Source organism: Shewanella sp. FDAARGOS_354 (genome assembly GCF_002209245.2).
GTDB lineage: Bacteria > Pseudomonadota > Gammaproteobacteria > Enterobacterales > Shewanellaceae > Shewanella > Shewanella xiamenensis.
This window is the reverse complement of record NZ_CP022089.2, coordinates 1,729,935-1,787,605: the sequence shown is the minus strand read 5'-3', so window position 1 is coordinate 1,787,605 and position 57,671 is coordinate 1,729,935. Positions and strand designations below refer to the sequence as shown.

Sequence of the window (57,671 nt, the reverse complement as noted above, 5' to 3'; positions counted from 1 at the left end):
GCAAACTGTGCATGGCCTTGAATAGGGTAGGGATAAGGTGTGGCTAGAGATTCGATTTGATGGAAGGCCAACATATCGATGTGCTGTACCCTTCGACCCAGTTCATAGACTTGGAATTGGGTTTTGGCTGTCGTTAAAAATTGGCTAAGCGTAGTAATTTCAGTCATTTGGCTGCTATATCAATCAAAAAGGCTCAATAAATTGGCGACATTATAGGGGGAAGTTGTTCACGATGGTATGATTGCCACACTTTTATCGCCCCCTGTCGCTGAGCGTTATCTTCTAGTGACAGCGAGCTAAAGGACGTTACATTGATGCTTTACAGCCAAACTCAAATAAAATTAGCCCAAATTATTCACGAGCTCCAAGGTGTTGGACTTTGGTCGGCCAATGCGCCAAGTGATAAAGCGATGGCCAGTACTGCGCCGTTTGCCTGCGATCTTATGTCGTTTGAACAATGGTTACAGTTTATCTTTATCCCGCGAATGCAAGCATTGATCGATGCTGGACAACCCTTGCCTAGCCAAATTGCCATTGCGCCTATGGCTGAACATGTGTGGTCTGAGCAGGCGACATTAGCACCCTTAATCGGTGTCTTAAATGAATTGGATATATTGTTAAATGAACCAAGATGATATCTGGTTAGATATACCAGAGAGTAAGCAATTGAATACCGATAGTGATGATGTAGAAGCCGCGCCTGAACTGCACATTTTATATCAAGACGAGCATCTCGTTGCTATCCACAAACCTGCGGGATTGCTGGTGCATCGCAGTTATTTGGCACGCCGTGAACGTTTTTTTGCGATGCAATTAACACGCGATCTGGTGGGGTGTCATGTGTTTCCGGTACATCGTTTAGATAGACCGACCTCTGGCGTGTTGTTATTTGCCAAAAATAGTGAAGTGGCTAACGCGCTTTGCGAACAATTTGCCGACCATAGTATCGAAAAACAGTACCTAGCGTTGGTGCGTGGCAATATGCACGAGAGTGGTGTATTGGATTATGCGCTCAAGGTGGAATTGGATGAAGTGGCGGATAAGTTCTCAAATCAAGATAAAGCAGCCCAAGAAGCGGTGACTCAATATGAACCGCTACTCAATGCTGAAATCCCCTATCCGTCAGGACGTTATGCAACGAGTCGATTTGCTTTAGTTAAACTGAGTCCTAAAACGGGGCGCAAGCATCAACTAAGACGCCATATGGCGCACTTACGTCATCCGATTATTGGTGATACCACCCATGGTGATGGTAAGCAAAATGCATTTTTTAGAACCCATTTTGACATCAATCGACTATGGCTGATTGCGAAAAAATTAACCTTCACTCACCCGATAACCCATGAGCGCTTAAGCATTGAAACAGAGCTTGAGCCTGAATGGGAAACCGTTTTTGCTCGCCTAGGTTGGGATGATAGCGCATTATCTTCCACACCCAGCATATTGATTGCGGGTTAAGCTGAAATGTATTAGGTCGCCACGTGTTTATTTGCGTGACTAAGATAGTGTGGTCTGTTCACTTGCTGTTGGCCCTGATGTTAACAGCTTAGCTACTCGCTAGCTTTAGTTCTTGCATTAAGGTGACTAAGCTTGAAAATCCCGTGGTGGGCTTAAGTGGCGTTTGCAGGTTTTGCTGTGCGGCATGAAAGTAATGTTTACGTCTAATTTGAGTGCTTTTATGTTGGTGCTTGAGGTGTTTTTGCCTATTGCTCTGTCGCATCAGTTTAGTTCCTCATGCTCAATAACTTGATTTAATTTATAAAATTTTACCTTGTTGCTTGCCCTAAAGCATAACAATAAAGTAACTTCAGCTGAGTTGCGTTTACGCATGTGGGACGGAGTATATCATGAAAAAAGTTAATCTGATCTTTGGCACTGTGTATGGTAGCGCACAATTTACCGCCGAAACCTTAGAAAAAGCGCTGACAGAACTTGGTTATGAAGCCAGATTGTGGCAACCGAATGAAATTAGCCAATTTACACCACCACAGGATGAGCTGTTAGTGGTTGTCACCTCAACCACCGGGCAGGGGGATTTACCCGATGATATCCAGCCTTGGTTTTATCATCTCCAAACAACAGCTCCCTATTTGCCAGAGCTGAAATACAGTGTTATTGCGCTGGGAGATTCAAGTTACGATACCTTTTGTGGTGCAGGCAAGTCAGTGGATGCATTGCTGAGTGAATTAGGCGCAAAAGCCGTTGTGGAGCGTCTCGATATTGACGCCTGTGAAACCATGGAACCTGAGGTCGAAGCGATAAAATGGCTGCAAAGCTGGAACCAAATCGTCAAATCCGAGCGCGCCGCTTAGGCCATTTGGTCACTCAGCAGTGGTTTAAATTTGCTCAGCGCTTAAGCCAAGCGCTGTTAATCCCTATTGCCATTTTACCCGCGGCTGGGGTTATGTTGGGGTTGACGGTAAGCCCAATCCCCTTTATGCCTGAAGTACTTAATGTATTAATGCTGGCTGTGGGTAAGCTGATCTTCGCGATTATGCCGATTTTGTTTGCGGTGGCGGTGGCGATTGGTTTTTGTCGAGATCAAGGGATTGCTGCATTTACCGCGGTGTTTGGCTATGGGGTGTTGACAGCAACCTTGGCTGCTTTAGCTGACCTATACCAATTGCCAACTCAGTTAGTTCTTGGCATGGATACCTTAGATACTGGGATTGCTGGCGGCATGCTGATTGGCGGCGTGACTTGCTTTGCGGTGCGTTGGAGCCAATATATTCGCCTGCCAGCGATTTTTTCCTTTTTCGAAGGGCGGCGTAGCGCCTCTTTATTGATCATTCCGTTGGCTATGGGGTTAGGTTATGTACTCGCCCATGTATGGCCATCAATCTCCTTATTGATTGAGCGAGTCTCTGATTGGGCTGTTTACCAAAAGCCTGCAATTGCGTTTGGTGTTTATGGTGCGCTTGAGCGTTTACTCATTCCTTTAGGGCTACATCATATTTGGAATGCACCATTTTATTTAGAAGTTGGCCAATATCAGTTGCAGGACGCCGAAGTGGTACGCGGTGAAGTGGCGCGTTATTTAGCGGGTGATCCGCAAGCAGGGAATTTAGCGGGGGGCTACCTGATTAAAATGTGGGGATTACCAGCAGCGGCGCTGGCCATTTGGCGCTGCGCTGATGCCTCGGAGCGAAATCGTGTTGCGGGTATTATGCTTTCCGCTGCGGCAGCCAGTTGGTTAACAGGTGTGACTGAGCCAATTGAGTTTGCATTTATGTTTGTGGCGCCTATCTTGTTTCTTATCCATGTCATGCTGGCGGGCTTGGCTTACTCTGTCTGCATTATGCTTGATATTCACCATAGTATTGTATTTTCCCACGGACTGGTTGACTTCACTTTGCTATTTTCCCTGTCCCGCAATACGGGATGGTTTGCAGTCTTGGGGCCGCTTACGGCGGTGATTTATTACATTTTGTTTAGGGGAAGTATTCTGGCATTTAATTTAAAAACGCCAGGGCGGCTTGAATCCTATGACGCCAATCGCTCCAAAGAGAGCTTAAGAGCAATTATTGCGGCATTAGGTGGTCGCGATAACATCGTTGAACTCAATGCCTGTTTAACGCGATTACGTTTGAGTGTGCATAGCCCTGAGTTAGTTAATAAAGTTCGACTCAGTCAGCTAGGCGCGAAGGGAGTGATTGTGATGGGGAAAGGTGTGCAAGTGGTCTATGGCACTAAGGCTGAAACTCTGCGTAAAGTGTTGCAGCGTTATTTAGATACACGGCGTTAGCATTGCAGCTTATTAAAATTAATCACTGATTTATTGTGTTTAATAAAGTCAACTCACAATAAATTCACTTTTTAATACAAAAAATTAGCTTTTCATGCTGTATCAGCGGATTGGCTATGGCACACTCGAGTGAGGGACCATAGAGGAGATCAGATTTTGCAGTCACAGCATGTAGTTTCCAACGCACAACCCGCCTTAGCACGTAAAATCCTGATGACAGATTGCGCCGATGCCCAAGGGCTTATCGCCAAAATCACCAGTGTTTGCTTTAACCATCAGCTTAACATCATCAAAAACAGTGAATTTGTGGATAATGCGCAGGGAAGATTTTTTATGCGCACTGAGCTTGAGGGGCACTTTAACAGCGAGCAATTATTGCAGGATCTGCGTCAAGTATTACCCGTTCCAAATCATATGACCTTAGTGAGTGCGGGTAAGAAACGCATTGTTATATTAGTCACTAAAGAAGCACATTGTCTCGGCGACCTCTTGATGAAAGCGTATTATGGCGGTTTAAATGTTGAGATTGCCGCCGTAGTGGGCAACCACGATGTACTTAAAGAACTTGTTGAAAAGTTTGATATTCCTTTTCATCTCGTCAGTCATGAAGGACTCGACAGAATTCAACATGAGCAGGCGTTGTTGGCCGCGGTGTCGCAATACGCGCCAGACTATCTGGTGCTTGCCAAATATATGCGGGTGCTGACGCCGGATTTTGTTGCTGAATATCCAAACCGTATCATCAATATCCATCACTCTTTCTTACCAGCCTTTATTGGTGCAGCTCCTTACCGCCAAGCCTGGGAACGTGGGGTGAAAATTATCGGTGCGACGGCGCATTTTGTGAACAACTGCCTCGATGAAGGGCCGATTATCAAACAGGATGTGATCCCCGTTGATCATAGTTACAGCGCACTCGAAATGGCCAAAGCGGGCCGAGACGTTGAAAAAAGTGTTCTCAGCAAGGCGCTGCAATTAGTGTTAAATGAGCAAGTGGTGGTTTACGGCAATAAAACCATAGTGTTTTAGGGTGTAAAATTTGATTTGAGTATCCCCAACATACTCCTGCGCATACCGTGATGGGGATCTTATGTTTCAGTTTTAGTCTGCGGCTTATATTCGCTTTGCTATCCTTATGTTTAATAGGATTTTTACTTTGTTTATGTCCTAATGAGTTTTTGAGTCTACATTCCTATTTTTAATCAAGGATGGAGGTTGGATGTCAACAAATCGCGGTCTAATTGTCGGAACGATGGATCTCCCCGATGGTTTGCATTTGTCTTGGGCACAACTTGATAAAGAGTTTCGTGTTCAAAAAATGAGCCAAGCCTTTTATGAGCGCTGTAACCGCTCAGCAGCGCAAATCATTAATAAACCTATTTGCCAGTTATTCAGTGCTTTTGATACTGATTTATGTGCAGATATTGAGCATAGTAGCGGTGGCTATATAGGCTTCCAGTTACAGGACAATAATGGCGCAAATGTACATTTCGCTTTGCATGCAGTTCCTGAAAATGGATGGTACTTGATCTTATCTGAGATAAATTTTAAAGATCCCAAAATTAAAGAATTGCACGTAGATTATCGCCGTGTAATCCAAGCGAGCGATGTTTGGTTGCAGCATATTGAAGAAGTGATTAGGTCTTCTCCTGAGGATGTTTTCCGGGTTGCGGTAGCCAAATCTGTCGCACTCAGCAGTAGTCGGTATGGGTTTATTCTTTTACATAACGAAAAATCGAAATTGCTTAGCTTGGCGGCCAGAACCCAATACCCTCAATCTAAGATTGACCTGCCAGAAATTGTCGAAGAAGAGACTCAAGCTCCTGAAACTGAAAGTCTTGTCTGGCTTGAATGCGCTCAAAACTTTAAGCCCATCATTAAAAATAGCCTAGGTAGGCCCGCGAATGCTCAGGGAGTATTCGATAAATTACTGCTTGAGGAACGCTATTTAGCGGTGCCCATTTTATTTCGAAATCGGTTGATGGGAATTATTTGCGTCGTTGGGCGAAGTGACCCCTACAGTCGTCAAGATGCCCGCTCATTGCTCACTTTTGCGAGTATTTTATGGCATTCGATTGAGCTTCCCCGCAGTTTGCGGGCAGTATCGCGGCAGTCCAAAATTATTAAGGCGCAAAAGGAGCAATTATCCCAATCGTTAACCCAGCTTATCAGCGCCATTTCCGAGGCATTAGAACTTAAGGATGCCTATACCGCGGGGCATCAAAAGTCGGTGGCCCAATTAAGCTATCTTATAGGTGAAAAGCTCGGGCTTGAGCCGCAGCGTTTAGAGGGGCTAAAAATTGGTGCACTAGTGCATGACATAGGAAAGCTTGCAATACCATCACAGATTTTGACTAAACCTTCAAAATTATCCAAAGAAGAATACGCCTTAATTCAAACTCATCCACAACATGGAGCGGAAATTGTAGAGGATGTCGAATTTCCCTGGCCGATTAAACAAATGATATTACAGCATCATGAGCGGCTCGATGGATCGGGTTATCCCTTGGGATTAAAGGATAAAGCGATTCTCTATGAGGCTAAAATTATTGCCGTTGCCGATGTTGCTGATTCAATCCTATCACACCGACCCTATCGTCCTTCATTGGGATTGGCGAAGATGACAGAAGTGCTTCGGGCGGGTAAAGGGACCTTATTTGATCATGATATAGTTGAAACCTGTTTAGAGGTACTTATTAACCGTGAAATTAGTATTAGCGATCATATCGGTTCTGCCGCGCTAGACCCGGTAGTGACAGTCACTTTGGACCATGAGTTAGCCGACATTAAACGACTACTTGCTCACGCCCATGCTAAGGTGGCTGTTGTACAGGATGAAGAACATCACCTCATTGGCGTTATCACCCAAAGATTATTGGACTACTGGCTCAGCCCCCTCATTGGCAGTGCAGCCGAGCGAGAACAGGATAGGGCTTTTTTGCGTAAAAAAGCTCATCAAATCATGGAGCATTCTGTTCCTTTAATTAGTGATGTGGCGACTTCAGAAGATGCGCTGCAGCAACTTAATGAGTCTGACTCTGAGTTTTTGGTGGTTGTGAATAAGGCGCAACATGCAATAGGCGTAATCGGCTGGCGTGCAATAGCAATGGCGAATAAGTTACGCCAGGATGTCGAGCGTTTAATTTAACGGAACTCAGTAGATAAAAAATGCCAAGCAGGCTGCTTGGCATTTTGTTATCCCGCAATGTAGCGAAACGATTAATCGACGATACGTAACAGTTCGTTGATCCCCACTTTGCCGCGGGTTTTTGCATCCACTTTCTTGACGATAATCGCAGCGTATAGGCTGTATTTGCCACATGCTGAGGGCAGGTTACCGGATACGACTACAGAGCCAGCTGGTACGCGGCCATAGTGGATTTCGCCCGTTTCACGGTCATAAATACGGGTACTTTGGCCGATATAAACGCCCATGGATATCACCGAGCCTTCTTCTACCACAACGCCTTCGACAATTTCAGAGCGTGCGCCGATAAAGCAGTTATCTTCGATAATAGTCGGGCCAGCTTGCAGCGGCTCCAATACCCCACCAATGCCTACACCACCAGATAAATGCACGTTTTTACCAATTTGCGCGCATGAACCCACAGTTGCCCAAGTGTCAACCATGGTCCCTTCGTCAACGTAGGCGCCAAGGTTCACGTAAGAGGGCATTAACACAGTGTTTTTACCGATAAAAGAGCCTTTACGAACAGTGGCTGAAGGCACCACGCGGATGGCTTCGGCTTTAAAGCGGGCCTCGTCATACTCGGCAAACTTTAACGGCACTTTGTCAAAATATTTGGTTTCGGCGCCATCGATAACTGCGTTATCAAAAATACGGAATGACAGTAACACCGCCTTTTTCAACCATTGATGAACATGCCATTGGCCGTCGATTTTTTCAGCGACGCGCAGTTCACCCTTGTCGAGCATATTGATGACATGTTGCACATCGTTACGCACGCTAGCGTCAACAGTGCTTGGTGTGATGTCGGCACGCGCTTCAAAAGCGGCCTCAATACGTTGGCGTAAAGCCTCCATTTACTTCTCCCGTTGTGGTTAATTGGTTGACTCTGTGTTGATGGCGCTCAGTGCGCTAATCAAGGCTTCCTTGAGCGTATGCTCTTGGTTTTCATTGAGTTGCAAGCCATCATTGGTTTGCAAAATAAAAAAGTCTTCCGCTCGCTCGCCGATGGTAGTGATCTTGGCGGAGAGCAAAGTGGTGTTGCAGCGATAAAAAATATCGCCCACTTTAGCTAATAATCCCGGCGTATCCAAGGCAATGAGTTCCATCATACTTGTACCATGACGGTTACTCTCAAGGAAACTCACCTGAGTGGGAACATTAAAAGGTTTCATCTTGCGCGACAGTTTTCTAAAGCGTGGCAGTTTGGGGTTATCACTGGCGAGCGCTTTTTCAAGGGCTTTACGGATACTTTGTATGCGCGAGAGTTGGCTGACGGGTTCGCCGTCTTGCTCGAGAATAACAAAGGTATCGAGAGCATAATTGTCCTTTGATGTCATGATGTTAGCATCGTGGACGTTAATATTTTTATTATCAAGCACCGCCATCACGGTAGCAAATAACTTAGGTCTGTCCTGACAATAAACAAACAGCTCTGTGCCGCCGCGGGTCGTGTGTTTTGAAACGAGCACTAAGGGCTCATCCAACTGCTTATGCTTGAGGATGGCTTCAGCATGCCAAGCGACTTGATTGGGCTGGTGGCGCAAAAAGTAGTCGGCCTTAAAGCGTTGCCAAAGGGTATCTAAATCTTTTTCTTTAATGCCGCGCCGCAGTAGTTCTTTTTTCGCCTTGGCTTGGTATTCGCGTACTCGGGCCCGAATATCGACGGGCTTTTCTTTGCCGCGAGCGAGCACCCTTTGGGTTGAAAAATATAAGTCGCGTAGCAATGAGCCTTTCCAGTTATTCCAGGTCTTTTCGTTAGTGGCGCAGATATCGGCCACGGTTAAACAGTACAAATAACTTAAATGCACCGCATCGCGCACCTTGCTGGCAAAGTCGGCCACCACATCGGGGTCGGAAATATCACGGCGCTGGGCGGTTACCGACATTACTAAGTGATTTTCAACTAACCAAGCGACTAAGCGGCCATCGTGGTCGTTCAAGCCATGAAGTTTACAGAAGGCTAGGGCATCGCTTGAGCCAAGCTTGCTGTGATCGCCGCCGCGGCCCTTGGCGATATCGTGGAAAATCGCGCCGAGTACTAACAAACCTTTTTTCGGTAACTGATTGATAAGCACTGAGCCTAAAGGAAACTCTTCTTTTTGTTCTGGCTGCGAGAAGCGCTCGATATTGAGGAGCAATCTGTGGGTGTGTTCATCCACCGTATAGGCGTGGAACAGGTCAAACTGCATTTGGCCTTCGATATTGCGCCATGCGGGCAAATAGGCCGACAGCACCCCGTGTTTATGCATCAGCGATAAGGCTGCAATACCGCGTGGATGTTTTAAGATCTCCATAAAGGCTTGGCGGCACTGAGGATTTTCTTGCAAAGGTTGCTGCTGTGCTCGGCGAGCACGTCTCAGTGAGCGTAGGGTAGGCGCATAAATGCCTTTAATATTAGAGTTTTTCGCGACATGGACAAACAAACGTACAATTTCTTCACCGCTGTCGAATAAATCGTCACTTAGGGCCTCGATAAAGGCACCACGGCGCTGATAGTTATTGTCAATCGCTTGAATTTCTAAAGCTTTCGTTTGACCAAGAGTTGCCCGCTTAAACAGTTGCAGCAGCATTTCGTTGAGTTCCATCACGCGGCGCACCGTGCGATAGTAACGTTTCATCATCTGCTCAACAGCAAGTTGGGTCGCGTCTTCGTATCCCATCAACTCAGCCACTTGGCGCTGGACATCGAACAGCAGGCGGTTTTCATCACGCCCGACAGTCATGTGCAGGGCAAAACGCAACTTCCACAGAAAGTGCTGACACTCGAGCAGCTCTTCTAATTCGGCGGGTTCTAAAAATTCGTATTGCACCAGTTCTTCTAAGCGTGAGGCGCCAAAGTGGCGCATGGCAACCCAGGCGATGGTTTGAATGTCCCGAAGGCCGCCGGGGCAACTTTTGATATTGGGCTCAAGATCGAAGGCACTCGCCTTGGCATGGCGGGCCGTTTGTTCATCGCGCTTAGCGATAAAGAACTGACTGGAGGTCCAAAAATCGCTTTGACGAATGGCATCGTAGAGCTGGTCAAACAGACTTTCAGGCCCTGAAAGCAAGCGCGCTTCAAGCAAATTAGTGGCGATGGTAATGTCGTCTCGCCCAAGGCGTAGCGTATCATCAAGGGTGCGGACGCTATGACCAATCTCAAGACTAGCATCCCACAAAAAGGCGATAAACTCGCTGAGCGCGGCTTCCGCTACCGCAGCTAACTCGCCCTCGAAGAGGAATAGCAAATCGACATCAGAGTGCGGATGTAACTCACCGCGACCATAGCCACCAACGGCAATCAGGGCGATGGGGTATTGATCTAGGCCGTGTTGCAACCAGGCCTGTTTTATAAGGGAGTCGACAAACTGACAGCGCTGAGTCACTAGCTCTTCAATCGGGGTTTTGGCCTTGAACCTTGCTAAAAGCGTTTGATTCTGTTCGATTAATGATTGTTTAGCTAGCAGCGCTGTATTCATCGAGTCCCTTGTTTGGATGCGTTAAAATATTTGCTACCCACCAAGTTCCAATATGACCTGATGGATAGTTTAACAATTGTCATTAGTGATTAATGATCCGCGGAAAATCTTCCTCATCGCGCAGCGTCAGCACTTCAACACCGGTTTCGGTCACTAATAATGTGTGTTCCCACTGGGCTGAGTTTTTACCATCGGAAGTGGTCACCGTCCAATTATCATCGCGATCTAGCACAGTGGTGTGTCGACCCGCGTTGATCATCGGTTCAATGGTAAAGCACATACCTGGGCGTAAAATGGTGTTGTCACCATTACGGTAGTGCATCACTTGGGGTTCTTCATGGAAACCCGCGCCAATACCGTGGCCACAATAATCTTGCACGATGGAATATTTCTCAAGGCCTGTTTTGCTGGCTTTGATGAATTTTTCAATAGTATTGCCGATTTCACCTAATTTTAATCCCGGACGCACTTTACGGATCGCAAGATAGAGACTTTCTTGGGCGATGCGGCACAGACGTTTATCCTTAGGGCTGACTTCACCGATTAAGAACATTTTAGAGGTATCGCCGTGGTAACCGTCTTTAATGACGGTGATATCGATATTGAGAATATCGCCATCCTTGAGAACGCGATCGCTCGGAATACCGTGGCAAATGACGTTGTTTAACGAAGTACAAATCGACTTAGGAAAACCATGGTAGTTGAGCGGGGCAGAAATCGCGCCTTGCTCTTCGGTATATTTGGCGCAGATATCGTTTAATTCATTAGTGGTGACCCCCGCCTTAACATAAGGGGCGATCATTTCTAATACTTGTGCAGCCAGTTTACCTGCCGCGCGCATTTTCTCGATTTCTTCTGCTGTCTTAATGACTATACTCATTGCGTTTTCTCTTGTGTCTTCGGTGTCTATTGGCGCGATCAACCTAATGCAAAAATTTGTGCTTTAGGGCTATTTATGGTATAAAGCGCGCCGTTATGTTTAAGTCTTGATGAATTACCCAAGCTCAGCTTTATCTGCTTTTGGGCGATAGCAAAACTAAAGATGGCGGCCATTATACATGGCAATTTATCTAAATACTAAATCACACACGTGTCGACACATTCTTCGGGGTGCCCTCAGCTGTTAACTGCGGGGTCGAAGACATGGGATACGTGGAGGTCTAACCCCCTAAATTTTAAGGTAATAGAAATGACTACAGTTTCAATGCGCGATATGCTCCAGGCCGGTGTCCACTTCGGTCACCAAACCCGTTACTGGAACCCAAAAATGAAGCCATTCATTTTCGGTGCTCGCAACGGCGTTCACATCATCAACCTTGAGCATACTGTGCCAATGTTCAATGAAGCACTGGCTTTCATCAGCAACGTTGCTTCAAAGAAAGGTAAAGTATTATTCGTTGGTACTAAACGTGCTGCTGGCGAAGCGATCAAAGAAGCTGCTATTTCTTGTGATCAGTACTATGTTGATCACCGTTGGTTAGGCGGTATGCTGACTAACTGGAAAACCGTTCGTCAGTCAATCAAACGTCTGAAAGAACTGGAAAGCCAATCAGTAGATGGTACTTTCGACAAGCTGACCAAAAAAGAAGCGCTGATGCGTACTCGTGAGCTTGAAAAGCTGGAAAAATCTTTAGGCGGTATTAAGAACATGGGCGGCCTGCCAGACGTATTATTCGTTATCGGCGCTGACCACGAGCATATCGCTATTAAAGAAGCTAACAACCTGGGTATCCCTGTTGTTGCAGTTGTTGATACTAACTCTGCGCCAGATGGTGTTAACTACATCGTTCCTGGTAACGACGACGCGATGCGTGCTATTCGCCTGTACACTACTTCTGTTGCTGCAGCAGCTAACGCTGGCCGTGGTCAAGATTTAGCTGTTCAAGCTGAGCAAGACGGTTTCGTAGAAGCCGAATAATAATAAGGCGGGATGAGTTTCATCACCCTTATTAACCAAGATTTTGATTGGTTAACAGGGGCCATTCGGCCCCTGTTTTATATCTGCAAATTAGTCGATTTTTTAGAGAGGATTTAACAATGGCAATTTCTGCTGCCCAAGTTAAAGAACTGCGCGAGCGTACTGGCGCAGGCATGATGGATTGTAAAAAAGCGTTAGAAGAAACCAACGGCGACATGGAGTTAGCAATTGACAACATGCGTAAGTCTGGTGCTGCTAAAGCTGCTAAGAAAGCAGGTAACATCGCTGCTGACGGTACTATCCTGATCAAAAACGGTGAAGGTTTTGCAGTACTGTTAGAAGTAAACTGCCAAACTGACTTCGTTGCTAAAGATGCAAACTTCTTAGGTTTTGCTAATGCTGTTTTAGACGTTGCTGCAGCGTCTAAAGTGACTTTAGAAGACTTAAAAGCCCAATTCGAAGAAGCCCGTGTTGCGCTAGTTGCTAAAATCGGTGAAAACATCAACGTTCGTCGCGTTGAGTACATCGACGGCACTAAATTAGCTTCTTACCGTCACGGTGAGCGTATCGGTGTAGTGGTAACTGGTGACGCTGATGACGAAACTCTGAAGCACCTCGCAATGCACGTTGCCGCTTCTAAGCCAGAATACGTTAACCCAGAAGACGTTCCAGCTGACGTAGTCGCTCGTGAACAAGCTCTGCAAATCGAAATCTCTATGAATGAAGGCAAACCTGCTGAAATCGCAGAGAAAATGGTTGTTGGTCGTATGAAGAAGTTTACTGGTGAGATTTCTCTGACTGGTCAAGCTTACATCATGGAACCAAAGAAAACTGTTGGCGAATTCTTGAAAGAGAAAGGCGCGAAAGTCACTAACTTCATTCGTTTAGAAGTGGGTGAAGGTATTGAGAAGAAAGAAGAAGATTTCGCAGCTGAAGTTGCTGCTCAAATCGCTGCTTCTAAAAAGGCTTAATCGCCAACGCTAAATACCCCCAAGACCGCAGCAATGGCTGCGGTCTTGTTATGACCAGGATATAAAAATTATGAGCACCAATCCAAAACCTGCATTTAGACGCATTCTTCTAAAATTAAGTGGCGAAGCACTGATGGGCGACGAAGGCTTCGGCATCGATCCTAAAGTGTTAGATCGCATGGCTCAAGAAGTCAAAGAGCTGGTAGAGTTAGGCATTCAGGTGGGTGTGGTCATTGGTGGTGGTAATCTATTTCGCGGTGAAGGCTTAGCAAAAGCGGGCATGAATCGTGTGGTGGGCGATCACATGGGTATGCTGGCAACGGTTATGAACGGCTTGGCCATGCGTGATGCCCTGCACCGTGCCTATGTTAATGCTCGTCTGATGTCGGCTATCCCATTAAAAGGGGTGTGTGACGACTACAATTGGGCTGAGGCGATCAGCTTATTAAAATCAGGCCGTGTGGTGATTTTTGCTGCGGGTACTGGTAATCCATTCTGCACTACCGATTCTGCTGCTTGCTTACGCGGCATTGAAATCGAAGCAGAAGTCGTGCTAAAAGGCACTAAAGTTGACGGCGTTTATTCTGACGACCCGATGAAAAATCCAGAAGCAGTGAAGTACGATGACTTAACGTACACTGAAGTACTGGATAAAGAATTAAAAGTAATGGACTTAGCAGCCTTTACTATGGCGCGTGACCATGACATGCCAATCCTAGTATTCAACATGAATAAACCTGGCGCCCTGCGCCGAGTGGTCATGGGTGAAGAAGAAGGCACAATGATCAAAGCGAAATAAGTTATTCAATGACCAAGAAGGACATTTAACGTGATTGCAGATATTAAAAAAGATGCTCAAGAGCGCATGGGTAAATGCGTTGACGCGACCAAAAACCAAATGGCTAAAGTACGTACTGGTCGTGCACACCCAAGCCTACTGGACTCAATCCAAGTATCTTACTATGGCACTATGACACCACTGAACCAAGTGGCGAACGTGGGTGTTGAAGATGCACGTACTTTGTCAGTAACCGTATTTGACCGTAGTGCAATCCAAGCGGTTGAGAAAGCGATCATGAGCTCTGATTTAGGGTTAAACCCTATGTCAGCGGGTGCAACCTTACGTATCCCATTACCCGCACTGACGGAAGAGCGTCGTAAAGACTTTATCAAAGTAGTACGTGCTGAGGCCGAAGGTGGTCGAGTGGCGATTCGTAACGTACGTCGCGATGCGATTTCTGACGTGAAGAAACTCGAAAAAGCTAAAGAATGCACTGAAGATGATGTTCGCCGCTTCGAAGAGGAAGTACAAAAGTTCACCGATGCTCACATTAAGAAGGTCGATGAGATTTTAGCGGCCAAAGAAATTGAGTTGATGGAAGTCTAATCTCAAGCGCTATAAGCTAGAGTTGCTACGCCGTGTAGGGGTATACTACACGGCGTTTGTCTATTTTAAAGGGTTGTATTAGATGTCATCCACAGTGGAATTTGATCCGCAATCTAGGCCGACTGAGGCGGATGCTTGTGCTCAGACAAGCTTACCGGAGATATTACCCGAACTCGTTAAACAGTCATTACCTAAGCATGTTGCGATTATTATGGATGGTAATGGACGTTGGGCCCAAATCCAGGGCAAGCCACGAGTGATGGGGCATAAGGCTGGGGTTAAAGCGGTGAGACGTGCGGTGAGCGCGGCCAGCCAGTTAGGGATACAATCGCTGACGCTATTTGCGTTTTCTAGCGAAAATTGGCGTAGACCCGATAAAGAAGTCAGCTTATTGATGGAACTGTTTTTTACCGTATTGCAGCGGGAAATTAAGTTACTCGATAAAAACCAGGTCAAATTGAATATCATCGGCGATATCAGTCGCTTTTCTGCGCGTTTACAAAAGCAAATTCGTGCCGCAGAAGCGAAAACTGCGAGCAATACGGGATTGATATTGAATGTGGCGGCCAATTACGGCGGTCGTTGGGACATACTGCAAGCTGCGCAAAAGTTAGCTGAAAAGGTTGAAACTGGCGAAATGACCAGCAGTCAGTTCACCGAAGAAGCCTTGAGTGAACATTTGTGCATGCAAAATCAGAGTGAAGTTGATTTAATGATCCGTACGGGTGGGGATTACCGGATCAGCAATTTTGTACTCTGGCAGGCTGCCTATGCTGAGTTGGTGTTTTTGGACACCCTTTGGCCTGATTTTGATGAACAGGCTTTTCATGAAGCGATTGCCACGTTTGCCAGTCGCCAGCGCCGTTTTGGTTTGACCGGAAGTCAAATTGATGAGATGCGCGCATTGTAAAACGTCATGAGGGATTTTTTTTGCTAAAACAACGTATAATAACAGCAATTTGGTTGATTCCATTAGTTTTGGGAGCAATCTATTTACTCCCCGTTGAGTACTTTGCTTGGGCCTTGATCGCCGTGTTTCTGATCGCCGCTAAGGAGTGGGGCAGGATCATCGATAGTCAATGTGATGTCACCCAATGGAGTTTTACTTGCACGGTCGGTATTTTACTGATCGCGCTTAATTTAATTGTTCCCGCCGACACCATTTGGCTTAGGGGGCAAATTCATCCCATTTATCTTGCCGTGGTTACCATAGGTACTTTGTGGTGGATGGTGTCACTGCTGCTGGTGGTCACTTATCCTAAAAGCGCCAAATTGTGGCAAAAGAGTCCGATGCTAAAGTCCATGTTTGGACAATTGACTTTAGTACCTTGTTTTGTGGCTCTGATTGCCCTTAAATCGATTAGTTCGCAAATATCGCCTTACTATGGGGCATCGCTAGTATTATTGGTGATGTTGATCGTTTGGGCTGCGGATTCTGGGGCGTATTTTGTGGGCAAAGCTGTCGGTAAAACTAAGCTTATGCCCGCAGTTAGCCCAGCTAAAACCTTAGAGGGTTTGCTTGGTGGCCTAGTGACTACACTAATTGTTGTTGCTGGTGTTATGTATATATCCCCTGAGCAGGAGTTAGGCTTAGTGGCTGCGGTGACCATTTTTGTGGCACTGATTTCAGCCCTTGGCGATTTATCAGAGAGTATGTTTAAACGCGCTGCGTGCATTAAAGATTCGGGCACGATTTTGCCTGGACATGGCGGCGTGCTCGACCGCATCGACAGCCTGACAGCAGCCTTGCCGGTGTTTACCCTAATCTACATTGCATTTTGGATGTAACGCTATGCAAAATATGGTGATTTTGGGTGCGACAGGCTCGATTGGTGCCAGTACCTTAAGTGTGATTTCGGCCAACCCTTCAGCCTATCGAGTGTATGCTTTAGTGGCAAATGCGAGTGTCGACAAGATGCTCGCTCTGTGTTTAGCCCATCGCCCGCAGGTCGCCCATATGGTCGACCCTAATGCTGCATTAGCACTCAAGACGCAATTACCCGCGGCGCTTAATATCCAAGTCACAAGTGGCGAGGATGAGCTTATTGCCTTAGTCACCTCCTCAGTGGTTGATACCGTGATGGCTGCGATTGTCGGCGCGGCGGGTTTAGTCCCGACACTGGCTGCGGTGAAGGCGGGTAAGCGGGTATTGCTCGCCAATAAAGAGGCGCTGGTGATGTCCGGCGAACTGTTTATTGAGGCAACGAAACGCTCTGGCGCCACGTTGTTGCCGGTTGACAGTGAACACAATGCGATTTTCCAATGCTTACCCGAAGAAGTGCAGGCTAATTTAGGGCGCTGTGATTTAGCGGCGTCAGGTATTTCCCATATTTTGCTCACCGGTTCTGGTGGTCCATTTTTAAGCGCCGAGCTGTCAAGTCTTGCGGCAATGACGCCAGCACAGGCTTGCAAACATCCAAATTGGTCAATGGGTCCGAAAATCTCGGTCGACTCTGCCACTATGATGAATAAGGGCTTGGAGTTTATCGAAGCGCGCTGGTTGTTCAATACCCAAAAAGATCAACTAAAGGTGGTTATTCATCCGCAAAGTGTTATTCATTCTATGGTGCAATACCGCGATGGCAGTGTGATCGCGCAGATGGGTAACCCGGATATGCGTACGCCAATTGCGCATTGTATGTCCTATCCGCAAAGAATTCGCTCCGGTGTTGAACCTTTGGATTTTTTCAAAGTCGGACAGTTAAGCTTTTGTGAGCCAGACTTTAATCGCTTCCCCTGTTTGGCTTTAGCGATTGCCGCTTGTGCCCAAGGGCAAGAAGCGACTACGGTACTCAATGCGGCCAATGAAATCGCTGTGGAGGCGTTTTTACAAGGCAAGATTGGGTTTACCCATATCGCCAAGGTGAACGAAGCCTGTTTATCGTCGGTGCCTAAACGGGCGATGACCAGCATCGAAGATATCATTGCCCTCGATGCACAAACACGGATATATGCCCGTGAATTACTAGCGAAATTTGCTTAGGCCTCTTGTTGACGAGGCTTGAGTGGATTTACTGATGACGTAAGGAGTGGAATGTTAGATTTTTTGTGGAACTTAGGTTCTTTTATCGTAGCACTTGGGCTGTTAATTACTGCCCACGAATACGGCCATTTCTATGTTGCGCGCCGCTGTGGTGTGAAAGTTGAGCGTTTTTCTATTGGTTTTGGTAAGGCGATTTGGCGCAAAGTCGGTCAAGATGGTACTGAATATGTTATTGCCATGATCCCGCTGGGTGGCTATGTCAAAATGCTCGATGAGCGTGTTGAAGATGTCCCCGATAACTTAAAAGATCAGGCCTTTAACCGTAAAAGCGTGTGGCAACGCATAGCCATTGTGGCGGCTGGCCCCATTGCGAACTTTATTTTTGCGATTATCGCACTGTATTTTACGTATTTAATTGGTGTGCCATCGCTAAAGCCAGTCATTACCTCAACGACACCTGGCACTGCGGCGGCACAAATCCAAGTCACTGAGCCGATGCAAGTGACGGCGATTTCAGGTCAGTCGGTACGGAATTGGGAAGAAGTCAATTTGGCGCTTGTTGGCCATATTGGTGATGATAGTTTAACACTATCCCTTGCGCCCCTTAACGGTTTACAGGGACTTAATACCGATACTCGTACTTACACTTTAGACACCCGTCAATGGCGTTTCGACCCTGAGAAAGAGTCACCGATCACGGCACTGGGCTTGGGCGTGTATCGCCCTGCTATTGAGCCACAAATTGCGCTCATCAGTGAAGGCAGTGCAGCGGCTAAGAGTGATCTGAAGGTCGGTGATACCTTAGTGGCTATCAATGGCCAGCAATATACCGATTGGCAAGCTTTTGTTGACATTATTCAGCATTCTGCCAATGTGCCTGTGGAGTTAACCGTGCGCCGTAATGGCGAGCAATTTGCCATCTCTGTGACACCAGCAAGTGTTAAAAATAGCGATGGTAAAGATGTCGGCGTGCTTGGGGTGAGCCCAGCTCAGGCACAATGGCCTGACAATATGCGATTACAGCTGGAATATGGGCCAATCGAATCTTTTGCTATCGCAGCCGATAAAACATGGCAACTTGTTGTCGTGAGCTTTAAGATGATTGGTAAATTATTTACTGGCGATGTGTCAGTGAAAAACTTAAGTGGACCTATCTCAATCGCACAGGGTGCGGGCAATAGTGCAAACTACGGCTTGGTTTACTTTCTCGGTTTCCTCGCGCTTATCAGTGTCAATTTAGGCATCATTAACTTGCTGCCATTGCCTGTGCTCGATGGGGGACACCTGCTGTATTACTTCGTTGAAGTAATAACTGGTAAGCCTGTATCTGAAAAAGTACAGGAAATAGGATTCAGATTTGGGGCAGCATTACTGCTGATGTTGATGAGCATTGCGCTCTTCAATGATTTTGCCCGACTCTGAGCAAGGACAGACTAATAATTAGAAGTGCTCTATGAGATTGAATAAACTTTTTGCCTCGATGTTATTCGTCGGTGCGTCGTTTTCAGGGACTGTGTTGGCGGATACTTTCCAACCCTTTGAAGTGACCGACATCCAAGTTGAAGGTTTGCAGCGAGTCGCACTGGGTGCTGCCTTGTTAAGCTTACCAGTGAAAGTGGGCGACACTGTAGATCAGTTAAAAATTCAGCAAGCCATTAAAAGCCTGTATGCCTCAACTAACTTTGAGAATATCTCAGTCAGTCATGATGGCGGCGTGTTGATTGTCAAAGTCACCGAAAGACCAACCATCAGTGCTGTGACGTTTGAAGGCAACAAAGACATTAAAGATGAGCAGTTACAGGAAAGTCTGGACGGCTCAGGCGTTAAAGTCGGCGAATCTTTAGACCGCACAATGCTGACTGGCATCGAGAAGGGATTACAAGACTTCTACTACGGCGTGGGCAAATACGGCGCCAAAGTCGAGGCGCAGGTGATTAACTTGCCTCGTAACCGTGTCGAACTTAAGTTCAAATTTACTGAAGGTTTAGCGGCCGAAATCCGCCAAATTAACGTGGTCGGTAATCATGAGTTCACTGATGCTGAGCTTATCGGCATGTTAGAACTGAAAGATTATGTGGCTTGGTGGGATCTGTTTGGTGAGCGTCGCTATCAGAAGCAAAAGCTTCAAGCCGACCTTGAGACGATTAAAACCTATTACCACAACAAGGGTTATATTCGCTTTGAAGTTACCTCGACTCAAGTGGCGATGACCCCAGACCGTAAAGGCTTGTACATCACTATCAACGTCAATGAAGGTGAGAAGTACAAGGTAAAAGGCGTTAACCTCACGGGCGATCTGATGGGTCGTGAAGAGTTGATGAAATCGATTCTGCCTATCAAGGCGGGCGATATGTACAACGGCGGTGATGTGACCTTCACCGAAGAGATGTACAGCAAATACTTAGGCCGTTTCGGTTACGCTTACCCTGAAGTGAAAACCTACCCTGAAATTGATGATAAGACCAAGGAAGTGACCTTAAACATCAATATCAAACCTGGTAAGCGAGTGTATGTTCGCTCCATCAACTTTACCGGTAATACTGTCACTAAAGATGAAGTGATGCGTCGCGAACTGCGTCAGATGGAAGGTGCTTGGTTAAACTCAGCGCAGGTTGAGCAATCTAAAGCCCGTTTAAACCGTTTAGGCTTCTTCGAGACCGTCGATACCGAGACCATTCAAGTGCCTGGTACTGACGATTTAGTCGATGTAGCGGTTAAGGTGAAAGAGCAGCCTTCTGGCTCATTTAACGCCGGTGTCGGTTATGGTACTGAATCAGGTCTAAGCCTACAGTTTGGTGTGCAGCAAAATAACTTCCTCGGCACGGGTAACCAAGCGGGTGTGAGTTTAAGTACCAACAAGTACTCTAAAAACGTCAACTTATCTTACACCGATCCATATTGGACTAAAGATGGTGTGAGCTTAGGCGGTAGTGTTTACTGGAACGAGTTCGATGCAAACGAAGCCAACCTTGAACGCTATAAAAACAGCTCCTATGGGGTAGCGCTAAACTCTGGTTTCCCGATTAACGAATACAACCGTATCAACGGCGGTATTGGTTATCGTCATAACACGATTTCAGAAATCTCTGCCTATGAACAGGCGCTGCGTTTCTACAATATTTACCGTGAAGATGATCCAAATGCAGACTTAAGTTTTGATAACTTTGAGCTGAGTTTAGGTTGGTATCGCAGTACCTTAAACCGAGGAACCTTCCCAACAGACGGTTCATCACAGCGTTTAAGCGGTAAGATGACTGTACCTGGATCAGATCTGCAGTACTTCAAGACTGACTTCGATACCAACTACTATTTCCCTCTCAACCGCAGTCAAAGTTTTGTGGTCTTGGCACGTGGTCGTTTAGGCTATGGTAATGGTTATGGTCAATTTAACGATAATGACCAGATCCTACCATTCTGGGAAAACTATTACTCAGGCGGTAGCACTTCACTGCGTGGCTTTAAGTCTAACTCCGTTGGTCCGCGTTCCTTCTATCTTTTCCGTGGAAGTGAACCCTGTGCGCCGGATCCATCGGGCGATGGTTGTAGTTTACCGGGCGATCCAAACAGTATTCAGGTAAGCTCTGGCCGTTCAATCGGTGGTAACGCTATCGCAACTGCGAGTTTAGAGTTTATTGTACCGACGCCATTCTTGGATGAGGCTTATACCAACTCTGTACGTACCAGCTTCTTCCTCGATGCCGGTAACGTGTGGGATACCGAGTTTGACTTTGCGAAATATCAAACCTTACCCGCTGAAGAGTTTGATAAGTTACAAGACTACAGTGACCCTGCGCGTATAAGAGCATCTTGGGGGGTAAGCTTACAGTGGTTATCACCAATGGGCCCTATGGTATTCAGCTTGGCATGGCCGATTAAAGAGTACGAAGGCGATCAAACAGAGATCTTCTCGTTCAATATTGGCAAAACTTTTTAAAAGGCATACACTCGGCAAGTTTTGCTGAATATAACAAAGGTAACAAGGAGTCTATTTTGAACAAGATGGTAAACCGTGCCCTGGTGACGTTAGCTTTATTAGGTGCACCTTTAGCTGCGCAGGCGGAAAATATTGCTGTAGTTGATATGGGCGCTGTGTTTGAGCAGTTACCTCAACGTGAGCAAATCATGCAGTCTCTGAAGTCAGAGTTTGGTGATCGCATGTCTGAAGTTCAGAAAATGCAAGAAGAAATGCGCTCTCTAATGGAGAAGCAGCAACGTGATGGCGCGTTAATGAATGACACGCAAAAAACTGAGCTGGTTCGTAAAATGGAAGCGCTAAAATCTGAATATCAGTTGAAAGGTAAGGCGTTGGATGAGGACTTACGTCGTCGCCAAGGCGAAGAGCAAAACAAACTGTTAGTTAAGGTTCAAAAAGCCATTAACACTATCGCTGAAAAAGAAAAATACGATTTAGTTTTACAGCGTGGTGCAGTCATTTATGTTAAGCCAAATGCTGACATCAGTGGCAAAGTGGTTGAAGCCTTAAGCAAAGGCAAGTAATTGATGAAAAGTGTGACTTTAAAAGAGCTAAGCCTGATATTAGATGGCGTTGTCCAAGGCGATGAAACCTTAGTGATCAACAGTGTTGCAACGCTTGAACATGCCACAGCGGGACAAATCTCTTTTTTAGCCAACAGCAAATACCGTGCTCAGCTTGAGTCAACTCAAGCGAGCGCGGTGTTATTGTCGGCTAAAGATGCGCAGGACTATCCTGGCACTGCGTTAGTTGTAAAAGATCCCTATGTGGGGTTTGCTCGTGTGGCGCAGTTGTTAGATACCACGCCCAAGGCAGCGATGGGTATTCATCCCTCAGCGCAAATTGACCCTTCTGCCCAGTTAGGTGAAGGCGTGGCAATTGGTGCTAATGTGGTGATTGGTGCCAATGTTATCCTCGGTGAAAATGTACAAATTGGTGCGGGTACTGTGATTGGACAAGACTCCATCATAGGCTCAAATAGCCGTTTATGGGCCAATGTCACCCTGTATCACAATGTCCATTTAGGCCAAGACTGTATTATTCATTCCGGTGCCGTTATTGGCTCTGATGGATTTGGTTACGCTAATGAGCGCGGACAGTGGGTTAAGATCCCTCAAACTGGCGGTGTGCGCATTGGTGATCGCGTCGAAATCGGTGCTAATTCAACGATTGACCGCGGTGCATTAGGCCATACAGAAATCCACAATGGTGTGATTATCGACAACCAAGTGCAGGTCGCCCATAACGATATTATTGGTGAAAATACAGCTATCGCAGGCAGTACCACGATTGCGGGCAGTGTCACTATTGGTAAGTACTGTATTATTGGTGGAAATTGTGCCATTGCTGGCCATTTATCCATTGCCGATGGTGTGCATATTTCTGGCGCGACCAACATTACTGGTAATATGCGTGAGCCTGGTTTGTATTCATCAGCCACGGTTGCTATGGATAACAAAACGTGGCGTAAAAACACAGTTCGCTTCCGTCAATTGGATGAACTGTTCCAGCGCGTGAAGACGTTGGAAAAAAATTTAAATACACCAGAGTAATTGCCCTAAGGCAATTTTGAGGAACTAGGTTCGTGTCTAATCAAATGAACACTATGGATATTTCGGAGATCCTTAAGTATCTGCCCCATAGATATCCATTCCTATTAATCGATCGCGTACTGGATTTCACCCCCGGTGAGAGTCTCCATGCGATTAAAAACGTGACGATTAATGAGCCCTTCTTTCAGGGGCATTTCCCGATCCAGCCTGTGATGCCCGGCGTGCTGATTTTAGAAGCCATGGCGCAGGCCACTGGTCTGCTTGCTTTTAAGACCATGAGTGACGATGTGCCACCACCTGGTGTGTTGTATTATTTTGCGGGTATCGATAATGCACGTTTTAGACGTGTAGTCGAACCCGGTGATCAAATCCATTTTGAAGTCAAAATGATTAAAGAGCGCCGCGGGATTGGCGTTTTCTATGGTGAGGCCAAAGTGGATGGTGAAGTGGTTTGTTCCGCTGAAATCATGTGTGCCCGCAGAGAGATTAATCAGTGATAGATACATTAGCGTTTGTGCATCCCGATGCAAAAATTGGTAAAAATGTCACCATAGGTCCATGGAGTTATGTGGGCGCGGGTGTCGAGATTGGCGACGATTGTTGGTTAAGCTCCCACGTGGTGGTGAAGGGGCCAACGGTGATAGGTAAAGGCAACCGTATTTTTCAATTCGCCTCTGTGGGTGAAGAATGCCAAGATAAAAAATACGCAGGTGAGCCTACACGCCTTATCATTGGCGATAACAATGTTATCCGTGAGCATGTCACTATTCACCGTGGAACGGTTCAAGACAATAGCGAAACCCGTATTGGTTCAAACAACCTGTTTATGAACTACGTGCACATTGCCCACGACTGCGTGGTCGGCAATAACGTAATTATGGCCAATAATGCGTCTATCGCAGGCCATGTGCATGTCGGTGACTGGGCGATTCTCGGTGGCATGACTGGCGTTCACCAGTTTGTGCATATTGGTGCTCACGCCTTTACTGCGGGATGTTCGTTATTATTACAAGATGTGCCACCCTTTGTAATGGCTGCGGGACAACCAGCTATCCCTCGCGGCTTAAACAGCGAAGGTATGAAGCGCCGAGGTTTCTCTAAGGAAACTCAATTAGCGGTGCGCCGCGCTTATAAAACCTTATATCGTAGCAGCCTGACGGTTGAAGAAGCGGTTGAGGCACTTGCCGAAGATGCACAAAATGACGCGCAAGTTAAGTTGCTCGTTGAGTTTGTCAAATCTTCGGGTCGCGGCATTATTCGTTAGCGGCATGATGCGTTAAGAGTTTCGACTCTAGACTATGCCATTCATAGGCACTGCTTGTGACATTCTGCGTTAGAAAATGCCATGGCAGAGGTTATCGCTGCGGTGCCATTCACTTGTCAGATATGATTGGTTTATGAGCAAAAAATCTCAATTAGTGTTTGCAATGGTCGCCGGAGAACTCTCCGGCGATATTTTAGGTGCGGGTTTGATGGCCGCGCTGCAAAAAGCACATCCCAATGCCCGTTTTGTTGGTATTGGTGGACCTCGTATGGAAGCCTTAGGCTTCGAATCCCTGTTTGCGATGGAAGAATTAGCCGTGATGGGGATAGTTGAAGTGCTATCGCGCCTGCCACGCCTGCTCCATGTCCGAGCTTCGTTAATTAAGTCCATCACCGAGCTTAAGCCTGATTGCTTTATCGGTATTGATGCGCCGGACTTCAATATCGGTCTCGAGCTTAAATTAAAGGCTCAGGGGATTAAAACCGTTCACTATGTGAGTCCTTCGGTGTGGGCATGGCGGCCTAAGCGGATCTTTAAAATCGCCAAGGCCACTAATATGGTACTGTCATTATTGCCCTTCGAGAAAGCCTTCTACGATAAGCATCAAGTGCCTTGTACCTTTGTCGGTCATACCTTAGCCGACGACATTCCGCTTGAGAGTGATAAAGCAAGTGCGCGTCAATTGCTGGAGTTAGATCCTGAGGCTGAATATCTCGCGATTTTACCTGGTTCGCGCGGCGGTGAGCTAAAGCAATTGGCTGAGCCCTTTGTGAAGGCGGCGCTACTTATCAAGCAGCAATTTCCCGATATTCGCTTTGTGACGCCTTTAGTGAATCAAAAGCGCCGTGAGCAGTTTGAACAAGCGTTAAAAGATTATGCGCCGGATTTAGAAATTCACATGGTGGAAGGCAAGTCACGCGAAGTGATGGCCGCTGCCGATGGTATTTTACTCGCCTCGGGTACAGCGACGTTAGAGGCCATGCTGATTAAACGCCCAATGGTGGTGGCGTACCGCGTGAGTCCACTGACCTATCGTATTGCCAAGAGCATGATGCAGGTGAATCGTTTCTCGCTGCCAAATTTATTAGCGGGGCGAGATGTGGTACCAGAGCTCATTCAGCATGATTGCACGCCAGAGAAAATAGCTGCCGCGGTTGGCGTTGAACTTAACCGCGACTTTGCACCAATTAAAGCCGAGTTTGAACGTTTGCATCAACTGCTGCGTTGTAATGCCAGCCAAAAGGCGGCCGAGGCGGTTTTGGCTCTGGTTGATGTTAAGGATGTGAACTAATGGCGGTATTTAAGACGCTGACCGACACCGAGATCGCTGCTTTTGCATCGGTGTTAGTGGCTGGTGTCGATGAGGTTGGTCGCGGTCCCCTCGTTGGCGATGTCGTCACCGCTGCGGTGATCCTCGATCCTAATCGACCTATTTGGGGCTTAAATGACTCTAAAAAGCTCAGCGAGAAGCGCCGCGAGGCATTATTCGATGAGATTTGTGAAAAAGCCTTAAGCTTTCATGTGGGGCGGGCAAGTCCTGCGGAAATTGATGAGCTGAATATCCTGCATGCCACTATGCTTGCCATGCAGCGCGCGGTGGCAGGGCTTGCACGTGCGCCCGAGTTAGTTTTAGTCGATGGTAATCGCAGTCCGGCGTTTACTCACCAAGGGCTGTCTTTGGCGAGCCATAGCATAGTCAAGGGTGATGGCCTGATTGCCAGCATCAGTGCAGCCTCGATTATTGCCAAAGTGACCCGCGATCGGGAGATGGATGCCCTCGATGCCGCTTATCCACAGTATGGATTTGCTAAGCATAAGGGCTATCCAACTAAGGCGCATTTTGACGCCATCGCCGAGCATGGTGTGTTCGATCAATATCGTAAAAGTTTCAAACCCGTCAAGGCATTACTGGAGCGTTAACACCGATTGGGTGTTTTCACTTCAGCTTGAGAGCAAAGTCACTAGCCCAAGAGCGGTGACTTTGCTAGTCTGCTTTTTTAGTGATTGTTAACCTGCTATTCAAAGATAATTCTAATTATGTCCGATCCTCGTTTTGTGCATCTGCGTGTCCACAGTGACTTTTCTATGTCCGATGGTGTGGCTAAGGTCAAGCCAATCCTTGCTCAAGTTGAAGCGCATGGGATGGCGGCGGTGGCTTTAACAGATCAAAATAACTTCTGTGGTCTAGTGAAGTTTTACGGCGGTTGCCATGGCGCAGGGATCAAGCCGATTATCGGCGCGGACTTTTGGATGCAAGTGCCTGGTTTTGATGGCGAGTTTTGCGCATTAACCATTATTGCGATGAATAATGAGGGCTATCAAAACCTCACCCAAATCATCAGTCAAGCCTATTTACGCGGGCATGTTCAAGGTCGCGTAGTGATTGACCAAGAGTGGTTGGTCACATATAACCAAGGCATTTTGCTGCTGTCTGGGGGCAAAGAAGGGGATGTGGGTAAGGCGCTGCTGAAGGGCAACAATACTCAGGTTGAGTCGTTATGCGAGTTCTATCAGCAGCATTTTGAGGGACGTTATTTCCTTGAGTTGTTACGCACCGGACGCCCCGATGAAGAGCGTTATCTGCACATGGCGGTGGGATTAGCGCAGGAAAAGGGTATTCCTGTGGTGGCTACAAATCAGGTGGTGTTTTTAAAGCCAGAGGACTTCGAAGCCCATGAAATACGGGTCGCGATTCACGATGGTTTTACGCTCGCCGATCCACGCCGTCCTAAAAAGTACAGTGAGCAGCAGTACCTTCGCAGTGAAGAGGAAATGTGTGAGCTGTTTGCTGACATCCCCGCAGCCCTTGCCAATACCGTTGAAATTGCTAAGCGTTGTAACGTCACTATTCGTTTAAACGAATACTTCTTACCTAACTTCCCCACTGGCGATATGTCGATTGAGGATTATTTGGTTGATCGCTCTAAGAAGGGGCTCGAAGAGCGCTTAGCATTCTTATTCCCCGACCCACAGGTGCGCGCCGAGCGTCGCGGTGAATATGACGAGCGTCTCGATGTAGAACTAAAAGTAATCAACCAGATGGGCTTTCCTGGTTACTTCTTGATCGTGATGGAGTTTATTCAGTGGGGTAAGGACAACGGGATTCCCGTTGGTCCTGGTCGTGGTTCGGGCGCGGGTTCGCTTGTCGCCTATGCCCTTAAGATTACTGACTTAGACCCCCTCGAATTTGACCTGCTGTTCGAACGTTTTTTGAACCCAGAACGGGTGTCGATGCCCGACTTCGACGTTGACTTCTGTATGGATCGACGCGACGAGGTCATTGACCACGTGGCTGAGTTGTACGGCCGTGAAGCGGTATCGCAGATTATTACTTTCGGTACCATGGCGGCTAAGGCGGTTATCCGAGACGTCGGCCGTGTGCTGGGCCATCCCTATGGCTTTGTCGACCGCATTTCAAAGCTTATCCCACCCGAGCCTGGGATGACACTGGCCAAAGCTTTTGAAGTGGAACCTGCATTGCAGGAATCCTACGATGCCGATGAAGATGTCAAAGATCTTATCGACATGTGCCGCAAACTCGAGGGCGTCACTCGAAACGCGGGTAAGCACGCGGGGGGCGTGGTGATTGCGCCCACCAAGATCACCGACTTTTCGCCGCTATACTGCGACGCTGAAGGTAAAAACCCGGTAACCCAGTTCGATAAAAACGACGTGGAAACCGCAGGGTTAGTTAAATTTGACTTCTTGGGGTTAAGAACGCTCACTATCGTCGATTGGGCGCTAGAGATGATCAACAAGGTGGAGGTTAAAAATGGCCGTCCACCAATACGCATTGAAGCGATTCCGCTAGACGACCCAGCCTCGTTTAGATTGCTGCAACGTTATGAAACCACTGCGGTATTCCAGCTCGAATCCCGTGGTATGAAGGATTTGATTAAACGTCTACAGCCCGACTGTTTCGAAGATATGATCGCTCTGGTGGCATTGTTTCGCCCAGGGCCGTTGCAATCGGGCATGGTGGATAACTTTATCGAGCGTAAGCATGGCCGTGAAGAGGTGTCTTACCCCGATTCTCAATACCAGCATGAATCCTTAAAAGAACTGCTTTCGCCCACCTACGGCATTATTTTGTACCAAGAGCAGGTGATGCAGATTGCACAGGTATTGTCAGGTTATACCTTGGGCGGCGCTGACATGTTACGCCGTGCTATGGGTAAGAAAAAGCCTGAGGAGATGGCCAAACAGCGGAGTATTTTTAAAGAGGGCGCGATTAAAAACGGTGTCGACGGCGAGCTGTCGATGAAAATCTTCGACCTTGTGGAAAAGTTCGCTGGTTACGGTTTTAACAAGTCTCACTCTGCGGCCTATGCGTTAGTTTCCTATCAAACGCTGTGGTTGAAGACCCATTTTCCATCGCAATTTATGGCGGCGGTAATGTCTGCCGATATGGATAACACCGATAAAATTGTGACCTTAGTGGATGAATGCGAGCGGATGGGGCTCACCATCATTCCGCCGGATGTGAATAAGGGATTATTTAAGTTTACCGTTGATGATGATCTGCGAATTGTCTACGGCATTGGTGCGATCAAAGGCGTGGGTGAGGGACCAGTTGAGTCAATTTTAGAGGCGCGTAAAGATGGTCCCTTTGTTGATTTATTCGATTTCTGTGCCCGTATCGACCTAAAAAAGCTCAATAAACGGGTTATTGAAAAGCTTATCTGTGCGGGAGCGTTAGATTCCCTCGGACCGCACCGCGCGTCGATGATGGCAACCTTACCCGAGGCCATTAGCGCAGCAGACCAACACGCCAAGGCTGAGGCCATTGGTCAGCATGATATGTTTGGTTTGCTTAATAGCGATCCCGAGGACAGCAAGCAGCAGTTTGTTGAATGTACTCCGTGGCCGGATAAAATTTGGCTTGAGGGCGAGCGCGAAACATTAGGGTTGTATTTAACTGGGCACCCAATAAATCAATACCTTAAAGAGCTTAAGCATTACACCTCTGGGCGCTTGAAGGATGTGCATCCTACCGAACGGGGTAAAACCGTTAAGGCGGCGGGCCTCGTCGTGGCGACCAGGGTGATGCTCACTAAACGCGGCTCGAAAATGGGCTTACTGACCTTAGATGATAAGAGCGCTCGGCTTGAGGTGATGCTATTTACTGAAGCCTTTGAGAAGTTTAATCACCTGCTGGAAAAGGACCGGATCCTGATCTGTGAAGGTGAGGTGAGTTTTGATGATTTTGCCGGTGGAAACCGGATGACGGCGCGCAATATCATCGATATCAGTGAGGCGCGTAGCCATTTTGCCAGTGCATTGGAAATCGATTTAGAGGCATCGCAGCTGACCCCAAATATGCTCGAGGGCATTGAGCAGGCAATCAGTCCATGGCGTAATGGCGCTGTGCCAGTGCTGATTAACTACAGCCAAGCTCAAGCCAAGGGGCAGTTTAGATTGGCCGAAACCTGGCGAGTTAACCCAAGTGATGAGTTGGTCTTTGCCTTGGAAAGTTTACTCGGCCCGAACAAAGTGCGGATTGTATTTCCATCGTAATATCTGCCTTAAGTCGAACCAAGCTTAGGTTTCTGTTGTTTTTGAGTGGGGAAGAGGATGGCTGCGCAGGATTTGAGTGTTCATATAGCGCGATTTTTAGATAGCTTACCCTTTCAAGCGGGGAGCAAGTTAGTCCTCGCTTACAGTGGCGGAGTCGATTCCGAAGTGCTCGCCTACGGCTTAAGTGAATATGCTAAACAGCGTCCTGATTTACGCTATCAATTGATTTATGTACACCATGGCTTGAGCCCCAATGCCGATGCTTGGGCCAAGCATTGTCAAGAACGCGCGGCCCTGTATGGTTTACCTGTGACGGTAGAACGGGTGCAACTCGAGCTTGGTCCTCGGGTGAGCGTTGAGGCTGCAGCGCGAAAAGCGCGTTATCAGGCGATTTTAGCGTATCTTAGTCCGCAGGATATCTTACTAACCGCTCACCATGAAGATGATCAACTCGAGACAATTCTGTTAGCCCTAAAACGCGGTCAAGGCCCTAAGGGGTTAGCGGCCATGGGGCATATTCAGCCGCTCTCATTAGCAGGTAAAGGTTCGTGCTTACAAGTGCGCCCTTTGCTTGATATTAGCCGCGAGATGATTGAAGCCTTTGCTAAAGCGCAACATTTAGTCCATATCGACGATGAGAGTAATCAAGATGATAAGTACGATCGTAACTTTCTTCGCCTCGAGATTATCCCACGCCTAAAGGCGCGCTGGCCAAGTATCGCCAGCACCGCCAGTCGCAGTGCCCAGCTTTGTGCCGAGCAGCAAGCCATAGTAGAAACTGAGGTCAGTGAGCGTTTACCTCAGCTGTTAACCAAGGCGGCTGTTACTGAGCAAACTGTACTCAAGCTGACTGAATTGGCAGCGCAACCGATTGAATGGCAAGGGATACTGCTGCGGGGCTTTATTGAGTCCCAAGGGTTTTCACTGCCATCCTACGTGCAGTTGCAGCAAATGTTGCAGCAATTAATCCACGCTAAAGAGGATGCTAAGGTCCATATCCGCATTAATGACTGTGTACTGCGCCGCTTTGCCGGGATGCTTTATCTGGATAGTGGAGAAACCCTATCTACTGCGCCCCACATTACAGCGCGCGACCTACATCAAGAGATTCTGACCTTATTGACTCAAGCATCAGCAATGGTTGAAGACAAGATTGTGCCATTTGCGTTGGTGACCACAGGCCCTCGGCTACGTTTACCTAACGCCGATGAAGTGGTGAGTCTACGTTATGGCTTGCCGGGGCAATTTCGCTGTCAGCCACATTTTCGAGATAAGGGACGCGAGCTGAAAAAGTTATGGCAGGAATGCGCTGTGCCGCCATGGTTACGTACTGATGTAGGATTCGTGTTCTACAACGATAAGCTGGTGATGGCCTTTGGTCTCTGGGTCGAAAAGGCATTTTGTGCCCAAGGGGATGATATCGGGCTTAAGTTTGATGGGAATGCGATCGGATAGCAAAGTCTATTTGCCATGCTTTATCGCCAGTGAGCAGCATCCATGCTCGATTAAGACAGTTGGGCCGGGCTTAACTTGTAGCAATTACGCCCCGAGGCTTTGGCTTGATACAAAGTTTTATCAGCCTGCTCATAGAGTTGTTCGGCTTCCATCGTGTCGCTCGCCTCAGCCGCCCCAAGGCTACTGCTCACGCCAAATTGATGGAAGCTGGTATTGGCATTGGTTGCAGTGACGATACGCTCACACAGTAAACCCGCGGCATGAATATTACCTTGTACTATGACCACAAACTCATCGCCGCCGATGCGGAAAGCCTGATCTGTACTACGGATACAGCTACGGATAATGTCACCAAACTCCTTCAAAATATAGTCACCGCATTTGTGACCATACTTATCGTTAAGCTGCTTAAAATTATCCAAATCCAACACAATAAGTGACACCGTTCCCTGTTTTCTGTGAGCCCTGGCCACCGCGTTTTTCAGGCTTTGGCTGTAATAGTGACGATTTCCAAGACCCGTTAGGGAGTCAAACATCGCCTGCATCGACATTTCTTGGTACTGCATGGCATTCAGCAATGGTTGTAACAAGAGCGGCTCTATTTCTTGCAAGCTGATGCTCTGTGAGGGCGTTAGTGGCGTTAACAGTTGATACTGCAGTGTAACTGGTGTCCCGCCGCAAATGATCTGCCGTTTAAGGCTAATCCCATAACGTTTACCCCAGCTTAATTTATATTGCTCAGATTGTAGTCGAACCCCTTGAATCGGCAGATGTTGTCCCAGCACTTTGCCGTAGCAGGCAAAGACTGTCCGCGGATCTAAACTAGCATGCAGTTGCTGGATAACTTGTACGAGATCCAGCGGCGCGGATGTCGGGCTATATGCCTCTGTTTGATAGTTATATTCATCGGGATATAACGTGGTCGCTAAGCCAAAGTCCATTATGATTACCCCAGCAAATGAAATGGCGATAAAAACTGTTACCTTAGTTAAGCAATATGTGTGCCGTTATATTTAATAATTAGATTTGTCTTTATATGTCACTCAGTTAAGCTTAAAGCTCATCGTTATAATTTTTAACATGCCAGTAATTTGACAGGAGCTAGTGCGTCTATGGAACATGGTTTCTTGATTCAAATTCTGCTGATGTTAGTCATTGCGATCGTTGCGATTGCGCTACTTAGGCGTATCGGTTTGCCAGCGATTTTGGCGTATTTGTTAACAGGAGTACTCAGTGGGCCGAGTGGCTTTCATTGGTTTACTCAGCAGCAAATGCAGTCTGTCGCCGAGCTTGGGGTAGTGCTGTTGATGTTTACCCTAGGGCTCGAGTTTTCGGTACCCCGCTTATGGGCGATGCGCAGAACCGTGTTTGGTTTAGGCAGTGCACAGGTGCTCGTCACCACTGTCTTGACTATGCTAGTGGCGTTAGCCTGTGGGTTGAATTGGATTGAATCCCTCGTTATCGGCGCTGCAATTGCGCTTTCATCTACCGCCATCGTGCTTAAACTGCTCAATGAGCAGGGCTGGCTGAGGCGTCGTCATGGCGAATTATCTGTCAGTGTACTGTTATTTCAGGATTTAGCGGTAGTGCCGCTGCTGATTCTACTGCCATTACTCGGACAGAGTGATGAACCCTTAATGTTAGCCTCTATCGCTTGGGCGTTACTCAAGGGGATTCTCGCCTTCTTTTTCTTAATGGCTTTGGGGAAGTGGGCTTTACCCAGGCTGTTTGATGAGGTGGCAAGGTCGCGCTCAAATGAACTCTTTGTTCTTTCAACATTAGTGGTCGCCTTGGTCACGGGCGCATTTACCCAGTGGTTAGGATTATCAATGGCCTTAGGGGCATTTATGGCGGGGATGCTGCTTGGTGAGAGTCAATATCGTCGCCAGCTAGAGGCGGATATTCGCCCCTTTCGCGATCTATTAATGGGGCTATTTTTTATTTCTATCGGCATGATGCTAGATTTTGGATTGGTTATTCAGTTTTGGTGGCAAATTCTATTGGTTCTGCTCGCAGTTGTGTTTGGTAAGGCACTTATTATCCATGGATTATTACGCTTAGTGGGTGAGCCCTTTAGGATTGCGATTAGCACAGCCTTAAGCTTGGCGCAGGTAGGGGAATTTAGTTTTGTGGTACTCGCGCTCGCCGTTAGCTATGGGTTACTGAGTAATGAGATCAGTACGATGCTGGTAATGGTGGCGGTATTATCGATGAGTATCGCCCCTTGGTTGGTGCGTCACAGTGTGGATATTGCAAAGTGGTTATTGGGGATCCGCCAGTCAGCGCATGTAGATGATGTCGTCCCCGTGGTATCCGACGACCATGATTTAGTGGTGATTTTGGGGTATGGGCGCGTAGGGCAAACCATTGCGCGTTTTTTAAAGACCGAAGCCGTGCCTTATTTGGTGCTCGATCTTGATCCCACAAGGGTTTCTGAGGCGCGTCGAGCTGGGGAGCCTATTTACTTTGGTGATGTGTGTAAGCGGGCCATTCTCAAACAGATTGGTATTAAGCATGCCAAAATGATAGTGATCACCTTTAGCGACTCCCGCAGTTTAGAAGACGCCTTACCCTTATGCCGGCAACTGGCTCCTGAAGCTAACATTTTGGTCAGAACCCGCGATGATAGCGAGTTAGACTTATTGCAAAAGGCGGGGGCCAATCAAGTCATCCCAGAAACCTTAGAAGGAAGTTTGATGTTAGTTTCGCAGGTTTTGCATCAATGCGGAGTGCCATTAGCGCGGATCCTCAAGCGGTTAGAGTCGGAGCGGCGTAATCATTATCAATTTTTACATGGCTTTTTCTCGGGTACAGAGACGGATTTCACTTTAGAATCTTTGCATGCAGTGCTGCTGCACCGCGGTGCAAATGCCGTTGGTAAGCACGTGGCGGATATTGATTGGGAATCACTGCGGGTAGAGTTGAGGGCTATACGTCGTAATGGTCAAGAAATTGAGCATCCTGCATCGGATTGGGTATTTCGAGCGGGGGATATTCTCCTCATCGTCGGCAAACCGAGAAGAGTAGAAAATGCAGAAGCGAAATTACTGCAGGGCTAGTTGGTTTAATGAGAACATCAATCAATAGGATAAAACGCACCAATAAAAAATGCCGACACTGAGTCGGCATTTTGTCTGTAAACTTGTTGTTAATTAATCCCTTGCGGGAAGTTAATTACAGAACAACAACGTTCGCAGCTTGAGGGCCTTTTTGGCCTTGTTCGACTTCGTAAGAAACCTTTTGACCTTCAGCAAGGGTTTTAAAGCCATCAGATACGATTGCGCGGAAGTGAACGAATGCGTCAGCGCCACCGTTATCAGGGGAAATAAAACCAAAACCTTTGTCTTCGTTAAACCATTTTACTACACCAGTAGTTTTAGACATGAATGTCTCCAAAATTTTCAAAAAAATAATTCGCAACAATGCGTGAAATTAGCCAGAAATAGAATTATTTACATTGATGATAAGTTATGAGTGGAAAGCTTCATGACAGCAAACAAATACCGGGTGCAGCGAAGGTTTTCAAATACATAATATTGCTTATAAATAGGTCTGACTCACAGGCCAGGACGCAGAATAGCATACTCCCACTTTTTGTATAGCTTTATTTTTAACTAGGGCATATCTATTAGGGGTTTTTAGTTCAAACATTTGATGAGGATAATTTTTTATTGTTTTTATTCATATGGATAGTGTTTGATTGTGTCACTGAAGCCAGATTGAAATAATTATTCCTGTAAGTTTACTCGCACTATAAAAAGTGGTGCTAAACATTTAGAAGGTGGCTTATTTATTTGTCACTTTTCGTTACGTTATTAAATTGTTGCTTATTTGTGATGGTGGTATTGTTTTCCGTATTGGGAAGTTTTCCCATCGAACTTTGACAATAATGACCTGTGGAGCATCAATATTGAAAACGGTATTAAAACGCATTGGGCTTGGCATTTTAGCCATATTGCTATTGTTGATGGCAGTTGCCGCCCATGAATGGTTTGCCAAAAAGCCATTTTTCTTTCGCGCATTTTTAGATAGAAGCGTCGTAAAAATGGCCTTTGAAAGTCCTGAGACGTTAACATCCTTAGGATTTTTAGAATCTGTTGGGATTACGGGGCATAACGCCCTGCTCGACGATGATAGCCCTGAAGCCATGGACAAAACCTTTACTCAAGTCCGTGCGTTAAGAGACACATTACTGAGTTACCAAGACGCAGATCTCGATGATAATCAGCGTATTTCGAAGGATATTGCATTGTATCTGGCGGATTTTGCCCTCGCGGCCGAACCCTATCGCTATCATAACTATCCGGTGAATCAGTTGTTTGGTGTGCAAAATGGTTACCCAAGCTTTATGCAGGCGCAGCATCAAATCCATTCGGTTGATGATGCTGAAAATTACCTCTCGCGCTTAATTGCGGTGAAGACTAAGTTTGGGCAAACCTTAGAAGGGCTCAAACTTCGTGAAGCTAAGGGCATTATTCCGCCTAAGTTTGTGATTGAGCGGGTGCTTACTGAAATGAATGACTTTATCAGTGTGCCAGTTGAAGACAATATTCTCTACAGCTCCCTTAAAACCAAATTAGCAGAAACTCAGATTAGCAGCGATGAACAGGCGTGTTTGCTTGCCACCGCAAAAACCAATATTGAAGCTTACGTGCAGCCAGCGTATCGACTCTTCATTGATTATTTTACTGAGTTACAGACTAAAGCAGGCACGGATGATGGTTATTGGGCTTTGCCTAACGGGAATGTAGCCTATGAACAGCTGTTGAAGTTCTTTACTACGACAAATTACACCGCCGATGAGATCCATGCTAAAGGCTTGGCCGAGGTGAGCCGTATCCAAGGTGAAATCATGACCATCTTGTCAGCACAAGGGTACGATATAAGCCAAGGATTTTCGGTGGCGATTGAGGCCTTGGCCGCCGATCCTAAATTTTACTATGAAGACACCGATGCTGGCAGAGCGCAGATCCTAGTGGATTATCAAAAAATCCTCGACGAGATCAATGCCGGACTCGACAACGCATTTCGTATCCGTCCAAAGGCGGGAATGGAAGTGGTGCGTATTCCTGAATTTAAAGAGAAAACGGCTCCTGGCGCTTATTATCAGCAACCGGCGATTGACGGCAGCCGCCCAGGACGTTTTTATGCCAACCTCTTTGATATCAAAGCAACACCTAAATACGGTATGCGTACCTTAGCCTACCATGAGGGGATCCCCGGACATCATTTTCAGGTTGCAGTTGCAATGGAACTTGAAGGGCAACCACTTATTCGTAAGATGGCGCCTTTTACCGCTTATATTGAAGGCTGGGCACTCTATAGTGAGCGTTTAGCTTGGGAACTCGGTTTCCAACAAGATCCCTTCGATAATATTGGTCGTTTGCAGGCGGAGTTGTTTAGAGCTGTGCGCCTTGTTGTTGATACAGGTATTCACCATAGTCGTTGGACACGGGAACAAGCCATTGACTATATGAAGAAAAATACTGGAATGTCAGATCGCGATGTGACCGCTGAAATTGAGCGTTATATTGTGATGCCCGGCCAAGCGACAGCCTATAAGGTGGGGATGATGAAGATCCTCGAACTGCGGGAAAAGTCGAAACAAGCTCTTGGGGACAAATTTGATTTGCGCGATTTTCACGATGTGCTGCTTAAAAATGGCGCTGTTCCCTTAGATATTTTAGAAAAATTGGTTGATCGCTATATTGCTGATAAGCGTCGTCAAGCCTAAGTTGAGGTGACTTTAGTTGGCACATCCCCGCAGGAATGGTCTGCGGGGATATATCCCGCTCACGTAAGTGATTCGTCTTCTGGCTTTCCCTATCCGGTTTCAATACAATTCCCCCTTACACGTTGATAAATGCCTTTGACAATCGTGGTTTATTGTCCGTAAAGGTATTTTTGAGTTTCAAGGTTTTGCTGATGAATCGCTTTCCCCCCCAAGAGCCCATTCAATTGACTCAAACGGCAATTGAGTCCTTATTCACGCCGCCGACCTTGATGCGTGCCCGTGATTATGTGATGCAGGGGAAGGTGTTAAGCGCAAAAGCCAATGCCGATTTTCGCCATATTGAAGGCTCGGTAGCGGGCAGTGAAACCTCGCCCTATCGTCAAGATATACGTTTAGTCAGCGTCAATCATAAGCTCATCATGAACGGTTTTTGCTCTTGTCCCGCCACGGGACATTGCAAGCATATGGCTGCGGTACTGTATAGCTTGCTCACCGATAAAACGGTTGAGGATCAACGCATCGCCCAATGGTTACATCTACTCGATGATGCCGATGATCCTCGTTTGAATGATGTTGAGTCCCTCTACGATGATCGGGTGCTGTATATCCTCTCAAAGGACGATAATGGGGTGTTTATCGAGCTTAGGCGCGGCAAGGTTGGGAAGAAGGGCGGTTATAACAAGGGTTCCAAAATTGCACTCTCGGATGTGCAATATTATATGCCTGCATGGATTGGTGCCGAGGATGTGCTGATCATCAATCTGATAATGTCTACGAGGCGCCATGGTGCATCGCGGCTCTATCTTAAGGCGCAGTTAGGTGCGGTTGCGCTCGAGAAAATGCTCGCGACCGAACGTTGTTTTTGGGAGGAAAGTCGCCTCGCATTGACCGCGGGCGATGCCATTACGCCACAGTTTATTTGGCAAGATATTGATAGTGAACACAAGCAAATGCGCCTTGTTTTGCCCAAGCGAGATAATTGGGAGCTTGTGCCAACCGAGCCTGCGTATTATATCGAACTCGATTACTTTCAAATTGGTCTTATCGACACTGATATCAGTATTGAAAAATTGCGCCTACTCAGCCAAATGCCACCCGTGCCTCGCACGCAGGTTGAGGTGGTGAGTCATAAACTGATTAAACATTTTTCAGCGCGCACAGTGCCGCTACCAAGTGCCATCAATTTTGTCGAACTACGGGATAAACTTCGGGTTCGGTTGAGCCTAAATATGCTTTCGGCGGTATCGACTCATGCCAATGCTACTCTACCTAATACGACCCAACTCAAGACAACAACGCCACATATTCAAGCTGTTGATATCAATCAGCCCTATGTGACCTTGGCATTTATCTACGGTGATGTCGTTTTGAGTGGTAATGCAGCTAAAGAAGCCTTAACCCTTGTGACCCAAGGCGGAACGACCTATCAAATTAACCGTGCGTTGGACGAAGAGCAAACGGCGGTTGAGGCTCTGCAAACGCTTGGATTTACTCGTTTTGTATTTGATCTTAGCAGTTTAGCCTGCCACTGGCGCTTAGGTGTGTTGCCCGAGGCGATTCGGGAGTGGCTGCACTTTATCGATGAAGACGTCCCAAGATTACAAGCCCAAGGTGTTGAGGTGTTATTGGCGCCCGAGTTTAGCCTTAAGGTAGTCGACGCGCCGTTAACCGTTGAGCTGGATGACAGTAAAGAGGGCTGGTTTTCCCTGTCTTTGCATGCGGATATCAATGGTCAGCGGTTACCCATGTTGCCGCTGGTGGCCACTTGGCTTAAACAACATGGTGAGCCCGCCGATGATGCCGAGCTATTGCTACCTAGCCCAAATGGTGAGTGGCTTAAAATTAAAGCCAGTGTTATCAAACCCTTGATGAGCATTATTTTAGAGCTGTTTGAACAGCACCGCGGCAACAGTATCGCCTTACCTAAATATCGGGCACATTTACTCAATGAGTTAGCCCAGAGTGATATCAGCTTGCTCAATGGTGAGCGGGTGCGCCAACTTGCGGCCAAATTAGAACAATTTACTGGTGTTGTTGCGGTTACTGCGCCAACCCAATTACAGGCAGAGCTGCGTCCCTATCAGCAACAGGGCTTAAATTGGTTATGTTTTTTAAAGGAATATCAACTAGGTGGCATTTTAGCCGACGATATGGGATTGGGTAAAACCATTCAAACTTTGGCATTCCTGTTGAAGCAAAAACAGCTTAAGTCCGCGGCTGGCCCTCATCTACCCAGTTTAATTATCTGCCCCACCAGTTTGGTCGGGAACTGGGCAAAGGAGGCGGCAAAATTTGCGCCTTCGTTAACACTGGCGGTGATCCATGGCGCACAGCGCGGGCCGCTTTTGGCACGGTTAAGTGAGTTTGATGTGGTTGTTACTACCTATCCGTTAATGGTGAGGGATAACGATTTTTACCAGGCACAACCTTTTGAGCACATAGTGCTTGATGAAGCACAGCAGATTAAAAATGCTCAAGCTAAAGTCAGTCAGATGATTAAAGCGCTGCAGGCGCCTTTTAAACTCTGCCTTACGGGGACGCCCCTTGAAAATCATTTAGGTGAACTCAAATCCTTAATGGATTTTTGTTTGCCAGGACTCCTTGGGACAACGGCTTATTTTAATAAGGCATTTCGTTATCGGATTGAGCGTTACGGCGATAGCGAGCAGGCAAAAGTGTTGAGTCAACGCATTGCGCCCTTTGTGCTCAGACGAACGAAGGCGGAGGTAGTGACTGAACTTCCGCCTAAAACCGAAATTTATCAAACTCTTGAGCTTGAGAAAGATCAACGCAATCTGTACGAGAGTATTCGCTTAAGTATGGAGAAAAAAATTCGAGAATTGTTTGCAAGCCAAGGCGTGGCGGGCAGCCATATCGAGTTTTTAGACGCGCTACTCAAATTGCGTCAAGCCTGCTGCGATCCGCGATTAGTAAAACTCGAACAGGCACAAAAAGTTAAAAATAACGCCAAGCTTAACTGGCTTAGCCAAAACTTGCCGGAAATGGTGCAGGAAGGACGCAAAATTTTAATCTTCAGCCAATTTACTAGCATGCTGATTTTGATTGAAGAATTGCTGCAATCCTTAGAGATCGACTACAGCAAACTGACAGGGCAAACTCGGCTACGTCAGGTGCAGATTGATCAATTCCAAGAAGGCGATACGCCAGTGTTTTTAATTAGCTTAAAGGCGGGCGGAACTGGGCTTAATTTGACCGCTGCCGATACGGTTATCCATTACGATCCTTGGTGGAATCCTGCGGCCGAAAGGCAAGCCACTGATAGAGCACACCGTATTGGCCAAGAAAATCCGGTGTTTGTCTATAAGCTTATCGCCGAGGGGACGGTGGAAGAAAAAATCCAAGAGATGCAGCAGCATAAACAAGGTTTAGCCGATAGTATTCTTGAAGGTAAGGGCAGTGGCGCATGGCAAGGTAGTGCCGATGAACTGCTCTCTTTATTCCACTAAGGCATTGTTGCATATCACTGCCTGTGGTCGTTGACTTGGCGACTCTTGTACAAGCAGAGCGGTAACAGATTGATGCTTAAAAATTCTTTTTAAAATGCGAGTTAAAAGACAGAGGTGACCCATGCAGTACCCAGTCGATACCCATACCCATACCGTGGCATCCTCCCATGCCTATAGCACTATCCATGATTATCTTGCGGTGGCAAAACAAAAGGGGATCCGCCTGTTTGCGACGACAGATCATGGCCCTGCCATGGCGGATGCGCCGCATTTTTGGCATTTCGTTAATTTACGGGTATTGCCACGCATGGTCGATGGTGTCGGGATTTTACGCGGCATTGAAGCCAATATTAAAAATCGCGACGGTGAAATCGATTACTTTGGCGATTATCTGTCGCAGCTCGATATCGTCTTGGCGGGATTCCATGAACCTGTGTTTGCGCCCTCAGATAAGGCAACCCATACCGAGGCGATGATTAATGCCATTAAAAGTGGCAAGGTCGATATTATTACTCACCCAGGAAACCCCGCATATCCCATTGATATTGAAGCTGTCGTCACCGCTGCCGCCCAATATGGGGTTGCACTTGAAATTAATAATTCCTCCTTTGAAGTGTCTCGCAAGGGCAGTGAAGCCAACTGCACCGCGATAGCCAAGGCGGCGAAAGCGTTAGGTGCAACCTTAGTCATGGGGTCTGATTCCCATGTGGCATTTAGCCTTGGTGGATTTGATCGCGCCTTAAGCATTATCAATGCGGTTGATTATCCAAAGGATAAGCTGCTTAATCGCTCGCCCATGGCGCTGTTAGACTTTTTGACTCTGCGGGGGCATCAAACTGTTGCTGATTTTATACCGCTCTTTCGCGATGAAGTAATCTGAGGCGCTTGAGTCAATCAATGCAGGATGTCACTCCCGCGCGACCAACAGTGCTCTTAACTGGCGCGCACAGCCAACTAGCAAAAGCATTAATCCGAACGCATCTCAATGGTGGATTAGCATTTAATCTCCATCCGCTTACGCATGCTGCCTTAGATATCAGCGATAAATACAGTGTGGCGGAGGTGTTTGCGCAGGTTAAGCCCGACTGGGTGATTAACTGTGCGGCCTATAATGCGGTCGACAAGGCTGAGATAGCGGTGGATGAGGCTTATCGCGTCAATAGCCTCGGCCCAGAATTATTGGCAACCGAATGTGCGCTCACGGGCGCACGGTTTGTACATATTTCCAGTGATTATGTGTTTAGCAGTCTGCTTGCGAGCGTTGAGGCCAATGCCTTAAGTGAATCTGTGACACCTTCGCCAATATCGGTTTATGGCAAGAGTAAGCTTGCCGGAGAGCAAGCGGTGCTGCGTATCTTGGGTGAGCGCGCGATTGTTATCCGTACCGCATGGCTTTACGGTGTCGATGGGCATAATTTTGTGAAAACTATGCTGAGGTTGATGGCCGCCACGCCCGATGCTCAGCCGCTCTTGGTGATTGACGATCAAATCGGCTCACCTACGTGGGTCGATGCCCTCGCGTCGCTTATCTGGCAACTGATGCTAACGGGCGAGTCGGGGCGATTCCATTACGCTGGGCAGGGGCAATGCAGTTGGTATGAATTTGCTGCTGAAATTCAGCAGCAAGCGTTGGCTCTTAAGTTATTAGATAAAGCCGTGCCTGTTGTTGCTATCGATAGCCTCAGTTATGCCGCCAAAGCGCTTGAGAAAGGCAATGTGCTGGCACAAAGGCCGACTTACAGCGCGCTTAATAGCGATAAACTGCGACAGACGCTGGATAAGCACCATCTTGCCGCTATGCAATGTCCTGAAGTTTGGCAGGATTGGCGAGTGCAACTTAACTGCATGCTTAACACCCTTATAACACAAGGTGCAAAACCCTAAACAGATGCCGTTTTTTGTTACTCACAGGCAAGCGGATTGCCTTTGCCAGTATTCCAATCCTATGTGGTTTGTTTTCAAGGCGGTGAATACGAATGCAGCCTAGGGAATGACTCTTTTCAGCGTATCTTGCTTGGCTTAGACTCGACTTATTTAAAATTAAAGCCTGTTGCTGAGGACTTAAGCTTTGGTGTTTAAGCCCGCTTAGTCAATTTTGCTTGATGTATGACGAATTTGTTCTTAATTCTCAATGGCTGCCGATGGCATAATGCCGCAAAGCTGATTGAATAAAGGACGACTAAGTGACCGATAACACCACAATTGCGCTGCATTTTTCTAAAGCGGACTTGTTGCGGCTAGTGAATATAGCCCATGCGGCAGGTGATGCCATTATGGCGATTTACGCCCAAGAGCATATTGCTGTTACACAAAAGAGTGATGATAGTCCTGTCACTGCTGCCGATCTTGCAGCCCATAGGGTGATAGTCACTCAATTAGCTGAGCAATTTGCGGGCATTGCTGTAATGTCAGAAGAAGCCGCCGATATTCCTTGGGATGAACGTGAGCAATGGCAGACCTACTGGCTTATCGATCCTTTAGATGGCACGAAGGAATTTATTAAGCGAAATGGTGAGTTTACCGTCAATATAGCGCTCATTCATCGAGGCGAAGCTATCGCGGGTGTGGTTTATGCTCCAGTGTTGAACACGACTTATTATGGGGCGAAACACTTAGGTGCCTGGCGACAGGATGGGCAGCAAGAACAGCCGCTTCAGGGCTGTAAGATACCAAGACAGGTGCCGATAGTGGTGGGCAGTCGTTCGCACTTAAGCCCTGATGTGGCTGATTATTTGAACAATATTGGCCAGCATGAAATGTTAAGCGTAGGAAGCTCGCTGAAGTTTTGTATGCTGGCAGAAGGTAAGGCCGATCTCTATCCAAGATTGGGGCCTACCAGCGAATGGGACACTGCGGCAGCGCAGGCGGTACTTGAAAGCGCAGGCGGAAAAGTCGTGTGTTATGACTCAGGTTTACCCTTAACCTACAATCAAAAACCTGACATATTAAACCCTTATTTTATTGCCACAGCGCCTGGCTGGGCAAAATAACGAGCAATCACAAGCGAGTCTGCGCGGACTCCTTGGCAGAACAATAGCGGAGAAGCTTATTCATGATACGCATGGGCATCGATTTAGGCGGCACAAAAATAGAACTCGTCGCCTTAAATGACGAAGGAAATGAGGTTTTTCGTAAGCGTATCAATACCCCTCGGGATTATCAGGGCACGCTTAACGCGATCGTCGATTTAGTGAATGAGGCGGAAGCGACCTTAGGTGAAAAAGGCTCTGTTGGCGTGGGGATCCCGGGAGTCATTTCTCCCTATTCAGGATTAGTCAAAAATGCCAACTCGACTTGGATCAACGGTCATCCCTTGGATGTGCATTTAGGGGAGCTGCTCGGCCGTGAAGTGCGGGTTGCTAACGATGCCAACTGTTTTGCGGTATCTGAAGCCGTCGATGGTGCTGCTGCGGGTAAATCTGTGGTGTTTGGGGTGATCATTGGCACGGGCTGCGGCGCGGGTGTGGCCATTAACGGTAAAGTGCATGCGGGTGGTAATGGCATTGGTGGCGAATGGGGCCATAATCCGCTGCCGTGGATGACCAAGGAGGAGTTTAATACTACCCGTTGTTTTTGCGGTAATCCTGATTGTATCGAAACCTTTATTTCGGGCACTGGCTTTGTTCGTGATTACAATGAGGCGCTCAGTCGCGCAGCAAGCGTCCAACGTGTGCCCGCTAAATCTGGTTCAGAGATCATGAGCTTAGTCGACGATGGAGATGAGATAGCTATATTGGCCTTTGACCGTTACATGGATAGACTCGCGCGCTCACTGGCCCATGTGATTAATCTACTTGACCCAGATGCGATTGTGTTAGGTGGCGGCATGTCCAATATTGAGGCTATTTACCCAAGATTACCTGCATTATTAAGCCATTATGTTGTAGGGCGCGAATGCCGAACACCGGTTGTACAGAATCTTTATGGTTGTTCTTCAGGTGTGCGTGGCGCAGCGTGGTTATGGGAAAAATAACCCAGTAACCTTAGTTTTCACTCGTGACAACGCATCGCCTCGGCGATGCGTTTTGCTTTCTTTTGATGTTATGATTGCGCTCCTTTGGATTATTGGGCGCTAGCGCATGTTTTGGATTAAGAAAGTTGTCTCTCAGGCAATTATGCCTGTTCCATTTATCCTGTTGTTATTGCTGCTATCTTTGTTTATTTGGCGCAAACCGCGGTTAGCAAAATGGGCGATTGGCGGTGCTTTTACCCTTCTACTGTTATTAAGCAGTCAATTTAGTGTCGATTATCTCGTGAAACCGCTTGAGACCCAATATCCCATTAATTCCACTCCCATTGCGGATATCTGTGTGGTGATGGTGCTGGGTTCTGCTCACTCGGATATTGAAGGTGCTACGGCGGTACAGTCTCTATCGGCTGTGGCATTGGCAAGATTAACGGAAGGGCTTCGGCAGCTTAAGTTAGGTCAAGATTGTAGTTTAGTCGTTAGTGGTTGGGGCGGCGAGCTAACCCAACATCCCCACGCTGAAGTCATGGCCAAGGCTGCGGTTGAACTTGGCATCGATGTGTCACGTATTATTGAATTTCCGCTCGCGCGCGACACCCTTGAAGAAGCGCACTATTTTAAAGAGCGCTTTGGCAATCAGCCTGTGCGATTAGTCACCTCGGCCTCCCATATGCCACGGGCGATGGCCATTTTTAGTGGTAAAGGATTAACCGCAAGTGCGGCGCCGACGGATTTTAGGGCCAGAGACGATTTTTATTGGCGTTTTACTGCGGATAACTTACTCGCCTCGCAACGTGCGCTACATGAATACATTGGCCGTTTATGGCTTTGGGTAAAACAGGAATAAAAATATGGCCTTAGAGTCTGATATTGTCTCGGTTCGTCCACTCTCTAAACGTAATGGTTTGACTTTAACTATTGTAGGTGCCTGTGCCTTTGTGTTGGGCTTTGGCTTGTTTGTGATACTACCTGAGCTATTTGCAGTGGGCTTAGTGTTTTTCAGCTTGGGTGCGATCGCATTGATATTGGGCCTTGCAAAGGTTTTCGAGCCTGACACAACATTGACTATGGATGAGCAGGGGCTGACTTATTTTCATCGCCGCGGCAAGGTGTCGATAAACTGGGATAATATTCAGCGGGTTGACATTCCAAGGGTGACTCAGGGAGTTGATACTATTGAGCTTTCCTATATTGGTATTAAGCTAAAGCAGTTAAATCCGATACTCGATAATATTTCATTACGGCTTGCAGCGGGATTATTGACTGAGCAGCGGCCGTTACTGGTTACCGCCGCATCACAGCAAGAAGATTTAGCGACCTTAGAAACTTATCTTGGTGCTGAATTTAGCCCTTTGGTGGTTGATGGTGACAGATACCGCGGCGTATTGGCGATGTTTGGACATCGCTGCGTGATGCTCAACACTCACCTTGGCTATCATCTTTATATTCCCCATGACAGTTTAGATCGTGAGCCGCGGGAATTTATTAAACTGTTAAGGCAACGCATCGCGCAGAGTTCGACGCAAATCGATGCTACAACAAATTAACACTACTGATAAAAAAGGGGCCCCGATGGAGCCCCAATAAGTTGCAGAGAGGAAGTTTGGGTTGTGCAGGGGGCAACCCAAAGGTACTAGTACTAGTGTGCTACCTCTGCGTGTACCTTATCTATGCCATAAGTTTTACCTTCAGCATGGCAGGTCGCGCATGATTCTACTGGTAGGTTAGAAGATGTCGTTGCATTAACTCCTTCTACTGTTGCACCGTTACTTACGAAGTGAGCTACAGCTGCAGCATCTGAGTGAGCGTGACAGGTACGGCAGGATTCAGCCACTGGGCTAATGTAGTTACTACCCACTTTGATAGAACGTTTGCCTGAAGTTAAACCACCGTCAGTTGCGAACAGTTTTGCGCCGTCTTTATGGCACGCTGTGCAATCTGTTTCTGGTGATGGATAACCGAATAACGCACCATTAGCATCACGGAAGATACCTTCCACTACACCGAAGTTACCGCTGTGGAAACGGTGAGCAACAGTGAACAGGTCTTTGTTGTTGAATGTCACTTCAGGAGTGACAACTAACTTGCCATCAGCACCTTTATAGCCTGTTTGACCATGGCCTGATGCGCCAGTTGTATCGTTGTGGCAGTTCATACATTGATCGAAGGTGTAAACACCATGTCTATAACCTTTGGCGTAGTCTAAGGTGCCATGACAAGCGTTACATTTCGCTTCAGCTACAGTGATACGAGCTGGGTCGCTCATACGAGCTGTTGCTGCGGTACCACCATCTAAGTTGAAGAATTTCACTGGAGAGGTGTTACCAATTGGGCTTGTTGGGCCATATTCTAGACCTGTTGTATTACAGCTGACGACTTTGCCGGCTTTAGCGCAGAAGTTGGCTTCAGAACCAACGTAGATCGTGCCAGTTGCTTGCGCATCTGGAACATCTTTAACAATGGTTAACACTCCACCAGATAGAGTACCGTTTTCTAATTTTATGGAGTAGGTTTTGTTTGTTGCAGGATCAATTACTTCTCTCCATGAGTACACTGTACCATCTGTCGCCACATTACCAAGTAGTAAACCGTTAGCGGCTAACATACCTGTTGGGTTTGAAGTCGCGTTATAGGTTTTCAGTGATGTACCATCTGCAACCGGTGCACCGTTAATGGTGATGTTAGCTTTAAAGGTAATGGTTTTCATGCCGACAGTTGCAGATGGTGCAACTGTAGGAGTAGTGAAATCCACTTTCATCAGTGAAGCGTATTCAGCACGTTTACCCACACTGTGAACCACTGCTGGAGATAAGTTACCTGCGCCATGACAAGAGTTACATTGAGTGTCATCCGCTTGTGCTAAACCAAACTCAGAGTGATTTTCGCCAGTTGCGAAGTTGACTGTCATATGGCAGCCCACGCAAGCCTGTGCGTAAACGGTGTTATAGCTAGGTTGTTCAGTTGTGTGGCAAGAAGTACATTCTTTAAGATCAGATGGGAATCCAATCTCGCTCCACTCTTTAGCAGTTTTATTGGTTAAATCGAAGTTCGCTGCGTTTTCTGCACCAGAGTGGATCCGGTGGATCATTGCAGGGAAATCAAAAATCAGACCTGCTGCAAGGTTAGCGTCACTGGGTACTAGATCTGGGTTATGGCAAGTTACGCAGTTTTTAACGTCTTGATAATTATGGTGAGCTTCGATCTTAGCGATATGGCCATCAGTTTCACCGTGACAGTTTTTACATGCTGCACTCGATACTGTGTCTTTGCCTGATGCGGCTAACTCATCGGTCGCTGGGATAAAATCAACAGGTACTGAAAGTACTTTATCTGCTAAGGCAACGCCTTGGCTATTGGCGATATTGTATGCGCGTAAAAATACTCTGTGTACTGCATTAGGGTTATCATTTGGATTAATGATCGGTGCAGCACCATCGTAAGTCCAAGTGGCAGTGTATGTACCAGGGTTTGCTGTATCTTCAGTTAATTTACAAGCATTCTTAGTACCGTTAAGGCCGTTTAGAGTACAAGTTAATGAGCTACCCGCTTTGTTTGCCGTAGCATTGTTTTGCCATTGAATTGGCGCACCAGTGCCTGACGTATTGTCATTTGCCGTTAAAGAGTAGATCGCAATTTTATCGAGTCCCATAAAAGGAACATCTTTGCCTGCGCTCTTTCCGGTTAAGCTGAACTTAACACTGAAGCCTTCGCTGCTGGTGACTTTGATATCAGCTGGGCTAAGAGTAAATTTCAGATCGGTTATAGATTCTGCGGTTTTAGCAAAAGAACCAGCGGGTAACCCTGGTGTACCAGGCGTACCCGGTGTTCCAGGGGTACCAGGTGTTCCGGGCGTGCCGGGTGCACCATCTTGCCCGTCTTCTCCGTCCCCGCAGGCGGTTAAACACAAGGCACTAGTGAGAGCTAGTGCCAGTAGAGATTTATTGTAGTTTTTCATCATCGCGTCCCTTTTTCTTTCTATAAGACTGCGTGTGCAGTGACTCTACTATAGGTCGAACAATCTACTTATAAAGGGGTATTTGCAAGTTTGTATCTGATATGTGAACAGTGATTTAACACACCAAAATGGAAATTCTAAAATGTGAAATTAAGTATTTCGCAAATTAGAATCTGACGGTAAAAGTGAGATATGGATTGCAGAATGTTATTTTTGTTTTTAACAATTTGTTGAGATTAATTTTCAATTAATTTTACTTAAAGATACTGATGAAACATTTATCAAATGCTTTTTTACAGTGAAAAATAAAACAAAAACAACTATTGAGAATCATAGTGTACAGAGGGAGAATGCGCTGTATTTACTTAAATTTAACAATTGAAGCTTTTGTAAATAGTGGCACAAGCATCCATGCTTTTGGGGATTATTGACTGACTCGCGTATTGAAAGGCGTGAGGGCGGTTAATAATGAACTGACGACAAGTTCGCATTGTGTTTGACTGTAGCGTCGATGGCTTCGTGGCTTTTCTACGAGAAAATACTGTGGTGGCATAATCGTTTCATGTAGACGATGTAACTCTGCGATGGGAAGCGGCGCTAGTTTTAATCCCGGCATATGTTTTACGGTATGCATATCAATACTCGAACAAAATGCCACACTTTGCATGGTGAGAAGGTGGGCATACCATTCTTCCCGATCCGTGACTCTTTCAATCGAGGGTAACAACAGCCCTTGGCGCTGACAGAACAGTTCTAGTGGGTCAATTCTGCTGTTAAAGCCCTTCAGTTCAATGCATAGAAATGAATAACGGCATATGTGCTCAAGGCTGATTTCAAGTTGGCTTTCCCAAAGGGAATGATGTTTCGAGGCAACGACATAGACATTTGAAATACAGCCTAAGCGTGTAACACTAAGCTATTTGGATTCGGTCGGCTCTATTGTGATCCCAAAATCTAATTCACCTGCATGTATCAGTTCCGCACTATTGTCTTGCCACTTGTGTAGTCTTATTTGGCCTAATTCACTTATCACATCGGGTGAGCTGAGCTGTGGTGCTAAGAAACTTAATAATCCATTACTTGCGGCTATATGGAGCGGTAATTCAACGTGACTCGCTGCATTTTGCAGCTGCATTGCAGATTGTTCTAGGTGATAAACCGAATCGGTGAATTGGCAAATAGCGACATACAGACTTTCAGCAAGAGGTGTGGGTTTGAGCCCCTGTTGGCGCCGATAAAATAGTTCATCATTAAATGTTAACCGTAGCGCATTGAGACAGCGGCTAATTTTGGGAGCCGACACATTTAACGCTTTGGCGGCACTATTTGCATGTCCGTTATCAAAAATACTTTTAAATACAAGTAAGGTGAATACATCAAGTTCGCAGATTTGTTTTAGTAATTGATTGCTCATTTGGTCTCGCCTTGCGATGAGTCTGAGTCTGCAGTCACACAGTTTTGCCTAAGCATATCGATACCATTGATTAAGCAGCAAACCGTATGCACAAAATGCATTGTTGGTGGATTAGGTTAGCAGTTGTCGTACGGCTTAACTGTGATCTCAATCTTTAATTTAACAATTGGTTAACCAACGATGCTAGTCATTGGATTGTATGGTGTTTATTTAGGCGATTTTGGGCTGGAGGAGTAATTTAGCGAGCTCATCATCTTCATCAGAGTCGCTCGTAGTTGGTTGGAACAACGACACATCACTCGCGTGACGTAGGCTAGAATTTAGCGGCGCAAATAAAGGTTAATCTCTAAACGTCGACACACCCTCGCTCTTTTATGGGCTGAAATGTGGATTAGTCATTTTGACTCTGCGATAACAATACGTTTGTCGATGTTGCAGAGGGCAGGCTATGTGCGTGGATTGTCTGGTGATCTTCCTTAATCCTTAAACCAATAAACTGGCCGCCTTCATTGACTTGCATTGAAGTACAAGCAACATCACCGTCGACAATCCCATGTGCTTGGATGACTAAGCGCTCGCAAATCAATCGGCCTTTGAAATAACCATCAATAATTAATTCTCGACACTTTACCTCGCAGTGAAGACTTCCCGTTTGCTCAACAATCACATTCGCCTGTGACAGTATTTGACCTTGAACTTCACCACCAATCAACACATCGCCAGCAAATTCAATATTGCCAGTCAGCCTAGTGCCTTTAGCAATAAAACTGAGCGCGGGGGACGATTTGCGGGTAAACAGGAGATTTTTGCCAAACATGGTGATGAGAAACCTAATACATTGGGAATGAAATACTAACGTAAATACAGGGACAAGCCTAGGGCGCTCAATGGCTATTCTGCTTGCTTAATACTAATCGCTTGATTTGGGCACGGAGCGACACAGGCGCCACAACCCGTACATAGGCTTGTATCAATTTTCGGCATAGGCGCTTTGCCTACACTTAGGGTGAAACTGATGGCGCGGGGCTCACAAGCATCCTTACAACTTTGGCACCAAATACCTTGAAAGGTTAAGCAGTTATCTTGAATAGCCGCGATGTGTTGCCATGGCGTTTGGGTCAAATCAAACAACTTTTGCTCAGGACAGACAGTGGCGCATTGAGTACAAAAAGTGCATTCATTGTCCTTAAACGAGACTTCAGGGAAGCCGCCATCACCTTTGAAAATTATCTTAGTTTCACAGGCGGTGATACAGGCTGAGCAGCGAGTACAGATATCGGTAAATTCTACCCCCTCGCGCACCCAAGGCGGCCTAATCGCCAAGGACTTTCGGCGACTAAAGAGACTACGGCGACTGTGATTAATGCTTTCTGTCATAGGTGTTTAATGGATAACAATCTTTATTAATCGAGAAGAAAAATGGCTTGGGAATTACCACAAGCCATTTAGATGATTAGCTTTTATAACCATTGGGATTGGTTGATTGCCAATGCCAACTGCTATTGGCCATATCCTCAATACTATGGGTCGCCTGCCAGCCCAAATCGGTTCTAGCATGCTCAGGGTTTGCATAACAGGCGGCAATATCTCCTGGGCGGCGTGGTGCAATCTGATAGGCAATCGATTTACCACAGGCTTTCTCGAAGGCTTTAACCATATCGAGCACGCTGTAACCTTGGCCTGTACCTAGATTGTAGGTGACAAGCCCCGGTTTTGTGGCGAGTTTCTCAAGGGCTTTAAGGTGACCAATGGCTAAATCCACCACATGGATATAATCACGAACGCCAGTTCCATCGTGGGTTGGGTAATCATTGCCGAACACACTGAGGGCCTCGCGTTTACCCACGGCGACTTGGGCTATAAATGGCATCAAGTTATTCGGAATATCGTTAGGATCTTCGCCAATCAAACCACTGGCATGGGCACCAACGGGGTTGAAGTAACGTAAACGAGCGATATTCCAACTTGGGTCGCTATGGTGTAAATCCGCCAGAATATGCTCAACCATCAATTTAGATTGACCATAGGGGTTAGTGGCACCCGTTGGAAAATCTTCGGTAATGGGCAGGCTAGCAGGATCACCATACACAGTTGCCGAGGAACTAAAGACGAGATTTTTCACCTTAAACTCTGCCATCACTTGGCAAAGAATTAAGGTGCCAGTCACGTTATTCTCATAGTATTTCAGTGGCTTAGCTACTGACTCGCCGACGGCCTTTAATCCAGCAAAGTGGATAACGGCATCGATGTTATGGTCGCTAAAGACTTTCTGCAGTAAGGCCTTATTGAGAATATCGCCTTGGTAGAATGTGACCGATTTACCGGTAATGCGCTCGACACGGTTTAGTGCTTCGATACTTGAATTAGACAGGTTGTCTAATACAATCACTTCGCTTCCCGCATTAAGTAATTCCACTACGGTATGAGTGCCAATATAACCGGCGCCTCCGGTCACTAAAATCGTCATTATTTAATTCCCTTTACAACTGTTTTTAAGTAGTGGGCAAAATCTTCACCGATTTCGCTGTGGCGCAGAGCGTATTCTACGTTAGCGCGCATATAGCCTTGTTTGTTACCGCAGTCGTGACTCTTACCTTGCATATAGTAAGCGTTTACGGTTTCTTGCTTCATTAACATCGCAATGGCGTCTGTTAATTGGATTTCATCACCTGCGCCCGCAGGCGTTTTGGCCAGCAATGGCCAAATTGCTGCGGGTAACACGTAACGGCCAACAACGGCTAAGTTAGATGGCGCTTCATCAACTGGAGGTTTTTCAACGAGTTCGACTAATGGCTCTGATTCACCAGGCTGTAAATCGTGGCCGTTCACATCGGCAATACCATATTGATTGACTAAATGATGTGGTACGCCTTCAACCATGATTTGACCCACTTGGGTTTCATCAAACAGGCTTACCATTGCGGCAAGGTTATCGGTTTTTAAGTCGCAACTGGCGTCATCGATAATCACATCCGGCAGCAATACGGCAAAAGGCGCATCACCTACTACGGATTTAGCGCATAAAATAGCGTGACCTAAGCCTTTAGCTTGGGATTGACGTACGCTGATCACCGTCACGTCTTTCGGGCAAATGGATTGCACCGCTTCGAGTAATTGACGTTTTACGCGGCGCTCTAATTGCGCTTCTAATTCAAAACTGGTGTCGAAATGGTTTTCGATAGAGTTTTTACTGGCGTGGGTTACGAGCACAATTTCTTTGATACCCGCAGCAATAGCTTCACTAACGACATATTGGATCAGTGGCTTATCAACAACAGGGAGCATTTCCTTAGGGATAGCTTTGGTCGCAGGAAGCATACGAGTGCCAAGTCCGGCGACAGGAATAACGGCTTTACGAATTTGATGTTGTTTCATTGCGAACCTTCAGATTAAGGAGAGGCGATTATTGGGCAATATTGTAAATGACCTACGCAGAAAAGCCATTTGCAAACACCGAAATTTGTCGGTTTTTCTGCATATTATCAGCCTATCGTCGTCATTTTTGAGCGGCAGTGTCAAGGTTTGCTAGCAGTCAGGCTCAGATCCGATTTGGATCCACCAAGGGTTTTAAATGCTTTGTAATATTTGCTTTACGTTTGCGTCACATTATCGCGTAAACAATAAACTGTGAGGGAGTTAACAAAAATCGAGGCTTAGATCACTATGGAGGCATTAGCGTCAGCCATGAAGTGAATTTTATGACTAAAGAGATAGCGCACACCGCGCCCTATGTTGCGCGAAGTGCAGATGATTCAGGGTATATCCATTACCCGCAGGAAGAACATGATATTTGGAGCCAATTATATGCTCGCCAAGCGGTGAACCTACCGGGGCGTGCGTGTCAGGAATATCTCCAAGGGCTCGATGCCTTGGCGATGCCGAAGGACCGCATTCCACAATTGGCAGAGATAGACAAAGTATTGCAAGCAACCACGGGCTGGAAAACCGCTGCCGTGCCGGCCTTGATTTCCTTTGGCCGCTTCTTTGAGCTTTTGGCCAACAAGGAATTTCCGGTTGCGACCTTTATCCGCCGTAAGGAAGAGTTTGATTACCTGCAAGAGCCGGATATTTTCCATGAGATCTTTGGTCATTGCCCCTTGCTGACCAATCCTTCTTTCGCCCATTTTTCCCATATCTATGGTCAATTGGGCTTAAATGCCAGCAAGGAAGACCGTGTCTTTTTAGCGCGCCTGTATTGGTTTACCGTCGAGTTTGGCTTACTCAAGCCCCAAGATGGCGAATTGTGTATCTACGGCGGCGGTATTTTAAGTTCTCCCGGCGAAACCTTGTATGCCATGGAAAGCCAAGTGCCGGAGCGTAAGCCCTTCGATCTCTTAGATGTGCTGCGCACGCCTTATCGTATCGATATTATGCAGCCGATTTATTATGTGATTGAACATATTGATATGCTGGATGAAATTGCCAAGATGGACATCATGGCCTACGTGGCTAAGGCGCGTCAGCTAGGCTTGTTTGCCCCTAAGTATCCGCCTAAGGCCAAGAAAGCAAGCTAACTGATGACTGTTAAAAACGAATTAAATAAAGCGTAATAAGGGCAACGGATTGATCCCCTAATGTTGCCAAGAGGAGTATGTATGACAGCGTTAACCCAAATGAAATGTGAAGCTTGCCAAGCCGATGCACCGAAAGTGACCGATGCAGAATTGGCCGAACTTATCCGCATTATCCCCGATTGGGGCGTGCAAGTGCGTGATGGCATCATGCAATTGGAACGGGTTTACAAGTTTAAAAACTTTAAGTTAGCGATGGCGTTTACCAATAAGTTAGCGGATCTGGCCGAAGAAGAATTCCACCACCCAGGCATTTTAACCGAGTGGGGCAAGGTGACTGTGACTTGGTGGTCACACTCAATCAAGGGCCTGCATAAAAATGACTTCATTATGGCAGCCAAGACCGACCAGTTGTTAGATTAAAAAATTCAATTTTAAAATCAGCGCTTTAATTATATTTAGGCGCTGATTTTTTCTTCCTGTTACAAATACGCTGTAAACTAGACTTGCCACTTTGAGCGTAACCTTCTAACGTATACACGCCCAGCTATTTATCCTGCCTTTTACGTTTGCGTAAACTATGAAGGCTTAATCAAACGAATGTCTTACGAGGCCAAGCCTAAGGACTCGAACTCGAGATAATAGCTCTGCACGGTTTATCCCAAAATTCGAATCAAAATAGGGAATATCAGTCATTATGCGCTTGGAAGTTAGCTGTCAAGATCGCGTGGGTTTAGCGAAAGACATCTTAGTCGTGTTAGAACGTTATGGCATTAATCTCATTGCCATTGATGCCAGTAACCAAGGTTTTCTTTACCTGCAATTTGCTGAAGTCAGTTTTGAAACCTTAAGCGCCTTGATGCCGCAGATCCGCAAAGTGGAGAGCGTCCACGATGTACGAACGGTGTCATTTATGCCGTCGGAGCAAGAACACTACGCCTTAAAAACCCTACTTAAAACTCTCCCAGACTCTGTGTTTTCCATCGATGTGAAGGCACGTATTCGCATTGTGAACGAATCGGCGCTGCTCAATATGGGCATGGGTGAACACGAAGTGCTTGATGAATCCTTAAACCATTGGGTACAAGGGTTTAACTTCAGCCGCTGGCTGAGTGAGGGCCAAGTGCTGCCGCAGGCAGCGCGGGTTAATATCGGCCAAAACGAATATCTGGCTGAAATGTTACCGATTTATTTACCTGATGAGGACGAGAAAACTATCCTCGTCGGTGCGGTGGTGTCGCTTAAATCGCCTGCGCGGGTGGGTAAACAATTTAATGCGCTGCAAAATCAAACCACAGGCTTTGAAAATGTATTGGCCAGCAGTGACAAGATGAAAGAAGTGCTTAAACAAGCCCGCCGCATGGCGCAGCTCGATGCGCCATTACTGATCACGGGCGAAACTGGCACCGGTAAAGAATTAATGGCTAGAGCCAGCCATGATGCCAGCATGCGCCGCGAAAAGCCGTTTATTGCCATTAACTGTGCGGCATTGCCCGATAGCGCCGCCGAAGAAGAACTGTTTGGCTACGTTAGCCAAGGTAAAGTCATTAAACGTGGTTTTTTTGAAGAGGCGAAGGGCGGCACTGTATTTCTTGATGAAGTGGCTGAAATGTCCAAGGCGGCACAGGTTAAATTGCTGCGGTTATTACAGGATGGCACCTTTAGACGTATCGGCGGCGACGAAGAAGTCCGCGCCGATGTACGGATTATCTGCTCGACCCAGAAAAACTTAGCCGAGTTGTGCCAAACCGGTGAGTTTAGAGAAGATTTGTACTATCGCATCCATGTGCTTAGCTACCATATTCCGTCACTGCGCGAGCGCAAGGTCGATATCATTCCGCTGACGGAGATGTTCCTCGAGCACTACAGCCAGCAACTTTCTAGCCCTGTGAGACGGATTTCGGCTCAATGTCGCGATCATCTCTTAACCTATGCCTGGCCGGGTAACGTGCGTCAGCTTAAAAATGCAGTTTTTAGAGCCGTATCCATGTGGGATGGTTCAGGCGAGCTGACCGTTGAGCAACTTAAGTTACCATCCTACGCCGAAGGTTTTGGTTATTTCGATAATGCCTTCGAAGGTAATCTCGATGATGCGATGAAGCAATTTGAGGCTAGCTTACTGCGCCGCTTATATCCGGCTTACCCCAGTACTCGCCAATTGGCGAAGAAATTGGGCGTGTCTCATACGGCTATCGCCAATAAACTTAGGGAATATAAGATCGCCAAGCCAAAGTAATCTTGCTTTAAGCTTAGGATGTAACAGTATCGTTCCACTTTGTTGTCGACTTTTTCACCATATCGTTCAGCGAAATAGTGACAAGCGGCAACAGGGTAGGAAACGTAATGATTAGTTTACAAAATGTGAAAAAATAAGCTGAAATGTGATTTTGCTCACGCTATAGGAATCCGTCGTCGCTTCGGGTATTTCTACGCGCAGCAAACCCTAATACCGAGTCAATATAGGTTTTTATTCACCTATGTTCTCGTCAGCAAAAAATTCGCGTTAGCTGATATTGTCGGTTAACTATAACGAGATAAAAAGCGCAGTACGCCGAGCCGTAGAAGCACAGGAGCAGATATGAAACTTGCCAGTTATAACAATGGTCGCCGCGATGGTCAGTTAATGTTAGTGAGCCGCGATCTTACTCAAACGGTGGCTGTGCCAGCGATTGCCCATACGATGCAACAATTACTCGATGGTTGGGAATTGCTCAAACCGCAATTACAAGAATTGTATGATGCGCTCAACGAAGGCAAATTACCGAACGCGCAAGCCTTCGATGAAACCAAATGTTTATCACCCTTACCACGCGCTTATCAGTGGGCCGATGGTAGTGCCTATGTAAACCATGTGGAATTAGTGCGTAAGGCGCGCGGCGCTGAAATGCCAGAAACCTTCTGGACCGATCCGCTGTTTTACCAAGGCGGCTCTGACAGCTTTATCGCGCCCAAGGCGGATATCCCGCTGGCGAGCGAAGACTGGGGCATCGATTTCGAATCCGAAATCGCTGTGATCACTGATGATGTGCCCATGGGCGTGAGTGTTGAAAATGCAGCGAAACACATCAAACTGCTGATGTTAGTTAATGATGTGTCACTGCGTAATTTGATCCCTGCTGAACTCGCCAAAGGTTTTGGTTTCTTCCAATCTAAACCTTCGAGCAGCTTCTCGCCGGTAGCCATTACGCCAGATGAATTAGGCGCACGTT

At 46.8% G+C, this 57,671-nt stretch carries 48 protein-coding genes and 1 pseudogene (2 of these 49 cut by a window edge); 36 read left to right on the top strand and 13 right to left on the bottom strand.

Annotation, left to right across the window (positions count from 1 at the left end; translation table 11 throughout):
* Positions 1 to 167, bottom strand: the 5' end (the start) of a protein-coding gene (locus tag CEQ32_RS08110; protein ID WP_037416706.1) for a DUF3549 family protein. The gene continues 847 nt to the left of window position 1, outside the view; 167 of the gene's 1,014 nt are visible here — the first part of the coding sequence; it begins with the start codon at positions 165 to 167; the stop codon falls past the left edge of the window.
* A 147-nt stretch (positions 168 to 314) separates the two neighbouring features.
* Between CEQ32_RS08110 and CEQ32_RS08105 the strand changes: the two genes are divergently transcribed.
* Positions 315 to 635 (top strand): YqcC family protein, encoded by a 321-nt coding sequence (locus tag CEQ32_RS08105; RefSeq protein ID WP_055648604.1) that lies wholly within the window; start codon positions 315 to 317, stop codon positions 633 to 635.
* Positions 622 to 1,458 (top strand): tRNA pseudouridine(65) synthase TruC, encoded by an 837-nt coding sequence (gene truC / locus CEQ32_RS08100; RefSeq protein ID WP_037416711.1) that lies wholly within the window; start codon positions 622 to 624, stop codon positions 1,456 to 1,458. Before CEQ32_RS08105 ends, truC begins: the two co-directional genes overlap by 14 nt.
* A gap of 88 nt (positions 1,459 to 1,546) precedes the next feature.
* Here the strand turns inward: truC and CEQ32_RS08095 are convergent, their stop codons facing one another.
* Positions 1,547 to 1,720 (bottom strand): hypothetical protein, encoded by a 174-nt coding sequence (locus tag CEQ32_RS08095; RefSeq protein WP_037416714.1) that lies wholly within the window; start codon positions 1,718 to 1,720, stop codon positions 1,547 to 1,549.
* 127 nt (positions 1,721 to 1,847) lie between these two features.
* On the opposite strand from CEQ32_RS08095, the gene CEQ32_RS08090 reads away from it, so the two are divergent.
* From CEQ32_RS08090 to CEQ32_RS08075, 4 genes are all read left to right on the top strand, one after another.
* Positions 1,848 to 2,312: a flavodoxin gene (locus tag CEQ32_RS08090; protein ID WP_047534629.1), complete on the top strand. Its 465-nt coding sequence runs from the start codon at positions 1,848 to 1,850 to the stop codon at positions 2,310 to 2,312.
* Entirely contained in the window at positions 2,264 to 3,745 is a 1,482-nt protein-coding gene (locus CEQ32_RS08085; protein WP_088585828.1) for a PTS transporter subunit EIIC, read from the top strand. Before CEQ32_RS08090 ends, CEQ32_RS08085 begins: the two co-directional genes overlap by 49 nt.
* A gap of 213 nt (positions 3,746 to 3,958) precedes the next feature.
* The gene (purU, locus tag CEQ32_RS08080; RefSeq protein ID WP_037416965.1) at positions 3,959 to 4,774 is read left to right on the top strand and encodes a formyltetrahydrofolate deformylase; all 816 of its coding nucleotides are present in this window, start codon (positions 3,959 to 3,961) and stop codon (positions 4,772 to 4,774) included.
* A gap of 190 nt (positions 4,775 to 4,964) precedes the next feature.
* Positions 4,965 to 6,893, top strand: a complete 1,929-nt coding sequence (locus CEQ32_RS08075) for an HD domain-containing phosphohydrolase (RefSeq protein WP_088585826.1) — start codon at positions 4,965 to 4,967, stop codon at positions 6,891 to 6,893.
* 71 nt (positions 6,894 to 6,964) lie between these two features.
* Here the strand turns inward: CEQ32_RS08075 and dapD are convergent, their stop codons facing one another.
* The 3 genes from dapD to map form a co-directional block, all read right to left on the bottom strand.
* Entirely contained in the window at positions 6,965 to 7,789 is an 825-nt protein-coding gene (dapD, locus tag CEQ32_RS08070; RefSeq protein WP_037416726.1) for a 2,3,4,5-tetrahydropyridine-2,6-dicarboxylate N-succinyltransferase, read from the bottom strand.
* Positions 7,790 to 7,807: 18 nt separating this feature from the next.
* Complete coding sequence (gene glnD, locus CEQ32_RS08065) at positions 7,808 to 10,393, bottom strand: bifunctional uridylyltransferase/uridylyl-removing protein GlnD (RefSeq protein ID WP_047534636.1); 2,586 nt, start codon at positions 10,391 to 10,393, stop codon at positions 7,808 to 7,810.
* Between the two features lie 82 nt (positions 10,394 to 10,475).
* Positions 10,476 to 11,273 (bottom strand): type I methionyl aminopeptidase, encoded by a 798-nt coding sequence (gene map, locus CEQ32_RS08060; RefSeq protein ID WP_037416730.1) that lies wholly within the window; start codon positions 11,271 to 11,273, stop codon positions 10,476 to 10,478.
* Positions 11,274 to 11,582: 309 nt separating this feature from the next.
* On the opposite strand from map, the gene rpsB reads away from it, so the two are divergent.
* The 17 genes from rpsB to tilS all read left to right on the top strand — a co-directional run bounded on the left by rpsB (position 11,583) and on the right by tilS (position 31,414).
* Complete coding sequence (gene rpsB / locus CEQ32_RS08055; RefSeq protein ID WP_011071784.1) at positions 11,583 to 12,311, top strand: 30S ribosomal protein S2; 729 nt, start codon at positions 11,583 to 11,585, stop codon at positions 12,309 to 12,311.
* A 119-nt stretch (positions 12,312 to 12,430) separates the two neighbouring features.
* Complete coding sequence (gene tsf, locus CEQ32_RS08050) at positions 12,431 to 13,282, top strand: translation elongation factor Ts (protein ID WP_037429566.1); 852 nt, start codon at positions 12,431 to 12,433, stop codon at positions 13,280 to 13,282.
* A gap of 70 nt (positions 13,283 to 13,352) precedes the next feature.
* Positions 13,353 to 14,081 (top strand): UMP kinase, encoded by a 729-nt coding sequence (gene pyrH / locus CEQ32_RS08045; RefSeq protein ID WP_037416734.1) that lies wholly within the window; start codon positions 13,353 to 13,355, stop codon positions 14,079 to 14,081.
* 30 nt (positions 14,082 to 14,111) lie between these two features.
* Positions 14,112 to 14,669: a ribosome recycling factor gene (gene frr / locus CEQ32_RS08040; protein ID WP_037416738.1), complete on the top strand. Its 558-nt coding sequence runs from the start codon at positions 14,112 to 14,114 to the stop codon at positions 14,667 to 14,669.
* An 82-nt stretch (positions 14,670 to 14,751) separates the two neighbouring features.
* A complete protein-coding gene (uppS, locus tag CEQ32_RS08035; protein WP_037416741.1) occupies positions 14,752 to 15,579 on the top strand; it encodes a polyprenyl diphosphate synthase in 828 nt (275 codons plus the stop codon).
* Between the two features lie 20 nt (positions 15,580 to 15,599).
* Positions 15,600 to 16,457 carry a phosphatidate cytidylyltransferase gene (locus CEQ32_RS08030; RefSeq protein WP_088585825.1) on the top strand — a complete coding sequence of 286 codons (858 nt, stop codon included), beginning with the start codon at positions 15,600 to 15,602 and terminating at the stop codon, positions 16,455 to 16,457.
* Between the two features lie 4 nt (positions 16,458 to 16,461).
* A complete protein-coding gene (gene ispC / locus CEQ32_RS08025) occupies positions 16,462 to 17,652 on the top strand; it encodes a 1-deoxy-D-xylulose-5-phosphate reductoisomerase (protein WP_088585824.1) in 1,191 nt (396 codons plus the stop codon).
* Positions 17,653 to 17,703: 51 nt separating this feature from the next.
* On the top strand, positions 17,704 to 19,074 hold the full coding sequence (rseP, locus tag CEQ32_RS08020) for a sigma E protease regulator RseP (protein WP_088585823.1): 1,371 nt from the start codon (positions 17,704 to 17,706) through the stop codon (positions 19,072 to 19,074).
* Between the two features lie 31 nt (positions 19,075 to 19,105).
* On the top strand, positions 19,106 to 21,586 hold the full coding sequence (gene bamA, locus CEQ32_RS08015; protein WP_037416752.1) for an outer membrane protein assembly factor BamA: 2,481 nt from the start codon (positions 19,106 to 19,108) through the stop codon (positions 21,584 to 21,586).
* A gap of 65 nt (positions 21,587 to 21,651) precedes the next feature.
* Complete coding sequence (locus CEQ32_RS08010; RefSeq protein ID WP_037416754.1) at positions 21,652 to 22,149, top strand: OmpH family outer membrane protein; 498 nt, start codon at positions 21,652 to 21,654, stop codon at positions 22,147 to 22,149.
* Between the two features lie 3 nt (positions 22,150 to 22,152).
* Complete coding sequence (lpxD, locus tag CEQ32_RS08005; RefSeq protein WP_047534654.1) at positions 22,153 to 23,178, top strand: UDP-3-O-(3-hydroxymyristoyl)glucosamine N-acyltransferase; 1,026 nt, start codon at positions 22,153 to 22,155, stop codon at positions 23,176 to 23,178.
* 32 nt (positions 23,179 to 23,210) lie between these two features.
* Positions 23,211 to 23,675, top strand: coding sequence for a 3-hydroxyacyl-ACP dehydratase FabZ (gene fabZ / locus CEQ32_RS08000; protein WP_037416758.1), 465 nt, complete (start codon positions 23,211 to 23,213; stop codon positions 23,673 to 23,675).
* Entirely contained in the window at positions 23,672 to 24,442 is a 771-nt protein-coding gene (lpxA, locus tag CEQ32_RS07995; RefSeq protein WP_037416761.1) for an acyl-ACP--UDP-N-acetylglucosamine O-acyltransferase, read from the top strand. Before fabZ ends, lpxA begins: the two co-directional genes overlap by 4 nt.
* Positions 24,443 to 24,575: 133 nt before the next feature.
* Entirely contained in the window at positions 24,576 to 25,733 is a 1,158-nt protein-coding gene (gene lpxB / locus CEQ32_RS07990) for a lipid-A-disaccharide synthase (protein ID WP_088585822.1), read from the top strand.
* Positions 25,733 to 26,362, top strand: coding sequence for a ribonuclease HII (gene rnhB, locus CEQ32_RS07985; protein WP_088585821.1), 630 nt, complete (start codon positions 25,733 to 25,735; stop codon positions 26,360 to 26,362). The genes lpxB and rnhB overlap by 1 nt, the downstream gene beginning before the upstream one ends.
* Positions 26,363 to 26,479: 117 nt before the next feature.
* Positions 26,480 to 29,959 (top strand): DNA polymerase III subunit alpha, encoded by a 3,480-nt coding sequence (gene dnaE / locus CEQ32_RS07980; protein WP_037429554.1) that lies wholly within the window; start codon positions 26,480 to 26,482, stop codon positions 29,957 to 29,959.
* 57 nt (positions 29,960 to 30,016) lie between these two features.
* Positions 30,017 to 31,414, top strand: coding sequence for a tRNA lysidine(34) synthetase TilS (gene tilS / locus CEQ32_RS07975; protein ID WP_088585820.1), 1,398 nt, complete (start codon positions 30,017 to 30,019; stop codon positions 31,412 to 31,414).
* A gap of 50 nt (positions 31,415 to 31,464) precedes the next feature.
* Here tilS and CEQ32_RS07970 read toward each other — a convergent pair whose 3' ends face one another.
* Positions 31,465 to 32,355, bottom strand: a complete 891-nt coding sequence (locus tag CEQ32_RS07970; protein WP_088585819.1) for a GGDEF domain-containing protein — start codon at positions 32,353 to 32,355, stop codon at positions 31,465 to 31,467.
* A 171-nt stretch (positions 32,356 to 32,526) separates the two neighbouring features.
* Between CEQ32_RS07970 and CEQ32_RS07965 the strand changes: the two genes are divergently transcribed.
* Positions 32,527 to 34,473, top strand: a complete 1,947-nt coding sequence (locus tag CEQ32_RS07965) for a monovalent cation:proton antiporter family protein (protein ID WP_088585818.1) — start codon at positions 32,527 to 32,529, stop codon at positions 34,471 to 34,473.
* A 115-nt stretch (positions 34,474 to 34,588) separates the two neighbouring features.
* Here CEQ32_RS07965 and CEQ32_RS07960 read toward each other — a convergent pair whose 3' ends face one another.
* Positions 34,589 to 34,798 (bottom strand): cold-shock protein, encoded by a 210-nt coding sequence (locus CEQ32_RS07960; RefSeq protein ID WP_011071803.1) that lies wholly within the window; start codon positions 34,796 to 34,798, stop codon positions 34,589 to 34,591.
* 526 nt (positions 34,799 to 35,324) lie between these two features.
* Between CEQ32_RS07960 and CEQ32_RS07955 the strand changes: the two genes are divergently transcribed.
* The 8 genes from CEQ32_RS07955 (at position 35,325) to CEQ32_RS07920 (ending at position 46,129) form a co-directional block, all read left to right on the top strand.
* Entirely contained in the window at positions 35,325 to 37,148 is a 1,824-nt protein-coding gene (locus tag CEQ32_RS07955; RefSeq protein WP_088585817.1) for a DUF885 domain-containing protein, read from the top strand.
* Positions 37,149 to 37,339: 191 nt separating this feature from the next.
* Complete coding sequence (locus CEQ32_RS07950; RefSeq protein ID WP_088585816.1) at positions 37,340 to 40,615, top strand: DEAD/DEAH box helicase; 3,276 nt, start codon at positions 37,340 to 37,342, stop codon at positions 40,613 to 40,615.
* Positions 40,616 to 40,736: 121 nt separating this feature from the next.
* Positions 40,737 to 41,495: a phosphatase gene (locus tag CEQ32_RS07945; protein WP_088585815.1), complete on the top strand. Its 759-nt coding sequence runs from the start codon at positions 40,737 to 40,739 to the stop codon at positions 41,493 to 41,495.
* A gap of 17 nt (positions 41,496 to 41,512) precedes the next feature.
* A complete protein-coding gene (gene rfbD, locus CEQ32_RS07940) occupies positions 41,513 to 42,499 on the top strand; it encodes a dTDP-4-dehydrorhamnose reductase (RefSeq protein ID WP_088585814.1) in 987 nt (328 codons plus the stop codon).
* A gap of 299 nt (positions 42,500 to 42,798) precedes the next feature.
* Positions 42,799 to 43,605 carry a 3'(2'),5'-bisphosphate nucleotidase CysQ gene (cysQ, locus tag CEQ32_RS07935; protein WP_088585813.1) on the top strand — a complete coding sequence of 269 codons (807 nt, stop codon included), beginning with the start codon at positions 42,799 to 42,801 and terminating at the stop codon, positions 43,603 to 43,605.
* A gap of 62 nt (positions 43,606 to 43,667) precedes the next feature.
* Positions 43,668 to 44,588: a fructokinase gene (gene mak, locus CEQ32_RS07930; RefSeq protein ID WP_088585812.1), complete on the top strand. Its 921-nt coding sequence runs from the start codon at positions 43,668 to 43,670 to the stop codon at positions 44,586 to 44,588.
* 106 nt (positions 44,589 to 44,694) lie between these two features.
* Entirely contained in the window at positions 44,695 to 45,429 is a 735-nt protein-coding gene (locus CEQ32_RS07925; RefSeq protein ID WP_088585811.1) for a YdcF family protein, read from the top strand.
* Positions 45,430 to 45,433: 4 nt separating this feature from the next.
* Positions 45,434 to 46,129: a DUF2982 domain-containing protein gene (locus tag CEQ32_RS07920; protein ID WP_037416799.1), complete on the top strand. Its 696-nt coding sequence runs from the start codon at positions 45,434 to 45,436 to the stop codon at positions 46,127 to 46,129.
* Between the two features lie 92 nt (positions 46,130 to 46,221).
* Here CEQ32_RS07920 and CEQ32_RS07915 read toward each other — a convergent pair whose 3' ends face one another.
* From CEQ32_RS07915 to galU, 6 genes and pseudogenes are all read right to left on the bottom strand, one after another.
* Positions 46,222 to 48,540 carry an OmcA/MtrC family decaheme c-type cytochrome gene (locus tag CEQ32_RS07915; protein WP_088585810.1) on the bottom strand — a complete coding sequence of 773 codons (2,319 nt, stop codon included), beginning with the start codon at positions 48,538 to 48,540 and terminating at the stop codon, positions 46,222 to 46,224.
* Positions 48,541 to 48,961: 421 nt separating this feature from the next.
* Positions 48,962 to 49,951, bottom strand: a pseudogene (locus CEQ32_RS23260) (LysR family transcriptional regulator).
* Between the two features lie 391 nt (positions 49,952 to 50,342).
* Positions 50,343 to 50,768, bottom strand: coding sequence for a bactofilin family protein (locus CEQ32_RS07905; protein ID WP_047539190.1), 426 nt, complete (start codon positions 50,766 to 50,768; stop codon positions 50,343 to 50,345).
* Between the two features lie 74 nt (positions 50,769 to 50,842).
* The gene (gene napF / locus CEQ32_RS07900; RefSeq protein WP_047539189.1) at positions 50,843 to 51,328 is read right to left on the bottom strand and encodes a ferredoxin-type protein NapF; all 486 of its coding nucleotides are present in this window, start codon (positions 51,326 to 51,328) and stop codon (positions 50,843 to 50,845) included.
* Between the two features lie 76 nt (positions 51,329 to 51,404).
* Positions 51,405 to 52,418, bottom strand: a complete 1,014-nt coding sequence (gene galE / locus CEQ32_RS07895; protein ID WP_047539186.1) for a UDP-glucose 4-epimerase GalE — start codon at positions 52,416 to 52,418, stop codon at positions 51,405 to 51,407.
* The gene (gene galU, locus CEQ32_RS07890) at positions 52,418 to 53,326 is read right to left on the bottom strand and encodes a UTP--glucose-1-phosphate uridylyltransferase GalU (protein WP_037416817.1); all 909 of its coding nucleotides are present in this window, start codon (positions 53,324 to 53,326) and stop codon (positions 52,418 to 52,420) included. The genes galE and galU overlap by 1 nt, the downstream gene beginning before the upstream one ends.
* A 323-nt stretch (positions 53,327 to 53,649) precedes the next feature.
* Here galU and phhA point away from each other — a divergent pair, with 323 nt between their 5' ends.
* The 4 genes from phhA to CEQ32_RS07870 all read left to right on the top strand — a co-directional run.
* Complete coding sequence (phhA, locus tag CEQ32_RS07885) at positions 53,650 to 54,465, top strand: phenylalanine 4-monooxygenase (RefSeq protein ID WP_088585809.1); 816 nt, start codon at positions 53,650 to 53,652, stop codon at positions 54,463 to 54,465.
* 81 nt (positions 54,466 to 54,546) lie between these two features.
* A complete protein-coding gene (locus CEQ32_RS07880) occupies positions 54,547 to 54,885 on the top strand; it encodes a 4a-hydroxytetrahydrobiopterin dehydratase (protein ID WP_088585808.1) in 339 nt (112 codons plus the stop codon).
* A gap of 274 nt (positions 54,886 to 55,159) precedes the next feature.
* Positions 55,160 to 56,698, top strand: a complete 1,539-nt coding sequence (gene tyrR / locus CEQ32_RS07875; protein ID WP_011071819.1) for a transcriptional regulator TyrR — start codon at positions 55,160 to 55,162, stop codon at positions 56,696 to 56,698.
* Between the two features lie 342 nt (positions 56,699 to 57,040).
* On the top strand, positions 57,041 to 57,671 hold the 5' portion of the coding sequence (locus CEQ32_RS07870) for a fumarylacetoacetate hydrolase family protein (protein WP_047539177.1). The gene runs 356 nt beyond the window's last position; 631 of the gene's 987 nt are visible here — the first part of the coding sequence; it begins with the start codon at positions 57,041 to 57,043; its stop codon lies off the right edge, out of view.

Excerpts from the sequence above, each read along its gene's own strand:
- CEQ32_RS08105 (WP_055648604.1), top strand. The coding sequence starts at position 315 with ATGCTTTACAGCCAAACTCAAATAAAATTAGCCCAAATTATTCACGAG.
- truC (WP_037416711.1), top strand. The coding sequence starts at position 622 with ATGAACCAAGATGATATCTGGTTAGATATACCAGAGAGTAAGCAATTG.
- CEQ32_RS08095 (WP_037416714.1), bottom strand. The coding sequence starts at position 1,720 with ATGCGACAGAGCAATAGGCAAAAACACCTCAAGCACCAACATAAAAGC.
- CEQ32_RS08090 (WP_047534629.1), top strand. The coding sequence starts at position 1,848 with ATGAAAAAAGTTAATCTGATCTTTGGCACTGTGTATGGTAGCGCACAA.
- CEQ32_RS08085 (WP_088585828.1), top strand. The coding sequence starts at position 2,264 with ATGGCTGCAAAGCTGGAACCAAATCGTCAAATCCGAGCGCGCCGCTTA.
- purU (WP_037416965.1), top strand. The coding sequence starts at position 3,959 with ATGACAGATTGCGCCGATGCCCAAGGGCTTATCGCCAAAATCACCAGT.
- CEQ32_RS08075 (WP_088585826.1), top strand. The coding sequence starts at position 4,965 with ATGTCAACAAATCGCGGTCTAATTGTCGGAACGATGGATCTCCCCGAT.
- dapD (WP_037416726.1), bottom strand. The coding sequence starts at position 7,789 with ATGGAGGCTTTACGCCAACGTATTGAGGCCGCTTTTGAAGCGCGTGCC.
- glnD (WP_047534636.1), bottom strand. The coding sequence starts at position 10,393 with ATGAATACAGCGCTGCTAGCTAAACAATCATTAATCGAACAGAATCAA.
- map (WP_037416730.1), bottom strand. The coding sequence starts at position 11,273 with ATGAGTATAGTCATTAAGACAGCAGAAGAAATCGAGAAAATGCGCGCG.
- rpsB (WP_011071784.1), top strand. The coding sequence starts at position 11,583 with ATGACTACAGTTTCAATGCGCGATATGCTCCAGGCCGGTGTCCACTTC.
- tsf (WP_037429566.1), top strand. The coding sequence starts at position 12,431 with ATGGCAATTTCTGCTGCCCAAGTTAAAGAACTGCGCGAGCGTACTGGC.
- pyrH (WP_037416734.1), top strand. The coding sequence starts at position 13,353 with ATGAGCACCAATCCAAAACCTGCATTTAGACGCATTCTTCTAAAATTA.
- uppS (WP_037416741.1), top strand. The coding sequence starts at position 14,752 with ATGTCATCCACAGTGGAATTTGATCCGCAATCTAGGCCGACTGAGGCG.
- ispC (WP_088585824.1), top strand. The coding sequence starts at position 16,462 with ATGCAAAATATGGTGATTTTGGGTGCGACAGGCTCGATTGGTGCCAGT.
- rseP (WP_088585823.1), top strand. The coding sequence starts at position 17,704 with ATGTTAGATTTTTTGTGGAACTTAGGTTCTTTTATCGTAGCACTTGGG.
- bamA (WP_037416752.1), top strand. The coding sequence starts at position 19,106 with ATGAGATTGAATAAACTTTTTGCCTCGATGTTATTCGTCGGTGCGTCG.
- CEQ32_RS08010 (WP_037416754.1), top strand. The coding sequence starts at position 21,652 with ATGGTAAACCGTGCCCTGGTGACGTTAGCTTTATTAGGTGCACCTTTA.
- lpxD (WP_047534654.1), top strand. The coding sequence starts at position 22,153 with ATGAAAAGTGTGACTTTAAAAGAGCTAAGCCTGATATTAGATGGCGTT.
- lpxB (WP_088585822.1), top strand. The coding sequence starts at position 24,576 with ATGAGCAAAAAATCTCAATTAGTGTTTGCAATGGTCGCCGGAGAACTC.
- rnhB (WP_088585821.1), top strand. The coding sequence starts at position 25,733 with ATGGCGGTATTTAAGACGCTGACCGACACCGAGATCGCTGCTTTTGCA.
- dnaE (WP_037429554.1), top strand. The coding sequence starts at position 26,480 with ATGTCCGATCCTCGTTTTGTGCATCTGCGTGTCCACAGTGACTTTTCT.
- tilS (WP_088585820.1), top strand. The coding sequence starts at position 30,017 with ATGGCTGCGCAGGATTTGAGTGTTCATATAGCGCGATTTTTAGATAGC.
- CEQ32_RS07970 (WP_088585819.1), bottom strand. The coding sequence starts at position 32,355 with ATGGACTTTGGCTTAGCGACCACGTTATATCCCGATGAATATAACTAT.
- CEQ32_RS07965 (WP_088585818.1), top strand. The coding sequence starts at position 32,527 with ATGGAACATGGTTTCTTGATTCAAATTCTGCTGATGTTAGTCATTGCG.
- CEQ32_RS07960 (WP_011071803.1), bottom strand. The coding sequence starts at position 34,798 with ATGTCTAAAACTACTGGTGTAGTAAAATGGTTTAACGAAGACAAAGGT.
- CEQ32_RS07950 (WP_088585816.1), top strand. The coding sequence starts at position 37,340 with ATGAATCGCTTTCCCCCCCAAGAGCCCATTCAATTGACTCAAACGGCA.
- CEQ32_RS07945 (WP_088585815.1), top strand. The coding sequence starts at position 40,737 with ATGCAGTACCCAGTCGATACCCATACCCATACCGTGGCATCCTCCCAT.
- rfbD (WP_088585814.1), top strand. The coding sequence starts at position 41,513 with ATGCAGGATGTCACTCCCGCGCGACCAACAGTGCTCTTAACTGGCGCG.
- mak (WP_088585812.1), top strand. The coding sequence starts at position 43,668 with ATGATACGCATGGGCATCGATTTAGGCGGCACAAAAATAGAACTCGTC.
- CEQ32_RS07925 (WP_088585811.1), top strand. The coding sequence starts at position 44,695 with ATGTTTTGGATTAAGAAAGTTGTCTCTCAGGCAATTATGCCTGTTCCA.
- CEQ32_RS07920 (WP_037416799.1), top strand. The coding sequence starts at position 45,434 with ATGGCCTTAGAGTCTGATATTGTCTCGGTTCGTCCACTCTCTAAACGT.
- CEQ32_RS07915 (WP_088585810.1), bottom strand. The coding sequence starts at position 48,540 with ATGATGAAAAACTACAATAAATCTCTACTGGCACTAGCTCTCACTAGT.
- CEQ32_RS07905 (WP_047539190.1), bottom strand. The coding sequence starts at position 50,768 with ATGTTTGGCAAAAATCTCCTGTTTACCCGCAAATCGTCCCCCGCGCTC.
- napF (WP_047539189.1), bottom strand. The coding sequence starts at position 51,328 with ATGACAGAAAGCATTAATCACAGTCGCCGTAGTCTCTTTAGTCGCCGA.
- galE (WP_047539186.1), bottom strand. The coding sequence starts at position 52,418 with ATGACGATTTTAGTGACCGGAGGCGCCGGTTATATTGGCACTCATACC.
- galU (WP_037416817.1), bottom strand. The coding sequence starts at position 53,326 with ATGAAACAACATCAAATTCGTAAAGCCGTTATTCCTGTCGCCGGACTT.
- phhA (WP_088585809.1), top strand. The coding sequence starts at position 53,650 with ATGACTAAAGAGATAGCGCACACCGCGCCCTATGTTGCGCGAAGTGCA.
- CEQ32_RS07880 (WP_088585808.1), top strand. The coding sequence starts at position 54,547 with ATGACAGCGTTAACCCAAATGAAATGTGAAGCTTGCCAAGCCGATGCA.
- tyrR (WP_011071819.1), top strand. The coding sequence starts at position 55,160 with ATGCGCTTGGAAGTTAGCTGTCAAGATCGCGTGGGTTTAGCGAAAGAC.